The organism is Streptomyces sp. Y20, from assembly GCF_043195475.1.
Lineage (GTDB): Bacteria > Actinomycetota > Actinomycetes > Streptomycetales > Streptomycetaceae > Streptomyces.
Map to the genome: position 1 here is coordinate 340,725 of NZ_JBIDDP010000004.1, position 57,303 is coordinate 398,027.

Consider the following 57,303-nt stretch of genomic DNA (forward strand, 5'->3'; position numbering starts at 1 on the left):
CACCCGCACGGACCTCGCGTCGCCGGAGACGAGCGGCGCTGTCCCCCGGCGCCGCTCCCCGGCATCCGGGCCCCGCGGCCTCTCCGTCCCGCGGGGCCCTTCCTCGTACCCTCGGCCGGAGCGCGGCGCATACGTGACTCAGATCACAGTGGAACATCGCGGTTCGTGAGCAACCCTTGAGACTCCTCGCTGATCAAACCTGCGGGATAGACGAACGGCGCAGGGGGACCTGCCTTCGGAGGGGGAGGCAGGTCCCTCTGCGCCGTTCATCCGCGCGAGCGGACCTCCGGGTTCCCTTCGCGCCGCTTCCGGTCACTTCTTCGGCGGCACCGCCGGCATCCCCAGGAACGGCAGCCGCAGCGCGCCGAACGCGTCGGCGGGGACCGCCGGGGTCCGCGGCTCCACCGGCTCCAGCCGCTCGTACGCCGCTCCCTGCGCCGGACGCGGATCCTCCTCGCCGTTGTTCGGCCAGAACGACATGGCCCGTTCGGCCTGTGCGGTGATCGTCAGCGAGGGGTTCACGCCCAGGTTCGCCGAGACCGCGGCGCCGTCCACCACCGAGATGCCGGGGTGGCCGTAGAGGCGGTGGTAGGGGTCGATCACGCCCGTCTCCGCGGAGTCACCGATGGGGCAGCCGCCGAGGAAGTGCGCGGTGAGCGGGGTGCCCATCAGCTCGCCGACGTTGCTGCCGGCGAAGCCGTTGATCTCGGCGGCGAGCGCGGAGGCGGCCTCGGTCGCGGCCCTGATCTGCTTGGGGTTGGGCGAGCCGTGCCCCTGCCGGGCGGTGAGGAGCCCCTTGCCGACACCGCCGGGTTTCAGGAACGTGGTCAGCGAGTTGTCCAGCGACTGCATGACGAGGCCGATGATGGTCCGCTCCGACCAGCGCCGGTTGGACAGGGAGCGGGCGACCAGCATCGGGTGCCGGGCCGCGTTCGCCAGCCAGGCCAGTACCCGCGAGGATCCCTCCGCGTACGGCACCTGGAGGATCGACAGGCTGCCCATGGAGTTGGAGCCCCTGCCGTAGCGGACCGGCTCGATGTGGGTGCTGGCGTCCGGGTGGATCGAGGAGGTGATGGCGACGCCCCGGGTGAAATCGGCCCGCGGCGCGCCGGTGGCCCGGTGATAGCGGCGGTTGTCGGTCTGCGCGCCGACCAGCGCCTCGGAGTTGGTGCGGGTGAGGTCGCCGAGCCGGGGGGACAGGTACGGCAGCTGGCGGCCGGCCTTCATGCGGTGCAGCAGGGTCTGGGTGCCGTAGGTGCCGGCCGCGAGGACGACCCTGCGGGCGGTGTAGGTCCGGCCCGGGCCCTTCTTCCGGTCCGTCGGCAGGGTCGTCACCGCGTAGCCGCCCCGGGAGTCGTCCGTGACGGACACGACGGTCGTCATGGGGTGGACGACCGCGCCCGCCTTCTCGGCGAGGTACAGATAGTTCTCGTTGAGGGTGTTCTTCGCGCCGTGCCGGCAGCCGGTCATGCACTCGCCGCACTCGGTGCAGGCCTTCCGGTCGGGGCCGGCGCCGCCGAAGTACGGGTCGTTCACCGTCCCGCCGGGCCGGGCCTTCGCCTTGCCGTCGGCGTCCTTGCCGTCGCCGAAGAACACGCCGACCGGGGCGAGGTGGAAGGTGTCGGCGACGCCCATCCGGCCTGCAGCCGCCTTCAGGTGGACGTCGGAGGGGGTCATGGTGGGGTTGATCCGGACGCCGAGCATGCGCTGGGCCTGGTCGTAGTACGGCTTCAGCTCTTCCTGCCAGTCGGTGATGTCCCGCCACTGGGGGTCGTCGAAGAAGGCCGCCGGCGGTACGTAGAGGGTGTTGGCGTAGTTGAGCGAGCCGCCGCCGACGCCCGCGCCGGCCAGCACCATGACGTTTCCGAGCAGATGGATGCGCTGGATGCCGTAGCAGCCGAGCCGGGGGGCCCACAGGTAGTTCTTCAGGTCCCAGGAGTTGCGCGGGAGGTCCTCGCGGGTGAAGCGGCGGCCTGCCTCCAGGACGCCCACCCGGTATCCCTTCTCGGTGAGGCGCAGGGCGGACACCGAGCCGCCGAAGCCGGAGCCGACGATGAGGACGTCGTAGTCGTAAGCGTCCTGGGGCACGGGTGTCTCCTCGTCGAGTGTGCGTGCGGGCCGTCGCGTGGCGGGGGAACGGGGGCGCCCGCCGGATGCGGCCCCGCGCCCCCGCGCCGGACTCACCGGAACCGGAATGCCTTCATGAGCCGCAGGCTGGTGCTCATGAAGGCGGCGTACTGCTCGTCCGTCATGCCGAGCGAGGGCGCCATCGGCAGCAGCCGCTGCCGGGCCACCGTCTGGGCCTCGGTGTACTTGAGGATGCCCTCGGAGCCGTGGCGGCGGCCCAGACCGGAGTCCTTCATGCCGCCCATCGGGGACTGGGCGCTGCCGTAGGCGGGGGCGTAGCCCTCGTTGACGTTGACCGTGCCGGTGCGCAGGCGCGTGGCGATGTCCTGGCCGCGGCGGGCGTTCGTCGTCCAGACGGACGCGTTGAGGCCGTACGGGGTGGCGTTGGCGCGTTCGACGGCCTCGTCGTCGGTCGTGAAGCGGTAGACGGAGACGACCGGGCCGAAGGTCTCCTCCGCGCAGACGGCCATGGAGTCCTCGACGCCGTCGAGGATGGTGGGTTCGAAGAAGTAGGGGCCGATGTCGGGGCGGGCCACCCCGCCCGCGAGCACCTTGGCGCCCTTGGCGACGGCCTCCTCGACATGCCGTTCGACGGTCTTCAGCTGCCGCTCGCCGACCAGCGAGCCCATGTCGGCGCCGTAGGCGAGGGAGCCGCCCAGCCGCATGGCCCGGGTGCGGGCTGCGAAACGCTCCAGGAAGGCCTCGGCGACGGAGTCGTGCACGTACAGCCGCTCGATGGAGATGCACAGCTGGCCGGCGGAGGAGAAGCAGGCGCGGACGGCTCCGGCGGCGGCCTTCTCGATGTCGGCGTCGTCCAGTACCAGCATGGCGTTCTTGCCGCCCAGTTCGAGGGAGACGCCGACCAGGCGGGCGGCGGCGCCGACGGCGACCTCGCGGCCGGTGCGGGTGGAGCCGGTGAAGGAGACGTAGTCGGCGTGCCTGACCACCTCCGGTCCGACGACCGGGCCCTCGCCGAGGACGACCTGGAAGACGCCGTCGGGCAGCCCGGCCTCGACGAGCAGGTCCCGCGCCCACAGGGCGGTGAGGCAGGTCTCCGTGTCCGGCTTCATCACGACGGCGTTGCCGGCGGCGAAGGCGGGCAGGGCGTCGCCGACGGAGAGCTCCAGCGGGTAGTTCCAGGGGGCTATCTGGCCCACCACGCCGCGGGGGTGCCTGAGTTCGGTGACCTGCGTCAGGGCCGGCACGGCACCCGCGTGCCGTTTGGGACGCAGGTAGGCGGCGGCCCGGCGGCCGTAGTGGCGGGCCGCGACGGCGACGGCCTGCACCTCTTCGTGTGCGTGCAGGCGGGCCTTGCCGGTCTCCAGCTGGATCAGGTCGAGGACCTCGGCCTGCCGCTCCAGCACCAGGTCGTGGAAGCGGAGCAGGACGGCGGCCCGCTGCCGTACCGGGACCTTCGCCCACACGGCCTGCGCGGCACGTGCCGCCTCGAAGGCCCCGCGGACGTCGTCCGGGGTGGACTCGGGCAGGTCGGCCAGCTTCTCGCCGGTGAGGGGGCTGTGGTTGGCGGTACGGCCGCTGCCGGCGACTCCCTTGACGAGCTGGGCGACCAGCTCCGGGGTGACCACGTCGGCGGCCGTGCGGGCGCCTTCGGGAGCGGGCGCGAGCGGGTTGGTACCGGCGATGTCCGGGGCCTGCGTGTCCGTCATGACGCGCAGGGTATGCCGCGGCGGAAGCTTTGTGTACCCGTCGGTAACGGGGATTCACGCAGTACGCACATCCTGCCAGTGTTCAGTGGCAGCGAATGCGCTGATCAGGCCGTCCAGCGGGCGGTCCTCAGTCGGTCCCGGTCTTCTTCGCCAGGAGGAGCCCCAGCGCGGACAGGGGCGCGCGCCACGGAGCGGGCACGGGGGCCGGGTCAGGGGCGGGACCGGGGGCCGGGGCCGGGTCCGGGTCCGGGGCCGGGTCCGGGTCCGGGGCGTGGGGCGCGGGGGCGGATTCCGGTACGGGAGGCAGGCCGAGGTAGTCGTGGAGTACGGCGGCGACCTCCCCGGCGTCCGGCCGCGACGCCGGCTCATCGGCGTGCAGACGGTCCAACAGCGGGCCCAGCGGCCCCAGGGATGCGGGGTCCGTGTCCCCGACGGCGGCGCGCAGCAGCGCGCCCAGGGACCACAGGTCGGAGGCCGGGCCGGCGCCGGGGCCCGCCGCCCGCTCGGGGGCGGCGAACCCGGCGGGCGACTCGTCCGCGTGCCCGTCCCCGATGCCGAAGTCGGTGAGGACGACCCGCCCGGTACCGGATTCCAGCAGCACGTTGGCCGGTTTGATGTCCCGGTGCACGATGCCGACGGCGTGGGCGGCGCGCAGCGCCCCGAGCACGGCGAGTCCGATGCGGGCGGCCTCGGGCGGCGGCACGGGGCCACGGCCCAGCACCTCGTGCAGGGACTCGCCCGCCACCAGCTCCATCACGATCCAGGGGATGCCGTCCTCGGTGACGACGTCGTGCACCGTCACGGCGGAGGGGTGCCGCACCCGGGTGGCGGCCCGGGCCTCGTGGTGGAGCCGGTGCGCGACACGCCGGCTCTCCTCGTCGGTGGCCGGATCGGCGGGCAGCAGCGGTTCCTTGACGGCCACCAGGCGCTCGCCCTGTTCGTCCCTGGCACGCCAGACGGTGCCGGCCGGTCCGGAGCCGAGACGTCCGGCCAGCCGGTACCGACCGCCGATCAGGCGTGCGTCGAGCGGGAGTTCGCCGTCTTCGGTCATGGCACATGAGTACCGTGCGCACCAGGCCGTTGTCGAAGCGGGCGGCCGGAACCGCGCATGCGGTGTTCCCTGCCGGCAGCCCGAACGCGGAGCGGTCACGCACCCGCGACCGAGAACGTGCCGAGGGCCATGTCGAAGTACTCCCGCGCCTCCCGCACCTTGCCGACCGGCGCCGACACCCACACGTCGTACAGCCGCCCGTCCTCCTCCCAGCACAGGTCGTAGGTGTGGCGCGGGCCCTCCGCCGCGCTGAAGCCGTCCCAGGTGAACTCCCAGAGCGCGGCCGGGTGTCCGGCGTGCCGGGTGCGCGTGACCCGCCCGTCGCGGTAGCCGGGGTTGCTGGAGGCGCCGTCGGCGGCCGACCGGTTCATCACCCCGGCGGGACCACCGGGCTGGGGTGCGCCGACCTTGACGCCCAGGCGGAAGGTGCCACCCGGTGAGAGGTAGAAGACGCGCTCGCCCTGGGGGCTGCGGGTGAAGCCCTCCGGTACGGCGAGGGAGAAGCCGGCCGGATCCCGGGCCGCGCGGTAGCCGGAGGGCGCGGTACGCGAGCCGGCGGCGGTCGGGCGGGGCGGGGTGGAGGCGGTCGTCGGGCTGTGCGACGGGGTGGGTGAGGGGGTGGGTGATGGTGTCGGCCGGGTCGCGGGCGGGGACGGGGACAGCGCCGTGCCTGCCGTACCGGTCCGGGTGGCCGGGCTCGTCGCCGTACCGCCCGGGGTACCGCCGCCTCCGCCCCCGTCCCGGTGCAGCAGCAGCGCCGCGGCCGACACGCCGGCGCCGGCCAGCGCGGCGACGAGCAGCGCCGCGACCAGCACACCGCGCGGCGACGACCGGGCCGGGAGCGCCTCCCCCGGCGGCCGGGGCGGGGCGTACGGCGGCGACCCGCCGTGCGGGAGGTCCCACTGGGGCGGCGGGTGGTGCGCGGAGGGCTTCGGCGTCCGGCCGCCGCCGAGCCGGTGCAGACGCCCGCTGCCGTGCGTGCTCCCCGCCGCCCCGTGGCCGCCCGGCGCGGCCGGCGTGCGGCCCGTCTCCAGGTACGCGGCCAGCATCTGCTCGGCGTCCGCCGCGCCCAGCCGCCGGTCGGGGTCCCGCTCCAGCAGGCCCAGCACGACGGGCAGCAGCGGTCCGGCCTGGGCCGGCGGCCGGATGTCGTCGGCGACGACGGCGTGCAGGATGCCGCCGAGCGAGTCGCGCCGGAACGGCGACTCGCCGCTGAGCACCGTGCACAGCAGCGCGCCCAGCGACCACAGGTCGGACTCCGGGCCGGTGCGCAGCCCGGACATCCGTTCCGGCGCGGTGTACTCGGGCGAGCCCACGAAGGAGCCGGTCTCGGTGAGCGTCGTGGCGCCCTCGACCTGGGCGATACCGAAATCGGTGAGGACGACCCGCTCGGTGCCGGACTCCAGCAGGACGTTCGCGGGCTTGATGTCCCGGTGCAGCACGCCCGCCTCGTGTGCCGTACGCACCGCGCTGAGCAGGGCGATGCCGATCCGCGCGGCCTCGGCGGCGTCGACCGGGCCGTGCCGGGCGATCCGGTCGGCGAGCGTACCGCCGTCGATCAACTCCATGACGAGGTAAGGTCGTTCGTCCTGCTCCACCACGTCGTGCACCACGATGATGTGCGGGTGCCGCAACTGGCAGACCGCGCGGGCCTCCCGGAACGTACGGTCCCGGCGGCGGCGCGCGTCGTCGTCCGGGAGCGCGTCGTCCGGCAGGAGTTCCTTGACCGCCACGGGACGGCCCAGCACCTGGTCGCTCGCCCGCCAGACGACGCCCATGCCGCCGCGCCCGATGCGTTCCTCCAGGCGGTAACGGCCCGCGATCAGCCGGAAGCCGGCTCCCTCGGTCCCCATGCGCCCCATCATGCCGCACCACGGGCCTGCCCTCCGGGGCGCCGACCGGCCAAGCCACCCCGCACAGCCTGCCTGTTTCGGCCGTCCGCCCCGTCGGCCGCGCCCGGATCAGCCCTCGTTCGGCTGCTGCCAACTCCGCAGCACCCACGTGAACTGCTTGCTGGTCCTCGCCCAGTCGGCGGCCGGCGACGACATGTAGATCGCGTATTCGGTGCCCTCGGGCGAGAAGTACGTCTCCTCCACGGCGTGGCGCGGCCCGGCGACGTAGGGCGGGTCCTGCTTCAGCGCGGTCCAGGTGTACTCCCACAACGAACCGTCGCGGTCGCGGTAGATGTTCTCCTTCATGGTGACGCGCCGGTAGTCGACCAGCCGCTGGAGCTGCCGCTCGAGGTCCTCCTGATGGGACAGGGGCTTGACGTAGTCCGACGCGGTGTCGATGGCGATGCGGACGAAGTGCCTGCCGCCGTCGGGCGTGTAGTCGATCTGCTTGAGGTCGCCCTGGATGCCGTACACCTTGCGTGTCCAGCCCTTGGGCAGGGAGAGGCTGAAGCCCAGCGGGTCGTGGTAGGTCCGCCAGCCGGCGGGGACCGTGCCGGCGGAGCCGGGCGCGCCGCTGCCGCTCACCGCCGGCCGCGGGGCCGGGCCGGCGCCGCCGCTCGTCCCGCTGTCCTGTTCCGTCCCGTTCCACAGCTGGATGCCCGCCGCCGCGCCACCGCCGAGGACCGCCGCGACGGCCACGACCAGCGCGAGGGTGCGCAGCCGGCGACGGGGCCGGCCGCCCGCCCGGCCTCCTGCCGCGGGCCCCACCATGGTGACCGCGCCTGCCGTCGGCCCGCCGGGCGTGGTGGTGCCGCCCGTGGGCGCAGCGGACAGGGGTGCGCCGGTGGTGGGTGCCGTCACCGTCGGGCCGGTCACGGGACGGCCCGTGTCCTCGCCCGGGCCGTAGCCGGGGTGGCCCGCCGCGGAGCCGTGGCCGGGGCCTGCCGGTGCGGGGCCGTAGCCGCCCGCCGGGGTACCGGAACCGTAGCGTCCGACCGGGACGTGACCGCTGTCCGGGCGCACGCCCGATCCCTGGGTCGGGACGAACGCCTGTGCCGAGCGCGGCCGGCGGCCCTCCGCCGCCTCGGCGAGCATCTGCTCCGCCTCCCCCGCGCCGGGGCGCCGCGCCGGGTCCTTGCGCAGCAGGGCGGCGATCACCGGCCCGAGCGGACCGGCGTGGCGCGGCTCGTCCACCTCCTCCTCGACGACTGCCTGCATGGTGCTCAGCGGCGAGGTGCGCCGGAACGGCGAGCGGCCCTCGACGGCCGTGTACAGGGTGGCGCCGAGCGCCCACAGGTCCGAGGACGGGCCGGGATCGTGGCCGCGGACCCGCTCGGGCGCGAGGTAGTCGACCGAGCCGACGACCTCTCCGGTACGCGTGATGGTGGTGTCGCCCTCGATCTGGGCGATGCCGAAGTCGGTGAGCAGGACCCGGCCGTCCTCGCCGAGCAGGACGTTGCCGGGCTTGACGTCCCGGTGCAGTACCCCGGCGGAGTGCGCGGCGCCCAGCGCGCGCAGCACCCACAGCCCGATCCGCGCGGTCTCCGCCGGCTCGATGCGGCCCCGTTCCTTGACGGCGTCGGCCAGCGAGCAGCCCTCGACCAGCTCCATCACGATCCACGGGCGGCCGTCGTGTTCCAGGACGTCGTGCACGGTGACGACGGCGGAGTGGTTGATGCGCGCGGCGGCACGCGCCTCGGCCCGGGTACGGGCGAGCAGGACGGCCCGGTCGCTGTCGGAGACGTAGAGCGCGGCGGTCAACTCCTTGACGGCCACCTGCCGGTGCAGCACCTCGTCATGGGCGCGCCACACCCGCCCCATGCCGCCGCTGCCGATGGAGTCGGCGAGCCGGTAGCGGCCCGCTATGAGCAGGCCCTGCATCTGATTCACGTTGCCCCGCAATGCTCTTGACAGGCTCAGACTAAGGACCGGTCCACCCCCAGGGAACCGGCGGGGTGCCAAGGTGACAGCACTGTGACGGTTGACGACCCCGCACGCGTGCGCGAATCGCTCCGCGCCGTACGGCCGTCACACGGACCGCTCAACTGCGGTGGCGGTACGTGGCGGTGGCCCGCCGGCGGCGCACCGGTACGGCCCGTGCGGCGCCCGTGACCTGCTCCGCCGTCCCGCTGGAAGGCCCCTGCGGCCTGCTCAACCGCGGAGCCGGTACGTCGTGGTCGCCTGCTCGTACAGACGGGTCACCTCGTCGCGCTCGGCCTCCGGGCCGCGCACCTGGACGACGTGGTAACGCCCGTTCAGCAGCAGCGCCATGTTCCGCACGAACAGGTCCCGTCCCTGCCCGTCGGTCCACGTGAACTGCCCCTCCGCCATGGTCTGTCCGCCCACCTCGATGGTCCGCAGCCCGGTGGCCGTGGCCCAGCTGGAGTCCCGGTACGGCTGGAGTTCGCGCTCCTTGTCCCGCTGGTAGACCATCGGATCACTGCCGAACGCCGAGGTGCCGTCACGTCCCGGCACGACGATCAGCTCGAATTTTCCGTGTGCGTAGACCACCTGGCCGCTGCCGTTCTTCGGGGTGCGGTGCCAGCCCTCGGCGACGGCGACCTGGAAGCCGTCCGGGTCCTTGCGCAGGGTGAAGCCGTCGGCCACGGCGGGGTCGCCGCCGGTCTGTGTCTCGGTCGCGGGCGCGGAGGCGGATGCGGAGGGGGCGCCCGGTGCGCTCTGCCCGTCCGACGCCGCCGTGGAGTGGGTCGGTGCGGGGCCGGTCCGCCCGGCCGCCCCGGTACGGCCGCGATCCGCCGCACCGCTCTCACCCTGTTCCGGCATGAAGAGCAGCGCGTACGCGACCGCGCCGGCCAGCAGGAGCAGGATCAGCAGGAGCAGGGTGCGGCCCAGGCTGCGCGGCGAACCGGCTTCCTCCCGGCCCCGTTTGTGCCGGCCGTGCGGATGGGCCGCCGGCAACCGGGCGCGGCGCCGGCGCACCAGCTCGCCGCGGCGCCGGACGATCGGCAGCCGGCGCGGGTCGGCGGGCGGCACGGGCACGACGTGGGTGCCGGCGTCCGGTTCGGGCGCGGAGCGCACCAGCGACCGCAGCCAGCCGCTCAGTTCCTCCGTCTCGGGCCGCTCGGTGGGGTCCTGACGCAGCAGCGACTCCACGACCGGCCGCAGCGGGCCGCACTCCTCGGCGAAGGCGGGCGGCTCGGCACAGACCAGCTGGACCAGCTCGGCCGTCGACTCCTCCGGGTACGGCGCGTGCCCCTGCACGGCCCGGAACAGCAGCGCGCCCAGCGCCCACAGGTCGGTGGCCGGGCCGATCGGCGCCGCCAGCTGCCAGTTCTCGTGCACCGGGCCGGCCTGTTCGGGCGCCCACCGCTCGGTCACCGGCCCCACGACGGTCATCCGCACCTGCCGGGCCCGCTCCGCGGCCAACGCCGTACCGGGCCCCCGCCGGACGGCGCCCCCCTCGTCCCAACGGGCGGCCGACGGCGTGCGCACGCCGGCGGACTCGCCCCTCCCGCCGGCAACAGCGGGGAGCTCCCCGTGCTGACCGGCGCGGCGTCCCGGTGCTGCGCCGTCCGGGGCCGGGGCCGTGCCGTCCGGTCCGGTGCGCGGTGCGGCACCGTGCCACGGGGCGCCGCGCAGTCCGTACGGATCGGCCACCCGCTCGGACGGCGTCCCGCTGCGCCTGTCGGAGCCGTACGGCGAGGGTGCCGTGCCATCGCCTCGGCCGGTGCCGCCGCCGGCCGCCGCCTCGCCCTCGGCCGGTGGACGGGCCGCGGGCAGGGCGGCGCGCCCGTTCTGCTGGGCCTCCTGCACCCGGGCGGCGGCCCGGGCGCCCGCGCGGTACGCGGCGATGGCCCCGGCCCGGGCGGCGCGGACGTCCCCCCCGCTCTCCAGGGCCCGCTGCCCCGCCGGCCCGGACGCACCGGCCCCGGTCACCTCGCCCGTCCCCGCGGCCGGCAGTCCGCCGGCCGCGCGCGCCTGGATCGCGGCCCGGCGCGCGGCCTCGGGATCGGCCCCCGCGGCCGGCGCACCGCCCGGACCGGCCCCGGCGAAGCCCCCGGCACCACCGGGGACCACGGGCGCACCGGAGGCTCCGGGTACGCCGGACACCCCGGGCCTGCCGAAGTCCTCGGGCCCGCCGGATGTGCCGGGAACACCGGGTGCGCCGGGGATCCCCGCGTCCGGCCCGTCTCCCGGAGGGCCACCCGCGCGTGTGTCCACCGCGTCCCCCGTGGGCCCCTCCGGAGCCGGCACCGGGTCGTACCCGCTCAGTGCCTCCTCCGCCGCGCCGACCGCGAGGCCGGTCAGCATCACGCGGCCGTCGTCGCAGACGAGGACCGTGCGGGCGGTGAGGTTGCGGTGCACCCAGCCGTGGGCGTGCAGCACCCGGAGCGCCATGAGGACGTCGGAGGCCACCTCGGCCGCCCGGTAGGGCGACAGCGGTGCCTCGGTGAGCAGGGCGGCCAGCGGGCGCGCGGTCACCAGCTCGCTGACGATCCACAGCGAGCCGCCCTCGGCGAACACGTCGAAGACCTGGTCGAGGCGGGGGTGGTCGGGGATGCGGGCCGCGGCCTGCGCGGCCTCGACGGCGCGCCGCACCGCCGGGTCGGCGGGGCGCCGGGTGGCGGTTCCGGCCTCCGGTGTCCGCCGGGCCACGCGCTCCCGTGCGGTGAACCCCTCGGGCAGCCCCTCCGCGTCGAGAACCTCGGCCTCGACGACCTCCGGCAGCGGAACCTGCCGGACCAGGACTTCCTGACCGCTGTAGGTGTCGAAGGCGCGGGTCTCGGTGAGCTCGTAGGCGTCGGACGGCGGCAGCGGCAGGCGGTAGCGGTCGGCGAGCACCCGACCCGCGTAGTCGTCCACTTGGCCTCCCCCGGCCGCCCGAGTCCGTCACTTCCGTTCGCCGTACGGCCCATTTCGCACACGCATGCGGCTGCGTACGGTCCGCGACCATTCACGATACGTGCCGGAGGCAACCCGCACTGAGCGGATGACGGATTCCGGCGCACCAAACCGGCCTGCCCCGCCTACGACTTGGGCGTGAACGACTTCGTGAGTGTCTTCCAGGTGTCCTTGCGCAGATCACCGTGCCAGTCGGCGCCCTTCGCCGTGTACATCAGCGCGTAACCTTGATGGTCGTTCACCACGAAGCCCCGGTCGATCGTCCGGTACCCGGTGCCGCCGTCGTCGTACGTGAACTCCCAGTCGGCCGTGTTCCAGCCGCGGTAGCCGACCTTCTCGATGCGGATCCTGTGGTACTGGGAGCGCACCATGTAGCGCTCCTGGTTCTTCCAGTCCGCCACCGGGTCGCCCTTGGGCGCGCTGGTCCAGGCGACGAGCAGCTTCTGCCCGGCGGGCCCGGTGTAGCGGTCACCGGCGGCACCGGTGGACCGGTACTGCCATCCCTTCGGCAGTCCGATCGAGTACCCCTGGCCGCTCTTGCGGGTCGTGACCGCCGGAGCGCTCCCGCCGTCCTTGCCGCCGTCCTTCCCGCCGGACGGGCGGGAGTCGTCGGCGGACGGGCCGGCGCCGGAGTCCGGCCCGGTCGCCGACGCCGAACGGGTGCCGGCCGGCGCCGCACTCGCGCCGTCCGTCCGCGTCCCGGTGGCCGTGCCGCCGTCCGTCTTCTTGTCCTCCTTGGTGGACGCGCCGGCGCTGGCGGCGGCCCTGGTGCCACCGCTCTTGCCGCTCTTGTCGTCGCCGCCCAGCGTGAGGGCGAGCACGGTGCCGAGCACGGCGAGAGCGACGACCACGGCGATGATGACGAGCGTGCGCCGGGGCACCACGTCGGTCAGCGGCGCCCTGGGCACCGGCCGCGGCGGCAGGTCCAGGTCCGGCGGCGGCACCACGGGCCAGCCGGAACTCCGCTTGGCCGGACCGGAGTCCGGCACGGATGCGGAAACCGGTGCCGGGACGGCCGGCCTCCCGGCCGGACCGGTGCCCGCGGGCCGGGCGGAGGCGGACCGCGCTCCGGCAGCCGCGCCGTCGGCGGCCGGGCCCGCGGTCTCGCTCGTGGTCCTCGGCCGCGACGCCGCCGCGCCGGCCGCGCCGGCCGCCTTGCGGACCGAACGCAGTGCGCCGCGCAGCTTCTCCCCGGCCTCCTCACCGCGCTTGCCCTCGGCCGGACCCGGCTGCGCCGGCAGCGGGACCACGCGGGTGGCGTCCATCGCCTCCTGCTCGGGGGCGTGGATCACGGCGTTGAGCATGGCCCGGGCCCCGGCGTCGTCGAGCCGCTGGGCCGGGTCCTTGGTGAGGAGGCCGTAGATGACGTCCCGCAGCGGTCCCGCGTGCTTCGGCTCGTCCAGGTTCTCGGTCATCACGGCGGTGAGCGTGGCGATCGCCGAGCCCTTGTCGTACGGCGGCACCCCTTCGACCGCCGCGTACAGCAGGCCGCCGAGCGACCACAGGTCGGCCGCGGGTCCGGGCTTGTGGCCGCGGGCGCGCTCCGGGGAGATGTAGGAGGGGGCGCCGACCAGCATGCCGGTGGAGGTGATGGACGGGTCGCCCTCGACCTGCGCGATGCCGAAGTCGGTGAGCACGACCCGGCCGTCCTCGGCGATGAGCACGTTGGACGGCTTCACGTCCCGGTGCAGGATGCCCTGGCGGTGTGCGGAGCGCAGCACGTCGAGGACGGCGAGCCCGACCTCGGCGGCGCGCTTCGGCTTCAGCAGCCCGTCCTCGCGGATGACCTCGGCGAGGGACTTGCCCTCCACCAGCTCCATGACGATCCAGGGCCGGTCGTCCTCGTCGACCACGTCGAAGACCGTCACCGCGCTGTTGTTGCGGATCCGGGCGATCGCCTTGGCCTCGCGCAGCGTGCGCGTGATCAGGCGCCGCTTCTCCTCCTCGTCGATGTTCGTCGGGAACCGCAGTTCCTTGACGGCGACCGTCCGGCCGAGGGTCTCGTCCTCGGCGCGCCAGACCGTGCCCATGCCGCCGCGGCCCAGCACGTCTCCCAGCCGGTACCGCCCGGCGAGGAGACGCCGCTCGCCATTGCCCTGACGAGTCTCCTGACGGGATGTTCCCGCCCGCTCCGTCTCCGACATGCGTCCCCTCATACAACCCGCCCTGACAGAGCCTCCATTGTCTCTTACCCCGCAAGTGGCCGATGCCCAGGGTGCCCGTGGCCGGAGTCCGCCCTCCGCACCCCGCGAGCCCTGGTGAAACGGGTGTTCCGCTTACCGGGATGAGGGGACGCAAGAGGGGGGAAACCGGCCTGCCGACGCTTCGGACACTCCCGGCCATACCGGCGCCCGCCCCGACCGCGCCACCGGCGTGTCACCGACGGTGACCCATCGGGCCCGGCCCTCTCACCCGCACCGGCGGACGGCCCGGCTCCCCGAAGTCGGCGGGTCCGTGCCGCCGTTGACCCCGCCTCAGGCCACACACATCACGCTCCCCTCCCCGGGCCACCCGCGCCACTCACCGACGCGGGGCCGGCCCGAACCCCTTTCATACGGCCCTGCACAAGGCCGAGTTCCCCCCTGGCATCCGATGGAACGAGCCGATTCCGAACGAAGATCCCGATTCGTGACACCCGTTCGAGTGAAAGCTCCCCGGCCGGGGGCATCGACGGGGCCGGGCTCAGGTGAGCGGCACGATGTCCGGGGCTCCCAGGCGGGCCGCGTCCGCCGTCTGGTCGTCCGGCTGGAGCTGGGACTCCCGCTCGGCCTCCACACGCTTCTCGTAGTGCTCGACCTCGCGCTCGATCCGGTCCTGGTCCCAGCCGAGAACCGGCGCCATCAGCTCGGCCGCCTCCCGGGCGCTGCGGGTGCCCCGGTCGAACGTCTCGATGGAGATGCGGGTGCGGCGGGTGAGGACGTCGTCCAGGTGCCGGGCGCCCTCGTGCGAGGCCGCGTACACCACCTCGGCGCGCAGATAGTCGTCGGCGGCCCGCAGCGGCTCACCGAGCGCCGGGTCGGCGGTGATGAGGTCCAGGACCTCCTCGGCCATCGAACCGTAACGATTCAGCAGGTGTTCCACGCGGACCGTGTGCAGTCCGGCGCGGGCGGCGATCCGTGCTCGCGCGTTCCACAGCGCCTGGTAGCCCTCCGCGCCGAGCAGCGGGGTCTCCTCCGTCACGCAGTCGGCGACCCGCGCGTCGAGACCGTGCACGGCCTCGTCGACGGCGTCCTTCGCCATCACCCGGTACGTCGTGTACTTGCCGCCCGCCACGACCACGAGCCCCGGCGCCGGATGGGCGACCGTGTGCTCGCGGGACAGCTTGCTGGTGGCGTCGGACTCGCCGGCCAGCAGCGGGCGCAGCCCGGCGTACACGCCCTGCACGTCGTCGCGGGACAGCGGCACGGCGAGCACCGAGTTGACGTGTTCCAGCAGGTAGTCGATGTCGGCGCTGGACGCCGCCGGGTGGGCCTTGTCGAGGTCCCAGCCGGTGTCGGTGGTGCCGACGATCCAGTGCCGGCCCCAGGGGATGACGAACAGGACGGACTTCTCGGTGCGCAGGATCAGACCGGTGGTGGAGTGGATGCGGTCCTTGGGGACGACCAGGTGGATGCCCTTGGAGGCGCGGACGTGGAACTGGCCGCGCTCGCCCACCATGCCCTGGGTGTCGTCGGTCCACACGCCGGTGGCGTTGACGACCTGCCGGGCGCGGATCTCGTACTCCCCGCCGGCCTCCACGTCCCGCACCCGGGCGCCGACGACGCGCTCACCCTCGCGCAGGAACCCGGTCACGCGCGCGCGGTTGGCCACCTTCGCGCCGTAGGACGCCGCCGTGCGCACCAGGGTCGTCACGAAGCGGGCGTCGTCGACCTGGGCGTCGTAGTACTGGAGGGCGCCGACGAGGGCGTCCTTGCGCAGGCAGGGGGCGGCGCGCAGCGCGTGACGGCGGCTCAGGTGGCGGTGCATCGGCAGGCCCCTGCCGTGGCCGCGGGCCATGGACATCGCGTCGTAGAGCGCGACGCCCGAGCCGGCGTACAGCCGCTCCCAGCCCCTGTGCTGGAGCGGGTAGAGGAACGGCACCGGCTTGACCAGGTGCGGGGCGAGCCGCTCCAGGAGCAGGCCGCGCTCCTTGAGGGCCTCGCGGACGAGCGCGAAGTCGAGCATCTCCAGATAGCGCAGGCCGCCGTGGATCAGCTTGCTGGACCGGCTGGACGTGCCGGACGCCCAGTCGCGGGCCTCGACGAGGCCGGTGGACAGGCCGCGGGTGACGGCGTCCAGCGCGGTGCCGGCGCCGACCACGCCGCCGCCGATCACCAGGACGTCCAGCTCGCGCTCCGCCATCGCCGCCAGTGCCTCGGCGCGCTGCGCCGGCCCCAGGGTCGCTGTCCTCACCGCTGCCTCCCGATGTCGCAAGACGTGCTCACGTCGGCCGCACCCGGTGGGCGAAGCCCGGTTCACCCCTCCTCATGCCCAAATTCTGTCCGCGTCGTCCGACTTCGGCCACCACGTGCTGACACCCTGTGGACAACTCGCGCAGAACCCCCGGAAGACACACGAACACAATCACACATAACGGTCATATGTGTACCTAGTCTGACACTGCACTCGCTCGTCTTGTCCACAGCGGTTGCGTACCTGTTCCGCTTCGGCTACTGGGAAGGACGGCCCACGCCATGCCCGCAGACCTCGCCGTCATCGGACTCGGCCCCTACGGCTTGCCCCTCGCCCAGGCCGCCGTCGCCGCCGGCATCTCCACCATCGGCTACGCCACCGGCCCCGAGGCCGGCTCGCTCAGCCCGGCCGAGCTGCGCCGGATGCACGCCTCGGGCTTCCGGCCCGGTACCGACCCGGCCCAGCTCGGCCGGGTGCGCACCGCCGTGATCTGCGCGCCCACCCCGCGCGGCGCCGACGGGGGGCTCGACCTCGGCCAGGTCGAGGGGGCGGCCCGCACCCTGGCCGAGCGGCTCCGCCCGCACACCACGGTCATCCTGGAGTCACCCGTGCTGCCGGGCACCACGGAGGAGTTCCTGCGCCCGCTGCTGGAGAAGGGCTCGGGCCTGCGCGCCGGCCGCGACTTCCACCTCGCCTACTCCCCCAGCCGGGTGGACCCCGGCAGCCGCGACCACACCCCCGCCGGCACGCCGAAGGTCATCGGTGGCCTCACCCCCGCCTGCACCGAGTCGGCCGCCGCGTTCTACGGCCGGCTCACCGACAAGGTCGTCCGCGCGCGCGGGCTGCGCGAGGCGGAGACCGTGCAGCTGCTGGAGACCAACTACCGGCACGTCAACATCGCGCTCGTCAACGAGATGGCCGTCCTCTGCCACGAGCTGGGCGTCGACCTGTGGGACGTCATCCGCTGCGCGGAGACCAAGCCCTTCGGCTTCCAGGCGTTCCGGCCCGGTCCGGGCGTCGGCGGGCACGGCGTCCCCCAGGACCTGACCGGACACGCGACCCGCACCCTGCGCATGGTCGAACTGGCCCAGCAGGTCAACAACCGGATGCCCCGGTACGTCGTGCGGCGCGCCGCCACGCTCCTCAACGAGCACGGCAAGTCCGCGCGCGGCGCCCGCGTCCTGCTCCTCGGCGTCACCTACAAGCCCGACCTCGCCGACCAGCAGGGCACACCGGCCCAGGAGATCGCCGTACGGCTGATGGAGCTGGGCGCGGCCGTCAGCTACCACGACCCGTACGTGCCCGCGTGGAGCGTCCTGGACCGTCCGGTCCCGCGCGTGGACTCCTTCTACGAGGCCGCCGCCGACGCCGACCTCACGATCCTGCTCCAGCAGCACCGCACCTACGACCTCCAGGGCCTGTCGGTGAAGGCCCAGCTGCTGCTGGACACGCGGGGTGCGACGCCCACGGGCGCGGCACACCGGTTGTGAACCCGGCGGCCGGTACGCGAACCGGCCGGGCGTACGCGAGGGGCCGGTCACCCACTCGGGTGACCGGCCCCTCGGGCGTCGCCAGAACCAGGATCTTCCGTTCGGATCGGGGTGGATCAGGGAGCGGGGGAGCGGTGCCGGACCCCCGCGAGCCCGGCCTGATCCGAACGAGAGGCCTAGCGGCGGTGCTGGGAGTCCGCCACCGTGACCTCGACCCGCTGGAACTCCTTCAGCTCGCTGTAGCCGGTGGTGGCCATGGCGCGGCGCAGGGCGCCGAAGAAGTTCATCGAGCCGTCGGGGATCCGGGACGGGCCGGTGAGGATCTCCTCGATCGAGCCGACCGTGCCGAGGTCGACCTTCTTGCCGCGGGGCAGTTCCTCGTTGACGGCCTCCATGCCCCAGTGGTGGCCCTTGCCGGGCGCGTCGGTGCCCCGGGCCAGCGGGGAGCCCATCATCACCGCGTCGGCGCCGCAGGCGATCGCCTTGGGCAGGTCGCCGGACCAGCCGACACCGCCGTCCGCGATCACGTGCACGTACCGGCCGCCGGACTCGTCCATGTAGTCACGGCGGGCCGCGGCCACGTCGGCGACGGCGGTGGCCATCGGGACCTGGATGCCGAGGACGTTGCGCGTGGTGTGCGCGGCGCCGCCGCCGAAGCCGACCAGCACACCGGCCGCGCCGGTGCGCATCAGGTGCAGCGCGGCGGTGTACGTCGCACAGCCGCCGACGATCACCGGCACGTCCAGCTCGTAGATGAACTGCTTCAGGTTCAGCGGCTCGTGCGAGGACGACACGTGCTCCGCCGACACCGTCGTACCGCGGATGACGAAGATGTCCACGCCCGCGTCCACGACCGCCTTGGAGAACTGGGCGGTGCGCTGCGGGGAGAGCGCGGCGGCGGTGACCACACCGGAGTCGCGCACCTCCTTGATGCGGGCGCCGATCAGCTCCTCCTTGATGGGGGCGGAGTACACCTCCTGGAGACGGCGGGTGGCCGTCTCGGCGTCCAGCTCGGCGATCTCGTCCAGCAGCGGCTGCGGGTCCTCGTAGCGGGTCCACAGACCCTCGAGGTTCAGCACGCCGAGGCCGCCCAGCTCACCGATGCGGATCGCGGTGGCCGGGGAGACCACGGAGTCCATCGGGGCGGCCAGGAACGGCAGCTCGAAGCGGTAGGCGTCGATCTGCCAGGCGATCGAGACCTCCTTCGGGTCCCGCGTACGGCGGCTGGGGACGACGGCGATGTCGTCGAAGGCGTACGCCCGGCGGCCGCGCTTGCCGCGCCCGATCTCGATCTCAGTCACGTCTTGGGCCTTTCCCTGATGCGTTTCAGCGTCTTCCAGTATCGCCGACGGGCACGGCAACGGCGGCCCCGCGTGCCGCGGGGCCGCCGTCGACGGCCGTCACGCGCGCGTGGACGCGCGTGCGTACTGCCTGAGAGCTACCTCTTGCTGCTGTAGTTCGGCGCCTCGACCGTCATCTGGATGTCGTGCGGGTGGCTCTCCTTCAGACCTGCCGAGGTGATCCGCACGAACCGGCCGCCCGCCTGGAGCTCGGGCACGGTCCGGCCGCCGACGTAGAACATCGACTGGCGCAGACCGCCGACCAGCTGGTGGACGACGGAGGACAGCGGACCGCGGTAGGGCACCTGGCCCTCGATGCCCTCGGGGATCAGCTGCTCGTCGGAGGCGACGCCCTCCTGGAAGTAGCGGTCCTTCGAGAACGACCTGCGCTCGCCACGGGTCTGCATGGCACCGAGCGAGCCCATGCCGCGGTACGACTTGAACTGCTTGCCGTTGATGAACAGCAGCTCGCCCGGGGACTCCTCGCAGCCCGCGAGGAGCGAGCCGAGCATGACCGTGTCGGCGCCCGCGACCAGGGCCTTGGCGATGTCACCGGAGTACTGGAGGCCGCCGTCGCCGATCACCGGGACACCGGCGTCCTTGGCGGCCAGCGCGGCCTCGTAGATGGCGGTGACCTGCGGGACGCCGACGCCGGCGACCACGCGGGTCGTGCAGATGGAGCCGGGGCCCACGCCGACCTTGATGCCGTCGGCGCCCGCGTCGACCAGGGCCTGGGCGCCGTCGCGCGTGGCGACGTTGCCGCCGATCACGTCGACACCGGCGGAGTTCGACTTGATCTTGGCGATCATGTCGCCGACCAGCCGGGAGTGGCCGTGCGCGGTGTCCACGACGATGAAGTCGGCACCCGCCTCGACCAGGGCCTGGGCGCGCTCGAAGGCGTCACCGGCCACGCCGACCGCCGCGCCGACGAGCAGACGGCCCTCGGCGTCCTTGGCGGCGTTCGGGTACTTCTCCGCCTTGACGAAGTCCTTGACCGTGATCAGGCCCTTGAGGACGCCCTCGTCGTCGACCAGCGGCAGCTTCTCGATCTTGTGCTTGCGCAGCAGCTCCATGGCCTCGGGGCCGGAGATGCCGACCTTGCCGGTGACCAGCGGCATCGGGGTCATGACCTCGTGCACGCGGCGGCTGCGGTCGCTCTCGAACGCCATGTCGCGGTTGGTGACGATGCCGAGGAGCTTCTTGTCCCCGCCGGTCACCGGCACACCGCTGATGCGGAACTTCGCGCACAGCGCGTCCGCCTCGGCGAGGGTCGCCTCCGGGTGGATGGTGATCGGGTCGGTGACCATGCCGGACTCGGAGCGCTTCACCAGGTCGACCTGATTGGCCTGGTCCTCGATGGAGAGGTTGCGGTGCAGGACGCCGACGCCGCCCTGGCGGGCCATCGCGATCGCCATGCGGGCCTCGGTCACCTTGTCCATGGCGGCGGACAGCAGCGGGATGTTGACCCGCACGTTCTTGGAGACGTACGAGGCGGTGTCGATCTCGTCGGGTGCCATGTCCGACGAGCCCGGCAGCAGCAGCACGTCGTCGTAGGTCAGCCCGAGTGTCGCGAATTTTCCGGGCACTCCGTCGACGTTGGCAGTCATGACACCTTCCCCAAATGGCCTTGCTCGGTGCGGATGTCCATGCTAACGGGAAGCGTCGTCAGCTAATTCCACGGTAGGGGGTCGCTTCAGGCTTCGTACGTTCGTACGGAAACGGCGGCGCGCCCGTTCAGCGGCGGGTCAGGGAGGCCCCGCACCGGGGGGATTACTGTTCGGCGAGCGCCCGCAGGCGGCTCAGGGCCCGGTGCTGGGCCACGCGGACCGCACCGGGTGACATTCCCAACATCTGCCCCGTCTCCTCCGCGGTCAAGCCCACGGCGATGCGCAGCAGAAGCAGTTCGCGCTGGTTCTCGGGGAGGTTGGCCAGCAATTTCTTCGCCCACTCGGCGTCGCTGCTGAGCAGGGCGCGCTCCTCCGGGCCGAGGGAGTCGTCGGGCCGCTCGGGCATCTCGTCGGACGGCACCGCGGTCGACCCCGGGTGGCGCATGGCCGCCCGCTGGAGGTCGGCGACCTTGTGGGAGGCGATGGCGAAGACGAACGCCTCGAAGGGGCGGCCGGTGTCGCGGTAGCGGGGCAGGGCGAGGAGGACGGCCACGCAGACCTCCTGGGCGAGGTCCTCCACGAAGTGGCGCGCGTCGCCGGGGAGCCGGGACAGCCGGGTGCGGCAGTAGCGCAGCGCCAGCGGGTGCACATGGGCGAGCAGATCGTGCGTGGCCTGCGCGTCGCCGTCGACGGCCCGGTGCACGAGCGCGCCGATCCCCCCGTGGGCCGTGCCCGCCTCGTCGTCGCGCATCGGTCCATGGTGCCTTGCGGCCGTCCGGTCCGTCGCATCGTGTCCGTGGTTGTGCACCGAAGCGTTATGAGCAGGTGCGCCGGCACTCATTCCCTGCGCCCTCCCCTTCCGCTCGACCGACTCGTCCCCGAGAGACTCCACACCCTCAAGGATGCGGCATCCGCGCCGAAACGAGCAGCGCGCGTCCGGCGGGCCGCCTTGCACCTCGCCTGTCGGGAGGTGGGGCGGGTTGGTGTTCCGGGGGCGTACGCCCGGAGCGTGCGGCCCCGTGACGCGCGGCGCGGGCGGTTGCCGGCGACGCGTCCCGTAAGGCCACGGACGTCGCGGGCGCACCCGGACCGGACGCCGGGAGCGGCTGCGCCGACCGCCGTTACCTCGGGAAACCATACGGGCACGGACACCGGGCGCCCACCCGGGCCGGGCTCGGCACGCGGTCCCACGGCGGGCGCGGGAAGCGTTCCCGCCGTACGGACCGCGCGGGCAGCGGCCCGGAGCGGCCGCGCCGACCCGGCACCCGCGAGGCCGGCGACGGTGGTGCGTGCGCCGGGCCCGCCGACGCCGCGCTGCGCCCGCCTCCTCCACGACACCGCGAGGAGACTCAGGCCGCCCCGGAGCGACCCGTGGCGGCCGGACGCGTTCTGCGGCGTCCCACCGCCCGTCCGGCGACCTGCCGGCACCGCCGGCCCGGCCACCCGGGCGGCACCGGTTCCGCTTCCCCCGGCGGCCCTGCGCCGCCGGGTCGGCCGGTCGGCGGCGAGGGAGCCGGGAGGGGCAACGGAAAACGGGGCGGGGCGCTGCCGGGCGGGGCCCGGCAGGGGGTGCCCCGCGGGGCCGCTCACCTGCTACCGGACCAGTCCCCAGCGGAAGCCGAGGGCCACCGCGTGCGCCCGGTCGGAGGCGCCGAGCTTCTTGAACAGGCGCCGGGCGTGCGTCTTCACGGTGTCCTCGGAGAGGAACAGCTCGCGGCCGATCTCGGCGTTGGACCGGCCGTGGCTCATGCCCTCCAGCACCTGGATCTCGCGCGCGGTGAGCGTGGGCGCGGCACCCATCTCGGCCGAGCGCAGGCGGCGCGGGGCGAGTCGCCAGGTGGGGTCGGCGAGGGCCTGCGTGACCGTGGCCCGCAGTTCCGCGCGGGACGCGTCCTTGTGCAGGTAGCCCCGCGCGCCCGCGGCGACCGCCAGGGCCACACCGTCGAGGTCCTCGGCGACGGTGAGCATGATGATGCGCGCGCCCGGGTCGGCGGACAGCAGCCGCCGCACGGTCTCCACGCCGCCCAGGCCGGGCATGCGCACATCCATGAGGATGAGATCGGAGCGGTCGGCGCCCCAGCGGCGGAGGACTTCCTCGCCGTTGGCCGCCGTCGTCACGCGCTCGACACCGGGCACGGTCGCGACCGCGCGGCGGAGCGCCTCTCGGGCAAGCGGGGAGTCGTCGCAGACGAGGACGGATGTCATGACCGCCCTCCGCAGCTGATGCGCGTCACCTTGAGCCTCCAGGCTGGTACGGAATCGTCACCTGTGCGGTCGACCGTCTCGGACGCCTGCCCGAGCGCTTGTTTTTTCAACCGCCTCCGCACTCTCAACGACGGTCACTCGAAAGAGTTACGGGGCCGCGTGCCGTCTTCGGCACTCTATGTGAGGGCGTCGACACGGTGCAGACATGCCCGTCGGACTCTCAACTTTTCATCACAACCTATGACCCATTCAGTCCCTTTTCTTCCCGTTTTGCGGTGTCCGGTACTAGATTCGCAATGAGTCATATTTTCATCTCCTTAGACCGGAGACGTACGGTCGTCGGCACCGCTTCCGCCCAGAACGGCTACAAGGGGTCACCTAATGGCAGATTTCTCCCGCCTTCCCGGACCGAACGCGGACCTGTGGGACTGGCAGCTGCTGGCTGCCTGTCGCGGCGTGGACAGCTCGCTCTTCTTCCACCCCGAGGGCGAGCGCGGGGCGGCTCGGAGTGCTCGTGAGAACTCGGCCAAGGAGGTCTGCATGAGATGCCCGGTCCGTGCGCAGTGCGCCGCGCACGCACTGGCGGTGCGCGAACCGTACGGCGTCTGGGGCGGCCTGACCGAGGACGAGCGCGAAGAGTTGATGGGCCGGGCCCGCAACCGCCTGGTGTCGGCGTCGACCACCCATGGCGACAGGGCCCCCGAGCAGTGAGCACCGGACAGTGAGCTTCGAGCCCTGAAGGAACGTTTCTGTAGAGATCGCGGCCACCCACACCTCGGCGAGCGGCACGCGCGCGTGCCCGTGACGGGCCGCGCTAGGCGCGCCCGGCCGCCAGCGCCGCGCGAGCCAGTTGTTCCAGCGTCGCCGCCACGGCCGGCACCTGTGCCAGGTCGGGCAGGGTGAGGGCGACGATCTCCCGCCGGACCGCCGGCTCCAGCCGTACCGTGCGCGCACCCCTCGGCCGCACCGACTCCACCGCCAGCTGTGGCAGTACGGCGACCCCCAGACCCGCGCCGACCAGGCCGACCACCGCCGGATAGTCGTCGGTGGCGAAGTCGATGCGCGGAGTGAAGCCCGCCTTCTCGCACACCTCGACCAGCTGGCCGCGGCAGCGCGGGCAGCCCGCGATCCACGGCTCGGCGGCCAGCTCTCCGATGGCGACGTCCTCCGCGCGCGCGAGCCGGTGCCGCTCGGGCACCAGGGCGACCAGACGGTCCGTCAGCAGGGGCCGCACGACGAGGTCGTCCCAGTCCTCGGCGACCGCCGCGCCCTCGTAGCGGAAGGCCAGGGCCAGGTCGCAGTCACCCTCGCGCAGCAGTTCCACGGATTTCGGGGGTTCCGCCTCCTCCAGGGAGACGCGGGTGCCGGGATGGGCGGCGCGCAGAGCGGCCAGGGCGGTCGGGACCAGTGTGGAGCTGCCGCTGGGGAAGGAGACCAGCCGGACCCGGCCCGCGCGCAGACCGGCGATGGCGGCGACCTCCTCCTCGGCGGCGGTGAGCCCGGCGAGGATGCCGGAGGCGTGCCGCACCAGGGCCTCGCCCGCCTGGGTGAGGCGCATCTCGCGGCCCGCGCGGACGAGCAGCGGGGTGCCGACGGAGGTCTCCAGGGCCTTCATCTGCTGGCTGACGGCCGGCTGGGTGCAGCCCAGCTGGCGCCCCGCCGCGGAGAAGGAGCCGGTGGTGGCGACGGCGCGCAGGACGCGGAGATGACGGGCCTCGATCACTCCTGGAGCATAAGGCAACCTTGGACGGGTCGCCCGATCGCGCGTCGGCGCTTTGGGCTCCGGTCCCGTACCGTGCGGGGAATGAAGGTGCTCTCGGTGAATGTGGGCCGCCCCCGGCGCGTGCCCTACACGGGCCAGCCGGACGGGCTGACCGGTATCGACAAGCGGCCGGCCGACGGGCCGGTGCGGGTGACCGCGCCCGGGCCCAAGGGGACCGGCGGGAGCGGGCTCGCCGGGGACGCGGTGTGCGAACGGCGCTTCCACGGCGGGAACGACCAGGCGGTGTACGCGTTCGCCCGCGAGGACCTCGACGCGTGGGAGCGCGAACTGGGCCGGCCGCTGCCCGACGGCTGTTTCGGCGAGAACCTGACGACGGACGGCCTGGACGTCTCCGGGGCGCTGATCGGCGAGCGCTGGCGGATCGGTCCCGCGGTGGTGCTGGAGGTGACCTCGGGCCGTGTCCCGTGCCGTACGTTCCAGGGCCATCTGGGCGAGCGCGGCTGGGTCAGGAGGTTCACACAGAAGGGCGCATCGGGTGCCTACCTCCGGGTGATCGAGCCGGGCGAGATCCAGGCGGGCGACGCCGTGGAGATCGTGCGCCGGCCGGACCACGGGGTGACGGCGGCGTTGCAGTTCCGCGCGGTCACCACCGACCGGGACCTGCTGCCCGGGCTGCTGGCCGCGGGTGACCCGCTGCACCCGGAGACGCTGGCGGCGGCCCGCGCGTACCTGGCCGCGCGGAGCGGTTGAGGGCCCTCGCGGCAGCGGAGCCCGTGGGCCGGGTCACTACGCTTGGGCCATGACAACGGCTCTGATTACGGGATCCACCGCGGGAATCGGTGCCGCGTTCGCGCGGCGGCTCGCGGCTGACGGGCACGACCTGGTCCTGGTGGCCCGGGACACCGGGCGGCTGCGCGAGCAGGCGACCGAACTGCACGACCGGCACGGCATCGAGGTGGAGGTACTGACCGCCGACCTGTCCGAGGACAAGGGTATCGAGGCGGTCGCCGACCGGCTCGGCGACCGGAAGAACCCGGTCGACCTGCTGGTGAACAACGCCGGCTTCGGCAACAAGGGCCGCTATCTGGACGTGCCCATGCCGGACGAGCTGAAGATGCTCAAGGTGCACTGCGAGGCGGTGCTCCGGCTGACGTCGGCGGCGACCGCGGCGATGCGGGAGCGCGGCCGGGGCGGGGTGGTGAACGTCGCCTCCGTGGCCGCCTTCGTCCCGCGCGGCACGTACGGCGCGTCCAAGGCGTGGGTCGTGCAGTTCACCCAGGGCGCGGCGAAGGACCTGGCCGGCAGCGGAGTCCGGCTGATGGCGCTGTGCCCGGGCTTCGTGCGCACCGAGTTCCACCAGCGGGCCGGCATGGGCACGGACAACATCCCGGGCTGGATGTGGCTGGACGCCGACAAGCTGGTCGCTGCGGCCCTGGCCGACCTCGCGCGCGGGAAGACGGTGTCCGTCCCCGATCCCCGGTACAAAGCGCTGATGGGGCTGGTGAAGGTGGCGCCGCGCGGGCTGCTGGGCGGGATCAGCGCGAAGACCGGGCGCAAGTACGGGCCGCAGTAGCGGACCGGGGGCGCCGCAGTCCCGGGGCGCCGGGGCCCGGGACCCCGTCGCCCCCGCGTCCCCGCGTCCCGGCGTCCGGATGGGGGGAGCGGGTGGGGCGGCACCGGGCCGCGCGACCGGGCCGCGCGGAGCCGGGGGCAGCGGACGGCGGCACAGCCGGTGCACAGGGCGAAGGCCCGGTCCCCTGCCGGGACCGGGCCTTCACTCGGGCGTGCACTCGCTCAGTGAGCGTGGCCGTGGCTGTGGCCGTGGCCCGCGGCCTCCGGCTCCTCTTCTTTCTTCTCGACGACCAGGGTCTCGGTCGTGAGGAGCAGGGAGGCGATGGAGGCGGCGTTCTCCAGGGCGGAGCGGGTGACCTTGACCGGGTCGATGACGCCGGCCTTGATCAGGTCGCCGTACTCGCCGGTGGCGGCGTTGTAGCCCTGTCCCGCCTCCAGGTCCTTGACCTTGGAGACGATGACGTAGCCCTCCTGGCCGGCGTTCTCGCCGATCCAGCGCAGGGGCTCGACCACGGCGTTGCGGACCACGGCGACACCGGTGGCCTCGTCGCCGGTCTTGTCCAGGTTGCCGGCCAGGACCTTGGAGGCGTGCACCAGGGCGGAGCCGCCACCGGAGACGATGCCCTCCTCGACCGCGGCGCGGGTCGCGGAGATGGCGTCCTCCAAGCGGTGCTTCTTCTCCTTCAGCTCCACCTCGGTGGCGGCGCCGACCTTGATCACGCACACGCCGCCGGCCAGCTTCGCGAGGCGCTCCTGGAGCTTCTCGCGGTCCCAGTCGGAGTCGGTGTTCTCGATCTCGGCCTTGATCTGCGCGACGCGGCCGTGCACGTCCTCGGTCTTGCCGGCGCCGTCGACGATCGTGGTGTCGTCCTTGGTGACGGTGATGCGGCGGGCCGAGCCCAGCACGTCGATGCCGACCTGGTCGAGCTTGAGGCCGACCTCCTCGGAGATGACGGTGCCGCCGGTGAGGGTGGCGATGTCCTGGAGCATGGCCTTGCGGCGGTCGCCGAAGCCGGGGGCCTTCACCGCGACGGCGTTGAAGGTGCCGCGGATCTTGTTGACGACCAGGGTCGACAGGGCCTCGCCCTCGACGTCCTCGGCGATGATCAGCAGCGGCTTGGAGGCACCGGCCTGGATGACCTTCTCCAGCAGCGGCAGCAGGTCGGCGATGGCGGCGATCTTGCCCTGGTGGATGAGGACGTACGGGTCCTCCAGGACGGCCTCCATGCGCTCCTGGTCCGTCACGAAGTACGGCGACAGGTAGCCCTTGTCGAAGGCCATGCCCTCGGTGAAGTCCAGCTCCAGCCCGAAGGTGTTGGACTCCTCGACGGTGATGACACCGTCCTTGCCGACCTTGTCCATCGCCTCGGCGATCAGCTCGCCGACCTGCTGGTCCTGGGCGGACAGCCCGGCGACGGCGGCGATGTCGGACTTCTCGTCGATGGGGCGGGCCGTGGCGAGCAGCTCGTCGGAGACGGCCTTGACCGCGGCGTCGATGCCCTTCTTCAGGGCGGCCGGGGAAGCGCCGGCGGCGACGTTCTTCAGGCCCTCGCGTACCAGCGCCTGGGCGAGCACGGTGGCGGTGGTGGTGCCGTCACCAGCGATGTCGTTGGTCTTGGTCGCCACCTCCTTCACCAGCTGGGCGCCGAGGTTCTCGTACGGGTCCTCGAGCTCGACCTCGCGGGCGATCGTGACACCGTCGTTGGTGATGGTGGGGGCGCCGAACTTCTTGTCGATGACGACGTTGCGGCCGCGGGGGCCGATCGTCACCTTCACCGTGTCGGCAAGCTTGTTGACGCCGCGCTCAAGGGCGCGACGGGCGTCCTCGTCGAACTTCAGGATCTTCGCCATGAAAGCGGGAGCCCTCTCCGAAATCAGTGGGTGAAAAGAGACTGCGCCCCGGGCGCCCGGCTTCTTGTCGATTCGCGGGGGCCAGGGGCGCAGCTCAGAGCAGCGAAGTGCTTGAGGTGATTACTTCTCGATGATCGCGAGGACGTCGCGAGCCGAGAGCACGAGGTACTCGTCGCCGTTGTACTTCACCTCGGTGCCGCCGTACTTGCTGTAGAGGACGACGTCACCGACCTTGACGTCGAGCGGCAGACGCTCGCCGTTCTCGAACCGGCCCGGGCCCACGGCGAGGACGGCGCCCTCCTGGGGCTTCTCCTTCGCGGTGTCCGGGATGACCAGGCCAGAGGCCGTGGTCTGCTCGGCGTCCAGCGGCTGGACCACAATGCGGTCCTCGAGCGGCTTGATGGCAACCTTGGAGCTGGTGGTCGTCACGATCCGACCTCCCCCTTCGGAGATCTCGGGGTTGACTGTCTGAGGTGGCGACCAGGTGGATCCGTCGTCGCGGGTGCCGGACCTGCCCGTCGCTTTGTTGGCACTCTCTACTGCCGAGTGCCAGAGCCGAGACTATGACCGTGATTAGCACTCGGTCAAGCGGAGTGCCAGTGCGCGCGGCGCGTCGCCCCGATTCGGGGGGTGCCGGGGCGTCGCCGTCGACCCGCGGGCGGCCGGTGCCGGGCCTACAGATAGTCCTCGAGACGGCCGACGGTCAGCCCACGCTCCTGCACCTTGCGCAGCACCCGCGTGGTGCGTTCGCGCAGGGACAGGCCCGTCGACTCGTCCGGGCCCACCAGGACGATGTCGCCGGGGCGCAGCCGGCGCGGGCCGTGGGTGTAGACGAGGCCGCCCGGGGTCAGGGCGGCGCGCCACAGGGCGACCGCGGTGATGCCGCAGTCCGCCGCCGCGCGCAGGGTGGTGGTGTCGTACGAGCCGTACGGCGGGCGGAAGAGGCGCGGGCGGACGCCGAGGCGGGCGTGGAGCCGGTGCTGCTGGCCGCAGATCTCGGCGCGCTGGGAGGCGTACGGCGTCCCGGCCGACGCCCGGTGGTCGAGGGTGTGGTTCTCGATGCCGGCGCCGAGCGCGCGCAGGCGGGCGAAGTGGCCGTAGCCGGGGCCGGCGACGCTGTCGGTGAGGAACACGCTGACCGGCAGCCGCAGTTCGCGGACCATGTCGACGAAGCGGGGGTCCTGTTCGGCGCCGTCGTCGTAGGTGAGGAAGACGATCCGGTCGCGGGTGGGAACATGGTCGGCCACCGGGGGCAGGGCGTGGGCCCCCGGGTGCGCGGACAGCGGCCGGGCGGTGTGCAGCGGGGAGCGGGCGAGCGGTTCGGCCAGCCCCCAGCGACGGTAGCCGCGGTCGGGGACCGGGCCCTGCGGGCGCACCCCTTCGGCGGCCTTCTTGCCGAGCCGCTCGATGGGGTCGACGGACGGGGCGCAGCCCGTCAGGAGCAGGGCCGCGGCGAGGACCGCGGCCGGGCCCCGCGGCCTCACAGGTAGTCCTCCAGGCGGGCCACGGCGTAGCCCTCGCGCGTGACCTTGTCCAGGAAGCGGCGCATGTCGTCCAGCATCGTGCCGTTCCAGTCCTCCCGGCCCCGGAAGTGGGTCAGGACGATGTCGCCGGGGTGCAGGCTGCGGTCCCACTCGCGGTACTCCCAGTGGTCCACGAAGACCTCTTCGTCCCAGATGGGCGCGTATTTGATCCCGCAGGACTTGGCGGCGCGCAGGGTGTCGCCGTTGTAGTTGCCGTACGGCGGCCGGAAGACGGTGGGCGCCTTGCCGAACTGCTTCTTCATGATGTCCTGCATGCCGCAGATCTCGTGCCTCTGCTCGTCGTAGGACAGTCCGGGCAGGTAGGGGTGGGTGAGGGTGTGGTTGTTCAGGGTCACGCCCCGCGCCTGCATCCTGCGGAAGTAGCCGTAGTCCTCCTTGACGAGGTAGTTGCTCAGAAAGGCCGTGTACGGGATCTTCAGCTCGCTCATCATGCGCAGGAACGCGGGGTCCTTCTCCGCGCCGTCGTCGATGGTGAGGAAGACGACCTTCTGCCGGGTGGGGACGGTCGTGAAGACCGGTGGAAGCCGCTCCTCCTCCTGCCCGTCCACCTCGAAGCCGTCCCGGGCGGTGATCTCGGGCTTCCTGGCGGGCGGGGCCGGCGGGGTGAGGGGGGTGCGTGCCAGGCCCCAGCGGTGGGCGGCGGCGGCCAGCCGGGCGTGTTCCGCGGCCTGGCGGGCGCGTTCGGCGGCCTGGCGGGCGCGTTCGGCGGCCTGGCGGGTCCGCGGGTCGACGGGGCGGGCCGGGCCGCCCCGTCCGGCGGCCGGTTCCGCGCCGTCGGCGCAGCCGGTGAGGAGGGCGGCGCCGGCCAGGGCGAGGGCTGCGCAGCGGACGGCCACCGGCACGCCCGATGCCCGACTTTTGTCATTTTGTACTACTACTCGCATGGTGTCGGATCCTCCCAGGCCGCGGCCCCCGCTCCCGGCCGACACCGCCGCCGGGCGCGCATCATCCACCGACTGGCCCACAATGACCCGGTGAACGACCTCGCTCCGCTCCTCACCCCCGAAGGCCGCGCCCTCCTCGACGAGTTGCGCGGCACCGCCCCGGCGGACGAACTCGCCGTCGCCACCCGGCTGCGCCGCGACCACCCTGCCGAGCTGGTGTCGGCCGCGCTCGGCCAGGCCCGGCTGCGGCAGCGGGCGGCGGCCAAGTTCGGGGACGAGGACGCCGGGCGGATGTTCTTCACACCGAACGGGGTCGAGCAGTCGACGCGCGCCGCCGTGGCGGCGTACCGGGCGCGGCGGTTCGCGGACCTCGGCGTCGCCTCCGTCGCCGACCTGTGCTGCGGGATCGGCGGTGACGCGATCGCGCTCGCGCGGGCCGGGATCCGCGTACTGGCCGTGGACCGGGACCCGCTGACCGCGGCGGCGGCCCGCGCGAACGCCGAGGCGCTGGGGCTCGCCGGGCTGATCGAGGTGCGGGAGGCGGACGTCACGGAGGTCGACGCCACCGGGTACGACGCGGTGTTCGTGGACCCGGCCCGGCGGGGCGGACGCGGCCGGATCTTCGACCCGGAGGCGTACTCGCCGCCGTTGTCCTGGGCGGTCCGGACCGCCGCCGCGGCACCGCGCGCCGCGCTGAAGATCGCCCCGGGCATCCCGCACGAGGCGGTGCCCGACGCCGCCGAGGCCGAGTGGGTCTCCGACGGCGGCGACGTGAAGGAGGCGGTGCTGTGGTTCGGGACCGGGACGCCGGGTGCCGTGCGGGCCACGCTGCTGCCCGGCCCGCGCACACTGGCCGGCCGGGGCCTGCCCGATCCCGGGGTGCGCCCGGTGGGACGGTACCTGTACGAGCCGGACGGCGCCGTGATCCGCGCCCACCTGGTCGCGGAGGTGGCCGATGAGATCGGCGGCGGCCTCGTGGACCCCACCATCGCCTACGTCACCGCCGACGAGCTGCGGCCCACGCCGTACGCCACCGCCTACGAGATCACCGACCGGCTCCCGTTCAACGTCAAGAAGCTGAAGGCGCTGCTGCGCGAACGCGGGGTCGGCACGCTGACCGTGAAGAAGCGCGGCTCGGCGGTCGAGCCGGAGGAACTGCGCCGGAAGGTGAAACCACAGGGACCGAACGCGGCCACCGTGTTCCTCACGCGGGTGGCGGGAGCGCCGACGATGCTGGTCGGGGCCCCGGTCCGGGGGGCTGCCGGAGCGTCCGGGCCCTGCTGAGCGGCAGGGCCCGGTCCCTCGCGTCGCGGGGATGGCGTCGGCGTGCCGGTCGCTCTCCGGGTGGACGTGCGCGAATTTTCCTCCGCCGCCCCGCCGCCCCGATGGCTCCGCGCTACCGCAGCTCGAAGCCGAACGCCGCCTTCGTGTACGGCGCCCGCACGGCCTTGCCGCCGAAGGCCAGGGCCGCGTCGGCGGTCAGGCCCGAGGGGCGTCCGCGCAGCACCCAGACCGCGCCGTTGCCGCCGTCCTCGCCGGGGGCGGCGGCGGCCAGGTCGGCGTGGCCGTTGCCGTTGATGTCGAGCAGCCGGACCACGTACCCGAAGGAGTCGTACTGCTCGGCGGTGCCGGGGACGCCCTTGGTGTCCTGGCCGAACGCCTGGGCACCGGCGCCGGTCAGTCCGGAGCGGCTGCCGCGCAGCACGTCCACCACTCCCTCGCCGTTCTCGTCGGGCGCACCGACCGCGAGGTCGTCGACGCCGTCACCGGTGATGTCACCGACCGCGACCGACCGGCCGAACTCGTCGGTCTCCTCCCGGCTGCCGGGGACGCCGGGCGTGTCCTGCGTGAACCGCTTCCAGGTGCTCCGGCCGCCCAGCCCGGCGGCGCTGCCGTACATCACCCAGACCGCGTTGTCGTTCTGGAACCCGGTGACGAGGTCGTCGTACCCGTCGCCGTCGAGGTCGCCGATGGCGGCCGCGCCGTCGCCGCCCGGGTGCTGGTCCGTGACCCGGGTGAGCCCGGCGGGACCGCTCAGGTAGAGCACGCTGCAGTCGTTGCCGTCGCCGCAGTAGCCGGTCAGCACCAGGTCGGTGCGGCCGTCGCCGTTGATGTCGCCGGTGTCGCCGTCGCGGATGTCGACGTACCGGAGGTGGTCGGGGTCGAGCGGGGTCCGCGCGGCAGGGGTACCGGTGCGCTCGAGCGGTCCCTTCCAGATCGTGGCGGTGGTGCCGGCCGGGTCGTCGCCCCCGCCGAAACCGGCGCTGAACACGGCGAGGTCGAGGCGCCCGTCGCCGTCGAAGTCACCGGTCTGGGTGTCGGTGGCCGGGATCTGCCTGCCGCCGGACAGCCCGCGCGGCCCGCCCCAGACGACGGCCCCGCCGTCCCGCGGCGAACCGCTGCCGACGACGAGGTCCGTGTAGCCGTCGCCGTCCAGGTCGCCCTCGGAGACCTGCTGCCCGAAGCCCTGCCCCTTGACGGGGTCGCCGGGGACGCCCGCGGTGGCCCGGCTGAGGATCGCGCGGTGGCCGGTGGACAGGCCGTGCGGGCCGCCGTACATCACGGTGACGTAGCCCGCCCCGGCCCGGCCGCCGACGGTGGCGTTCGGGGCCCCGACGGCCAGGTCGGCGTATCCGTCGCCGTTGAAGTCGTCACGGACCGGCGCTGCCTTGGACGGGGCCGGGACGGGCGGGGCGGCGGACGCGGCCGGGACGGTGAGGGCGGTCAGCCCCAGGGACAGCGGCAGCGCCCAACGGGCGTGCGAACGCAGGCGGAACAACGGAAAACCCCCTGATGACAACGACTTGGTCACCGTAGGAGACCCGCGGGCCGCGTGGAAGGTTGTGCGATCCGGCGTGAGGGTTCTCGGAGCGCGCCCTACGACGGCCAGAACATCCCTGTCCACGGCACGAGTCGCGGACCCGTGGGCAGCACGCCGGCGGCCCCGCGGATCGGGCTCGGCGGTTCCCGCTCCAGCGAGCCGCTCCGGCAGGGCTTCGCCTCGCGCTCGTCGGTGGGCGGGACCCTCCAGGGCGCCTCACTGCGGTACACGGCCCGCCGCCGTGCCCGGCACCAGGGCGCCCGCCGGGGCGCGGCCGGCGGTCCTCAGCCACCACCGCCCGCCGGCCCGCCGCTCATCCCAGTGTCACCGCCGGCACGGGATTGCCGCCGCTCCAGGAGGCGTTGAACCCGAAGGTCACCGAACCGCCGTCCGGGACAGCGCCGTTGTAGGAGGCGTTGGCGCACGACACGGCCGTCCCCGACTGGGTGCAGGCGGCGTTCCAGGCCTGGGTGATCCGCTGGCCCGCGCCGTAGTTCCAGCTCACCTTCCACGAGGACAGCGAGGCACCGGAGCAGGAGATCCTCACCTGCCCCGTGAAGCCGTCGTTCCACTGGCTGGTGACGGTGTACGCGGCGGTGCAGGCACCAGGACCCGGGGGCGGGGTGTCGGTGGAGCCGCCGAGCGCCTCCGCGATGCCGTGGTACGCCGGTTTGGGCTGGTAGTTCTCGTCGTACGGGGTCGCCGCCCCGTAGCCCGGGAAGGTGCCGGGCACCCACGAGTCGGCGTCGGTGAAGCCCCAGACGGTGACGTTGACGCAGCGGGTCACGGCCGCGCAGGCGGCCACGACGGACTTGAAGTCGGCGGCCTGCTGGGCGAGCTCGGTGCTGTCGGCCGGCAGCTGCATGCGGACGTCCAGCTCGGTGATCGCCACGTCGACGCCGAGGTCGGCGAAGCGCTGGATGTTCTGCTGGAGCGTCGACGGCACCTGGCCGAGGACCAGATGGGCCTGGAGGCCGACGCCGCCGATCGGAACGCCCTGCGCCTTGAGGGACTTCACCAGGTCGTACAGCGCGGTGGACTTCGCGTCGACGCCCTCGACGTTGTAGTCGTTGATGTACAGCTTGGCGTCCGGGTCGGCCGCGTGCGCCCAGGTCAGGGCGTTCGCGATGTAGCCCGGTCCGAGGCCGTTGTACCAGAGGTCGGAGCGGTAGGTGCCGTCCTCGTCGAAGGGTTCGTTGACGACGTCCCAGGCGGCGATCCTGCCCTTGTAGCGGCCGACCTCCGTAGTGATGTGGTTCTGGAGCAAGCTGCCGAGCTGAGCGGGGGTCCAGGTGCCGTTGGCGAGCCACCCCGGGTTCTGGCTGTGCCAGACCAGGGTGTGGCCGCGCACCTGCTGGTCGTGGGCCTGGGCGAAGGCCACGATCTGGTCGGCCTCGGTCCAGTTGAAGCTGCCCCGGGTGGGCTCGACGGTCTCCCACTTCATGGCGTTGCCGGGGGTGAGCGAACCGAACTGGCTGCCGGCGATGTCGCCGTAGGTCCCGGTGAGCCGGGAGCCGGTGACGGCGGTGCCGACGACCTTGCCCTTCGCCGCCGCGAGGTCGCGCAGCGGGGTGTCGGCGGCGTGCGCCGCGGGTGCCGTGAACAGCAGTGCGACGCCGGTCAGCACCGATGCGAGGGACGCGAGGGACGCGCGGGGTGATCCGGTCCTCAGGGATCTCACGACGGGGGCCTCCGAATGTTTCGGCCGAACAACCGATTGACTCGGAGCAGTGTGGGGTGGTGCCTGGCACCCGTCAATACACCGCGGCCCTCACACCGCGGCGGGCGCCGCCGTGCTCGACCGCACCACCAGACTCGTCGCCAGCTCCACCCGGGTCGCCGCCCGCTCCCCCTCGGCGCGCCCCAGCTCCAGCACCAGCCGGGCCGCGGCCTCGGCCATCTCCGTCAGCGGCTGCCGTACGGTCGTGAGCGGCGGGCCGACCCAGCGGGCCACCGGCAGGTCGTCGAAGCCGACGACGCTGAGGTCCTCCGGGACGCGCAGACCGAGTTCGCGGGCAGCTTCGTACAGGCCGAGCGCCTGGAGGTCGTTGCCCGCGAAGACGGCGGTCGGCCGGTCCGGGCGGCGCAGCAGCTCCAGGCCCAGGCGGTAGCCGGCGTCGTGGTGGAAGTCCCCGGTCACGACGAGCGAGGGGTCCACTGACACGCCGGCCGTCTCCAGGGCCGCCCGGTAGCCGTCGACCCGGGCCCGGCTGCACATCATCCGGGACGGGCCGCTGATCGCGCCGATCCGGGTGTGGCCGAGTTCCACCAGGTGCCGGGTGGCGGCCAGCCCGCCCTGCCAGTTGGTGGCGCCGATCGAGGGCACGTCCGGGCCCGGGTCGCCGGCCGGGTCCATCACCACGAACGGGATGGAGCGGCTGGTCAGCAGCGCCCGCTGGGACTCGTCGAGCCCGGACAGCACCAGCACCACGCCGTGCGGGCGGCGGGCGGCGACCTGGTCGGCCCAGGTCCGGCCCGGGGTGAGCCGCCCGGCCGACTCGGACAGCACGACGCTCAGACCCGTGTCCCGGGCCACGTTCTCCACGCCCCGGATGACCTCCATCGCCCAGGCGCTCTCCAGCTCGTGGAAGACGAGGTCGATCAGCGGTGACCGGGAGGCCTCGGCGCGCCGGCGCCGGTAGCCGTAGGCGCGCAGCAGTTCCTCGACGCGGGCGCGGGTGGCGGGGGCGACGTCGGCCCGGCCGTTGAGGACCTTCGAAACAGTCGGAGCGGACACCCCGGCCTCACGGGCGATCTCGGCGAGGGTCGCCGTCTGCGTCTCTGCGGGCTTCGAAGGCTTCATGCCCGCGATCGTAACCCCAGGGCCCGTCGCGACGAAGGGTCATGCTCGGCGCGGATCCTCGCAACATTCGCTAAGAGATTAGAAACATTCGGCGTGTCGGGCTCCGGTCATGGCGGGTTCAGGCCGCCGCTCGGCCGTCGACGGGCAGACCCAGCCGGCCGGCCACGGTGGTGAGGGCCGCCCCCAGCGGCAGCGCGACCCGGGTGAGGGCGTGCCGGTCGCCGCGGGTCGGGTCCCGGTTGACGATCAGCACCGGCTTCCCGGCCTCGGCCGCCTGGCGGACGAACCGGAGCCCGGACATCACCGTCAGCGATGATCCGAGGACCAGTAGCGAGGACGCGGCCCGGACCAGCTCCCGGCAGTGCTCCACCCGCTGGGGCGGAACGGCCTCGCCGAAGAACACCACGTCCGGTTTGAGGATGCCCCCGCAGACCGCGCAGGGCAGCACCCGGAAGTCGCCGACCTGTTCATCGCCGAGATCGGCGTCACCGTCCGGGTTGATCCCGGCGGCCACCGGCTCGAAGCCCGGATTGGCCTCCTCCAGCCGCCGGGCGAGTTCGCGGCGCGGGCTGAGAGTGCCGCAGGAAAGGCAGACGACCCGGTCCAGGCTGCCGTGGAGTTCCACGACGCCCTCGCTCCCGGCGGCCTGGTGCAGGCCGTCGACGTTCTGGGTGATCACTCCGCAGAGCAGGCCGTGCCGCCCGAAGGCGGCCACGGCCCGGTGCCCGGCGTTGGGCCGGGCGCTGCCGAACGTGCGCCAGCCGAGGTGGCTGCGCGCCCAGTAGCGGCGCCGGGCCCCGGCGTCGGCGGTGAAGTCCTGGTAGGTCATCGGGGTGTGCCGGCTCAGGCTCCCGCCCTCGCCCCGGTAGTCGGGGATGCCCGACTCCGTGGAGATGCCCGCCCCGCTGAGCACCAGCACACCGCCGGCGCCCAGCGCGGCGGCGACCGGCTCCGGGTCCGTGGTGCCCGCGGGCAGGTCCTCGGTGGGGGTCCAGCTCAGCGTGGGGCGCATGCGCATGCCGCCAGGGTACGGAACGCGCCGCGTTCACTCACCGGGGTCACGGGCGGTGGCGGGCGCGGTGCCGGGCCCCGCGAGCCCGGCGTGATCCGGACGAGAGGCTCTAGAGGGCGCCGAGGCCCAGCTCGTGGTTCTTGACGGCGTCACGGACGGCAGCCACGAAGCCGTTCCAGAAGTGGTCGGCGTCGGAGCTGCCGGCGCTCGGCACACCGGCCGTCGCCCTGCGTCCGGCGGCGCCGGAGAAGTCACCGAACATCGCCTTGCGCAGTGCCGTGGACAGTTCCATCTGGGCGCCGGCGCCGGTGCGGGTGCGGTTGACGATGTTGGCCGGGTCGTCGCCGTTGATGGGGTCCGCGGCGCCCGCGAGGACCACGGTCACGTTCCGGTCGGCGTCGGCGGCCGGGGAGGAAAGGCCGTACTTCCTGAAGGCCGCGAGCAGGTTGCGCTTGAGCCGCTCATCCCGGCCGCAGACGATGATCTTCTTCGTGGTCGTGTCGTCGAAGCCGTGCAGGGAGACGGCGTACAGGTTCCCGGCGCAGACGGCCAGGGCGGCCGGGTCGTCGCAGTGGGTGGCGGTGACGTGCTGCGCGGCGGAGTTGGCCAGGGCCTCGAACATCCAGTAGTCGCGCTGCGGCTCTCCCGGCACCTCCGCGCCCGCCGGGTCGGTGCCCGCGTCGAAGGGCGTGTAACCGGCGACGGCCAGGCACAGCTCACTCGTGCCGGCCTCGATCCCGCCGCCGTGCGGCGCGATCACCGCCGTGCTGGTGACGGGGCTGCTCGTGCCGCGGACGTTGTCCGTGACCTGCACCGGCGCCCCTATGCGGAACCGGCGCGACCAGTCGGTGCCCTCCTTGGCCGCGGTACGGGTGTACAGGTCGGTGTTGGACGCGTACTGGTCGGCCGCCGCGGCCGGCGTGGCGCCGCTGCCGAGCACGGCGTCGAGGGTGGGCAGGCCCGCGGCCACGGCGGCGACGGAGGCGAGGACGGTGCGTCTGCTGCCGGTATTCACGGGCTGATCCTGCATCACGGCCCGGCGACGGCTCCGGCGGGTCTTCCTGAGCATGACAACCGGTTCGGGTGACGCCACGGATGGGCTGCCGTAACGCCGATACCCCGCCTCCGGGAACCCGGGGGCGGGGTATCGAGTGGAGCGCCGGGCAGGCCTTGCACCTGCATCTCCCCGCAGGAAGCGGGACGTCTTTCCTTGGACCACCAACGCACTGCGTCCGGGCCGGTGTTCCGGCCGTTCGCTGTGTGATGATCATAGCGCAGTTCGGCCGGAAGGATCAACCCGGCCGATCAGCCGTCCGCGCCGCCGTCCGTCACCGCCTCGAAGCGCCAGCGGTGCACGGCGCGGGTCACCAGATCCGCGTCCGGCTCGGGCAGCTCGGGCAGCGGGGCGTCGTACGGCGCGTCCCACCACGTGACGACCAGCACCCGGTCCTGCGGCGCGCGGAAGGTCTCGCGCCGGGCCGGCCCGGGGGTCAGGGCCTGTCCGCGGACCCAGGCCAGCAGGTCCTCCCCGCGGCCCGCCGCGGCGCGCGCCTCCCACATCAGCGCGACGGTCACGAGTACAGGTTCTCCTTGCTGACCTCGTGCACGTGATCGTGGTCGTGGCCCGGTACGTGCGGGTCGGTCACCGGCAGGGAGGAGTCGGCCGACAGGTCCCAGGCGGACGCGGTCCGGTTGCGGGCGACCATCTCGGCGCCGAGCGCGGCCACCATCGCGCCGTTGTCCGTGCACAGCTTGGGGCGGGGCACGCGCAGCCGGATGCCGGCCGCCTCGCAGCGTTCCTGGGCGAGGGCGCGCAGCCGGGAGTTGGCGGCCACCCCACCACCGATCATCAGGTGGTCGACACCCTCGTCCTTGCAGGCGCGGACGGCCTTGCGGGTGAGGACGTCGACGACGGCCTCCTGGAAGGACGCGGCCACATCGCGCACCGGGACGTCCTCGCCGGCCGCGCGCCGGGCCTCGATCCAGCGGGCCACGGCCGTCTTCAGACCCGAGAAGGAGAAGTCGTACGCCGGGTCGCGCGGGCCGGTCAGGCCGCGCGGGAAGGCGATGGCCCGCGGGTCGCCCTCCTTCGCGTACCGGTCGATGACCGGGCCGCCGGGAAAGCCCAGGTCCAGCACGCGGGCGATCTTGTCGAAGGCCTCGCCGGCCGCGTCGTCGATGGTCGCGCCCATCGGGCGGACGTCGGAGGTGATGTCCGAGGACAGCAGCAGCGAGGAGTGGCCGCCGGAGACCAGCAGGGCCATCGTCGGCTCGGGCAGCGGGCCGTGCTCCAGCTGGTCCACGCAGATGTGCGAGGCGAGGTGGTTGACGCCGTACAGGGGCTTGCCGAGGGCGTACGCGTACGCCTTGGCCGCCGAGACGCCGACGAGCAGCGCGCCCGCGAGCCCGGGACCGGCGGTGACCGCGATGCCGTCGAGGTCGCGGGCCGAGACGCCCGCCTCCTTCAGCGCGCGGTCGATCGTGGGGACCATCGCCTCCAGGTGCGCCCGGGACGCCACCTCCGGCACGACTCCGCCGAAGCGGGCGTGCTCGTCGACGCTGGAGGCGATGGCGTCCGCCAGCAGGGTGGTGCCGCGGACGATGCCGACGCCGGTCTCGTCGCAGGAGGTCTCGATGCCGAGGACGAGGGGTTCGTCAGTCATTGATATCGGTTCCTTGTACGGGGGCGGAGCCCGCGGCGGAGCCGCTGCCGGGTTCCGTGGTCAGGCGCATCACCAGGGCGTCGACGTTGCCCGGCTGGTAGTAGCCGCGCCGGAAGCCGATGGGGGCGAAGCCGAAGCGCTCGTAGAGCTTCTGGGCGCGGATGTTGTCGACCCGGCATTCGAGCATCACCTCGTGGCACTCGAACGCGGTCGCGGCGCGCAGCAGCTCGGTGAGCAGGCGGGCGCCGAGGCCGGTGCGCTGGTGGTCGCGGGCGACGGCGATGGTCTGGACGTCGGCCTGCTCGCCGGCGGCGACGAGGCCGGCGTAGCCGACGACGCCGCCGGCGGACTCGGCCACGAGGTAGCGCCGGGTGGCGTCGGGGCCCCGGGAGTGGGCCAGCTCGGACCAGAACATGCCCCGGGACCAGGCGTCCTCGGGGAAGAGGTCCTTTTCCAGCACCAGGACCGGGTCGATGTCCCACCAGCGCATCTCGCGCAGGACGGGGGCTGCCGGCTGTGTCACTTGGGGGTGACCACCTTGTAGTTCTTGGGGACCTGGGCGTCGGGCCGGCGCAGGTACAGCGGCCGGGGCGCCGGGAGTTCCTCGCCCGCGGCCAGCTTCCCGGCGGCGAGCGAGGCGAGGGAGGCGGCGGACACGTGCTCGGGCTCGCGCGCGTCCGGGAACGTGTCCGGGTAGAGCAGCGCGCCGGCGCCGGCCGCCGGGAGCCCGGCGACCTGTCCGGCGATGTCGGCCGGGCGGTCGACGGCCGGACCGGTCAGGCGGGTGCGCGGGTCGGCGTACGTGGCCCAGTAGACCTCCTTGCGCCGGGCGTCGGTCGCCACGACGAAGGGGCCCGTCTCGATGCCGGCGGCGTGGGCGAGGCCGTCGAGCGTGCACACGCCGTAGACCGGGACGCCGAGGGCGAGGCCGAAGGTGTCGGCGGTCATCAGGCCGACGCGCAGGCCGGTGTAGGGGCCGGGACCGGTGCCGACGACGATCCCGGTGACCGCCTCCAGCTTCAGTCCGGCCCGGGTGAGCACGCGGTCGACGGCCGGCAGCAGCAGCTCTCCGTGCCGGCGTGCGTCCACCTGGCTCGACGAGGCGATGACGTCGGTGCCGTCGTGCAGCGCGACGGTGACGGCGGGTGTTGCGGTATCCAGAGCGAGCAAGAGCACGCGAACAGCCTACGGCGCCCGCGCCGCCCGCATGGCCGTCCGGGTCGTACGGTCACCGACTGCTACGGTCTGTATGAAGTACGACATATCGGACGAAGCAGAGGTGGGCGCACGTGGCAGGGACCAGCTCGGCAGCCGTGGCCGTCCTCACCGCGGCGGCCCTCGGCACGGTCGGCCTCCTCGCCTACCGGGCCCACACGACCGCCCCGGCGGCCCTGCCCGGCACGCCCGCCGCGCACGCGTCCCCCTCGGCGTCCGCGTCCAAGGCACCCCGGGACCGGCACAACCCGACCGCCCTGCCGGGCGGCTCCGGTACGGGTGAACGGGTGGTGTACTCGGTGGACGACGACCGGGTCTGGCTGGTCGACGACCGCGGCCGGATGCAGCGCACGTTCCCGGTGCGCCCGGGGAACGTGGACCCGCCGCCCGGCACCTACTGGGTGACCTCCCGCTCCCACGCGGTCACCGGGACCGACGGCCGGCCCGTGGAGCACGTGGTGCGCTTCACCAGTGTGCGGGGCGTGGCGATCGGCTTCAGCGCGGCGGTGGGTGACGGCACCGGTCCGGCGCCCGACCCGGGCGTGAAGACGGGCGGGATCCGGGAGAACAGGGAGGACGGGGACGCGATGTGGCGGTTCGCGACGATCGGCGTACGGGTGGTCGTGATCCGCTAGCCGGCTCCGGGCCGCCGGGGACCTCAGGCCGCCCTGGGGCGCGCCTCACGCACGGGCAGGACCACGGGCTCCGGCTTCCGGCGCGGTTCCGGCTCCCGCGGCGGCCGGGAGACGGCGTCCGCGGCGGCGCACGACGCCAGCAGATCACGCATGGACACCCCGGCGGGCCGGTGGGTGGGCGGGGCTGCGGTCATGGACGCCTCCTGGAGTGCGGGGGCGGGCGTGGTTAGGCACACCTAACTACGTGCTGGGTACCATGTGACCACGCCCGGGACGTCCCGCGCAATACGGTGCCGACAGCGTGTCGGGAAGTCCGCCGGGCTCAGCCGGACAGCGTGTCCAGACCGGCGCCGGACCACCGCTCCCCCAGCCCCGCCAGGGTCACGTGCCGCACCTCGTCGGTGGTGTCCCCGACGGCGCGGTGGATGACGATCTGGAGCCGGTCCTCGGTCAGCTCCTCCACCTTGCCCTCGCCCCACTCCACGACGATCACCGAGTCGGACAGGGAGACGTCGAGGTCCAGGTCCTCCATCTCGTCCAAGCCGCCGGAGAGCCGGTAGGCGTCCACGTGGACCAGGGGCGGGCCGTCGCCGAGGGAGGGATGCACTCTGGCGATGACGAACGTCGGCGAGGTGACCGCGCCGCGCACGCCCAGGCCCTCGCCGAGTCCGCGGGTCAGCGTGGTCTTGCCCGCGCCCAGTTCCCCGGTGAGCATGACCAGGTCACCCGCGCGCAGCAGAGCGGCGAGCCGGCGGCCCAGCTCCCGCATCTGCTCGGGCGAGGTGACCGTCAGCCGGGTCTCAGCGCTTCGGTGCGGTGCCACGGGTGCTGCTGGTCGTTCCATAGCCACTTACGGTAGCTCCTGCGGGTACCGCGCCCGCGCGGGTGAGCAGGTCGGCGAGGCGGTCGGTGACCACTTCCGGGTGCTCCAGCATCACCAGGTGCCCGGCGTCCGGCACGAGCACCAGCTCGGCGTCCGGGAGCAGGTCGGCGATGGCCTCGCTGTGCTCGCTCGGCGTGACCAGGTCCCGCACCCCGGCCAGCACCAGCACGGGCATGTCCCGGAAGCAGGCGAGGGCCTCGGTCTTGTCGTGGTCGGTGAAGGCCGGGTAGAACTCGGCGACCACGTCGATCGGAGTGGACTCGATCATCCGCTCGGCGAACCGTTCCACCGCCGGGTCGACGTCGCGCCCCGCGAACGAGTACCGCTTGATGATCCCGGCGAACAGGTCGGCGGTGGCCCGGCGGCCCCTTTCCACCAGCTCCGCCTGCTGCCCCAGCGCCCTGAGGACCCCGGGCAGGATCCGGCGCACCGCGTTGACACCGGCCACCGGCAGCCCGAAGTTGACCTCGCCGAGCCGCCCGGACGACGTCCCCACGAAGACGGTGGCCACGACCCGGTCCCGGATCAGCTCGGGGTACTGGGAGGCGAGTGCCATGACGGTCATGCCGCCCATGGAATGGCCGACCAGCACCACCGGCCCCTCCGGTACGGCGGCGTCGAGCACGGCCTTGAGGTCGCGGCCGAGCTGGTCGATGGTCAGCGGCACCCGGTCCCGGGTCTGGGCCACGCCCCGCGCGGACCGCCCGTGGCTGCGCTGGTCCCAGTGCACGGTGCGCACCACCCCGCGCAGTGCGGCCCGCTGGAAGTGCCAGGAGTCCTGGCTGAGGCAGTAGCCGTGGCAGAAGACGACGGTGACCGGGGCGGGCGTCTTGCGGCCGAAGAGCCGGCGCCGGCGCGGGGAGACGTCCGGCCCCACGTCGGGCTCGGTCTCGTCGACCTCGTAGTACAGCTCGGTGCCGTCGTCGGCGTGCGCCTTGCCGGGGGTGCCGCGCAGGGTGCCGTACGGCCCGGTGGAGTCCAGTGCCAGCCGGGCCCGGCGGCGCATTCCGCGCCCGACCGTCATCCGCTCGATGGCGACACCGGCCGCCGCGCCCGCGGCGAGGACGCCGATCGCGGTGCCGGCGACGCCGGTCGCCCGGCGCCAGCCCCCGGCCGCCCCCGCGGCGGAGGCGGCGGCCGCCGAGGCGACGACGTCGGCCACGACCTCCGCGGTGCTCTCGCTCACGTACCGCTCCTCTTCGCCGTACAACAGTTCGCTGGTGGGGTGAAACGGATGGTGCCCCTGTGCTCGCGCAGGACTCGCGGGAGGGCCGATGACGGACGGTCGGACGGTCCTGGTCGCCGCTCCCGAACGGGTTACCCGGGTTGCTGCCCGTTCACGTAGACGCGGGGAACGCGCGTTCCGATGCGCGTGACGATCTCGTACGCGATCGTGCCGGACGCCTGCGCCCAGTCCTCGGCGGTCGGCTCACCCCGGTCGCCGGGCCCGAACAGCACCGCCTCCGCCCCCGCCGGCGGCTCGTCACCGCCGAGATCCACCACGAACTGGTCCATGGCGACCCGCCCGGCGACCGTCCGCCACTTGCCGTCGACCAGCACCGGGCCGGTGCCGGAGGCGTGCCGCGGGATGCCGTCCGCGTAGCCGACCGGCACCAGGCCGAGCGTCGTGGGGCCCGGGGTGACGTAGTGGTGGCCGTAGCTCACGCCGTGCCCGCCGGGCACCCGCTTGATCAGGGCCAGCGACGCGCTGAGCGTCATCACCGGGCGCAGTCCGAGATCGGCCGGGGTGCCCAGCTCGGGGCTGGGCGAGATCCCGTACAGGGCGATGCCCGTGCGGACCAGGTCGAAATGGGACTCGGGCAGGGTGAGGGCGGCCGGCGAGTTGGCGATGTGCCGCACCTCGGGCCGTACGCCCCGCTCCTCGGCGTACGCCACCATCTCCCGGAAGCGGCCGAGCTGCACGGCGACGGACGGGTGGCCGGGCTCGTCGGCGCACGCGAGATGCGACCACAGGCCGGTGACGCGGACCAGGCCCGCGGCCTCGGCACGCAGCGCCTCGGCGACCAGGGCGGCCCAGTCCTCGCCGGGCTGGCAGCCGTTGCGGCCGAGCCCGGTGTCGGCCTTGAGCTGCACCCGTGCGACCCGCCCGGCCTCCCGGGCGGCGGCGGTGACCTCCCGCAGGGCCCACATGCCGCTCAGCGACACGTCGATGTCCGCCTCGATCGCCTGCCGCCAGGGCCCGCCCGGCACCCACAGCCAGCACAGGATCCGGCCCGGCAGCCCGGCCGCGCGCAGCGCGAGGGCCTCCTCGGCGGTGGCCGTGCCCAGCCAGGACGCGCCCGCCGCGAGGGCGGCGCGGGCACAGGGCACCGCCCCGTGGCCGTACCCGTCGGACTTGACGACGGCCATCACGCCGGCGCCCCCCGTGCGGGCGCGCAGGGCCCGCACGTTGGCGCGCAGGGCGCCCAGATCGATCTCGGCGCGGGCCCGCAAGGAGGCGGTCGGCACAGCTGAAGTCTCACTCATGGCGCCCCCAGTGTCTCAGAGGGGGCCGAACGCGCTCCGGGCGCCGTGTCAGGTACCCGCCCTGCGCCCCCACACGAAGACGCGGTCACCCTTCTTCAGCACGCCCCACAGCCTGCGTGCGTCGGCGAGCCTCAGGTTCACACAGCCCATGGAGCCGGCGGTGGTGTAGATGCTGCCGTACACGGCGTGGAAGGCCTCGCCGCCGTCGAAGAACTGGGCGTACGGCATGGCCTGGCCGTACAGGGTCGACACGTGGTTCTTGTGCCGCCAGTACACGGTGTGCCAGCCCTTGCGGGTGACGTGGCCCCTGCCTCCGCTGCGCATCGGCACCGGGCCGAACAGCACCCGGGAGCCCTTCTGCACCCAGGTGAGCTGGCGGTCCAGATCGACACAGGCGACCCGGTAGGACCGCACCGGGCACTTCCCGGCGGCGTTCGGGTTCTTCCCGGCCGAGATCAGCATCATCGTCGACCAGGTGACGGGTCCGGCGAACCCGCTGGCCGGCTTGATCCGGTACGCGATCTGGAACGCCCGGATCGTCCTGCAGTCGGAGGCGGACTGCCTGCCGTCCGCCTTCAGTTTCAGCCACCGTTCGACCTGACGCTGGTACGGGCCGGTCTGCTTGGTGCACGTCACCTTTGCGACGGCGTCCCCCAGCGGCACGTACTCGATGAGGTCGTACGTCCCCGGTGCCGCGTCCCTCGGCTCCACGGCGTCCTCCGCCGCGCCGGGTGTGTACACCCTCGGCGGCAGAGCCTGGTCGGGCCTGTCGATCTGCCAGGGCTGAGCGGGGCTCGGCGGCACGCCGGGGACGAGGCCGGAGAGGGGGACGGCGGCGGTGGCATGGGCTGGAGCGGGGGCGGGTGGCTTCGGGGAGATGTCCGGGCTGCGGGGGGTGGGTACGGCGCGTACTGCGGCCACGGCCGTGCCGGGGCTGCCGGCCACCGGGAACGCCGTGCCGGCGGCGAGCAGCACCGCGATACCCCGGTACACAAATCGTCCGCTGATCATGCAATCAGCCAAACGTGAGGAGCCGCGGGGATGGGGGTGCCGCGCGGAGGGGGTCACCCGGGGGGCGGACGCCCGGCGGCGGGCGGGGCGTCCGGTGCCGGGGGCGGGGTGCCGGGGGCGGGTTCGTCATGTCCGGGCGCACAATTCCCCGCGCCGCTGGGGAGTTGGGGTGCGCCTGGGGTGACAGGGTGCCTGGGCGGGAGCTTGCGGGAGGCGCTGTGCGTGGGCGGGCGCGGGGCCGTCCTGGCCGGGCACGCCGTTCCCCGCACCCCTGCGGGGGGTCAGGTTCGGGTGTTCCGCCAGGCCAGGGGGATGTGGGACGCAATGTCGTGGGCGGCTGCCGGGGCGCCGTGCGGGTGGGGGCCGCCGGCTGCGAGGCGGCCCGCCAGGCCGTGGAGGTACGCGCCCGCGCTCGCCGCGTCCACCGCGGCCAGCCCCGCCGCCAGCAGCGACCCCGCCAGCCCGGACAGCACATCCCCGCTGCCCGCGGTGGCCAGCCACGGCGTCCCCGTGGGATTCACCCGCACCGGCCCGCCCCCGGAGTCGGCGACCAGCGTCGTCGACCCCTTCAGCAGCACCGTCGCCCGGTACCGCGCCGCCAGCTCCCGCACCGCGGCCAGCCGGGCGCCCTCGACCTCTTCCCGCCGTACCCCGAGCAGCGCGGCGGCCTCGCCCGCGTGCGGGGTCATCAGCGTCAGCGCCGTACGCCCCCGTACCGCCTCCCGCCCGGCCAGCCGCAGCCCGTCCGCGTCCAGCAGCACCGGTACGTCCGTCGCCAGCACCTCCGCCACGGTCGCCGCGTCGTCACCGGCGCCCGGCCCCACCACCCAGGCCTGTACCCGCCCGGCGCCGGCGGGGCCGGCGTCGGAGACCAGGGTCTCGGGGTGGCGCGCGAGGACCGCGTCCCCGGCCGGGCCGACGTACCGTACGGCCCCCGCCCCGCCCCGCAGCGCACCGGACACGGCCAGCACGGCGGCCCCCGGATAGCGTGCCGACCCGGCGGCGATCCCGACGACCCCCCGCCGGTACTTGTCGCTCTCCGCGGCCGGCTCCGGCAACAGCCGGGCCACGTCGGCGTGTTGCAGGGCCTCCAGTTCGGGTTCGGCGGGCGGCTCCAGCCCGATGTCGACGAGCCGCACGACGCCGGCGTACTCCCGTGCGGGGTCCACCAGCAGTCCCGGCTTGTACGTGCCGAAGGTGACGGTCAGGTCGGCCCGGAGCGCGGCCCCCCGCACCTCCCCGGTGTCCGCGTCGACCCCGCTGGGCAGGTCCACGGCCACGACGGCGGCCCGGGACCGCGCCACCATCCCGGCGAGCCGCTCGGCGTCGGGCCGCAGGCCGCCCTTGCCGCCGATGCCGACGATCCCGTCCATGACGAGGTCGGCCCGCGAGATCAGGTCCTCGGCGGCCTCGGCGGCGGCGACCACGCCGCCCGCCCGCCGCAGGGCGGCGAGCCCCGCGTGGTGCACCCGTCCCGGCGACAGCGGTACGGCGGTGACCCCGGCCCCGCGCCGGGCCAGCCGCGCCCCCGCGTACAGGGCGTCCCCGCCGTTGTCCCCGCTGCCGACCAGCAGCACCACCCGGCTGCCGTACACCCGTCCGATCAGTCCGGCGCAGGCGGCGGCCAGCCCGGCGGCGGCCCGCTGCATCAGCGCCCCCTCCGGCAGCCGCGCCAGCAGCACCCGTTCGGCCGCCCTTACCGTCTCCACGCTGTACGCAGTACGCATGGCACCGAGTCTGCCCCGGAATCACCGCCGCCCACACCCGGGCCGCCGCACGGGTCAGCCCTCGGCGACCACCACGGCCGAGGCGACGCCCGCGTCATGACTGAGCGACACGTGCCACGCCCGCACGCCCAGCTCCGCGGCCCGCGCCGCCACGGTCCCCTTCACCCGCAGCCGGGGCTGCCCGCTGCCCTCCACGAACACCTCGGCGTCGGTCCAGTGCAGCCCGGGCGGCGCCCCCAGCGCCTTCGCCAGCGCCTCCTTGGCGGCGAACCGCGCCGCGAGCGAGGCGATCCCTCGCCGTTCCCCGCTGGGCAGCAGCAGCTCGCGCTCCACGAACAAGCGGTCGGCCAACCCGGGGGTCCGCTCCAGGGACGCCCGGAACCGGTCGATCTCGGCGACGTCGATGCCCACCCCGATGATGCTCATGCCGTGCACCCTACGGCCACGGCCCCGCCGGTCCGTCCACCGCGACGGCACGGCGTGCCCGGGCACCCGGGCCCGAACCGGCCGCCGTACCGCTCCCCGCGCTCGCCTACTCTTCCGCCATGCCCTCCTCCCCCTCGTACCTCTCCGAGCTCTTCTCCCTCGACGGCCGCACCGCCCTGGTGACCGGCGGCAGTTCCGGTATCGGCCGGGCCGTGGCCGGTGCGCTGGCGCGGGCCGGGGCACGGGTGGTGGTCGTGGCGCGCGGGGAGGAGCGGCTGGCCGCGACCGTCGCCGAGCTGGCCGCCGAGGGCTGCCGGGCGGCCTGGGTCAGCGGTGACCTGGGGTCCCGGGAGGGCGTGCGCGCGGTCGCCGAGGAGGCGGCGGGTGCCTTCGGGGAACCGGACATCCTCGTCAACTCCGCGGGGATCAACCTGCGTCCGCCGATGAGCGAGCTGGACGAGGAGGTGTGGGACGCCACGCTGGCGGTGAACCTGGAGGCCCCGTTCCTGCTGGGGCAGCGGTTCGGGCCGGGCATGGCCGGGCGGGGCTTCGGCCGGATCATCCACATCAGCTCCCAGCAGGCGCACCGGGCGTTCGTGCACAGCGGCGCCTACGGCGTCTCGAAGGGCGCGCTGGAGTCACTGGCGCGCTCGCAGGCGGAGGCCTGGTCGCCGTACGGGGTCACCTGCAACACCCTCGTGCCGGGCTTCGTGATGACCCCGCTCAACGCCCGGCTGTCGGCCGACCCCGGGAAGGTGTCGGCGCTGGCCGCGCGCACCATGGCCGGCCGCAACGGCCTCGCCGAGGACTTCGAGGGCGCCGCCGTCTTCCTTGCGAGCCGCGCCTCCGCCTACGTCACGGGCCAGTCGATCCACGTGGACGGCGGCTTCTCGGTGCACTGAGAACCGCGATCATGACATGGGTGCGCAGGCCTTAGTCTTCCTGGTGTCCGGTGATCCGTGTCCGCACGGACGCCATCGCACACAACGGGAGGAACCCGCCTTGAAGTTGAAGTCTCTGGGCACCGCGCTCACCACCGTCGCCCTCATCGGCACGGCCCTCACCGGCGCCGTCGCCACCGCCGGCACCGCCTCCGCGGCCACGCTGCCGAGGGACTGCAGCAAGGCGATCGTCAACGTCAAGGCCAAGGAGACCGTCAACGTCCGCACCTCGCCGAGGACGACGGCCACGGCCGTCGGCATCTGGGGCAAGGGCAAGAAGGGCGGGGTCTGCAACGACGGCAAGGCCTACAAGGGCGGTTCGTACACGGCCTGCGGCAAGAAGAGCAACCTGTGGTACTACGGCGGCGACAAGAAGGACGGCTGGGTCCCGAAGACCTGCATCAACTGGTGACCTGCGCGGCCTAGTCGGGCGAGGGGCGCACGGCGGCCGGCCGTTCGCCCCTCGCCCGCTCACTCCACCGTCACCGACTTCGCCAGGTTCCGCGGCTGGTCCACCTCGTTGCCCCGCGCCGTCGCCAGCTCGCACGCGAAGACCTGGAGCGGCACTGTGGCCACCAGCGGCTGGAGCAGCGTCGGCGTGGCCGGGATCCGGATCAGGTGGTCGGCGTACGGGACCACCGTCTCGTCCCCCTCCTCCGCGATCACGATCGTCCGCGCACCCCGTGCCCGGATCTCCTGGATGTTGGACACGATCTTGTCGTGCAGGACGGACCGGCCGCGCGGCGACGGCACGACCACCACCACCGGCAGGTCCTCCTCGATCAGCGCGATCGGGCCGTGCTTCAGCTCGCCCGCCGCGAAGCCCTCGGCGTGCATGTAGGCGAGCTCCTTCAGCTTGAGCGCGCCCTCCAGCGCCACCGGGTAGCCCACGTGCCGGCCGAGGAAGAGCACCGTGTTCTTGTCGGCGAGCGTGCGTGCCAGCGCGCGTACCGGCTCCATGGTCTCCAGGACCCGCTCGACCTCGAGCGAGATCCGGGACAGCTCCCTGACCACGTCCTGGATCTCGTCGCCCCACTTGGTGCCGCGGACCTGGCCCAGGTACAGGGCGACCAGGTAGCAGGCGACCAGCTGGGTCAGGAACGCCTTCGTGGAGGCGACGGCCACCTCGGGACCCGCGTGCGTGTACAGCACCGCGTCCGACTCACGGGGGATCGTCGAGCCGTTGGTGTTGCAGATCGCCAGCACCTTGGAGCCCTGCTCGCGCGCGTGCCGGAGCGCCATGAGGGTGTCCATGGTCTCGCCGGACTGGGAAATGGCGATCACCAGCGACTGCGCGTCGAGGATGGGGTCCCGGTAGCGGAACTCACTGGCCAGCTCCACCTCGCACGGGATCCGCGTCCAGTGCTCGATGGCGTACTTGGCGATCAGGCCGGCGTGGAAGGCCGTACCGCAGGCGACGATCACGACCTTGTCGATCTCGCGCAGCTCGGAGGGGCTGATCCGCACTTCGTCCAGCGTCAGCGAGCCGGCGTGGTCGATGCGCCCGAGCAGGGTGTCGGCGACCGCCTTGGGCTGCTCGGCGATCTCCTTGAGCATGAAGTAGTCGTAGCCGCCCTTCTCGGCGGCGGAGGCGTCCCAGTCCACGTGGTAGGAGCGGACGTCGGCCGGGCGGCCGTCGAAACCGGTCACCGTGACACCGTCGCGGCGCAGCTCCACCACCTGGTCCTGGCCCAGTTCGATCGCGGAGCGCGTGTGGGCGATGAACGCGGCGACATCGGAGGCCAGGAAAGCCTCGCCCTCCCCCACGCCCACCACGAGCGGGGAGTTGCGGCGCGCACCGACGACCACGTCCGGCTCGTCGGCGTGCACCGCGACGAGCGTGAAGGCGCCCTCCAGCCGCCGGCACACCAGCCGCATGGCCTCGGCCAGGTCGGCGGTCGCCGAGAACTCCTCGGCGAGGAGGTGGGCGACCACCTCGGTGTCCGTCTCGGAGGTCAGCTCGTGTCCCCGCTCGGCCAGTTCCGCCCGCAGCGCGGCGAAGTTCTCGATGATGCCGTTGTGGACGACGGCGACCCGGCCCGCGTTGTCCAGGTGCGGGTGTGCGTTGGCGTCCGTGGGGCCGCCGTGCGTGGCCCAGCGCGTGTGCCCGATGCCGGTCGAGCCCGCCGGCAGCGGCCGGTCGACCAGTTCCTTCTCCAGGTTGACCAGTTTCCCGGCCCTCTTCGCGGCGGCCAGCCCACCGTCCGCCGGCACGGCGACACCCGCCGAGTCGTACCCCCGGTACTCCAGCCTCTTCAGCCCGGCCATCACGACATCGAGCGCCGACTGCGACCCTACGTATCCCACGATTCCGCACATGAGCGGCAGCCTAAGGGCGGATGACGGCACGAAACCGTCAGCGCGTGCCCGAAATCGGAAATGGCCGGGTGAAACGCTGGTCCGCCAGGGACCGAGGGAGCCTTCCCCTCCGCGTGGGACGTGACCGTGGATGTCTGGAAGGGCATCTTCGACTCGATCAAGGGCGACTTCACCGGCTGCTACCACAAGGCCACCGGTGACGGCAGCGGTACGTTGGGCGACTGTGCATGGGCAGCGACCTGGCTGCCGCTCGGCGGACCGCTCGGCAAGGTCGCCGAGGCGATGCGAGGCGTGGACGCAGCCCTGCGATCCGGTGAAGGGATCACCGGCGCGCTCAAGGCACTGAAAGCACTGGCCGTCGACGCCGAGGCGCTGGCGGACATCGAGCATTCGGTGGACGTCTACGAGGAGTTGCGAACGGCCTGCCCGGTCAACAGCTTCCCTGGCTCCACCGCGGTCGCCATGGCCGACGACAGCCGCAAGGCCATCCGTGACGTGCGCACCGGTGACCGGCTGCTGGCCGCCGATCCGGGAAACTGGCGCTCCCGGGCCGAACCGGTGACGCGCACCTTCCACCACACCGCCGTCGAGCTGATCGACATCGCGCTGAATGACGGCGGCCACGAGAAGAGCTCGCTCGGATATCTGGCTCACAGCGACAGGAGCATCACACCCGCGAAGAACACCTATCGGGTCGTGCTCAAGCGCGCGAAGGGCCACAAGAATGGCTTCTGTGTGTTCACCGCGTTCCCGACGCAGGAGGTGCGAATGAAGCGGTTCGACGAAGCCGATTTCGGCCTGACGTGGCTGACCACCATGTTCCACGCGGACTGGACGCACAACGGAGCCACCGGCGCCGAGGCTGTCCGGTACCACCTCGATCCGGATCTCGAGCCGGAAGCGGTCCTGGCCATCCGCCGGGACGCGCGGTCCCTGCTCGACAACCTCGACGCGGCGACGATCGAAACACTGTGGCAGGCCGCAACGAATCCGGGAGGAGCGTTCTCCGACCCGCGCAGGGGCTTCACCTCGGGACCCGCATGGACGGCGACCATCGTCGACCTGTGTGATGCCTGGCTGGCCGTCAGACCCGCCGCCCCGGCGCTCACGGGCCCCGATACCGAGGACGGTGCCCATTGCCTGGATGCGGTCCTGGCCGAGATCGGCCGAGCTCGCCTCCTGCCGGACGGCATCCGGGACGCCCTGGCCCGGTGCGCCACCGGTTGCACGCCCGATCTGGCGCTCCGACTGCTGCTGAGAGCGATCTCCGAGGCCGGGCCCCGATCCAGCGCGAAGCTCTCCCCGGACCAGTACGCGCGACTAAGCGAGTTGGGCTCGGAGATGCACTACGGCGAGTTCCTCGTGTCAGAAGTGGAGTACCTCGTCGAGCAGCCATACCGGCACGGGCCGTGAGCGGGGCCCACGTGACGCACCCCACCCGCCACCCCGTTCAGACTCCGTTAACAATGGACTGTGATCTCACCGGTCCCCCCGATGCCCCGGAGCGCCCACCGGCACAGGCCGGAGGCGACTCCCTACGTCGACCTCACCCGCGCCGAGTGGAGCGCGCTGCGAAACAAGACCCCCCTGCCGCTCACGGCCGAGGAGGTGGAGAAGCTGCGCGGTCTCGGCGACGTCATCGACCTGGACGAGGTGCGGGACATCTACCTCCCGCTCTCCCGGCTCCTCAACCTCTACGTCGGTGCCACGGACGGCTTGAGAGGGGCACTGAACACCTTCCTCGGTGAGAAGGGCTCGCAGTCCGGCACCCCGTTCGTCATAGGCGTCGCCGGTTCGGTGGCCGTGGGCAAGTCCACCGTCGCCCGGCTGCTCCAGGCCCTGCTCTCCCGCTGGCCCGAGCACCCTCGGGTGGAGCTGGTGACGACCGACGGCTTCCTGCTGCCCACCCGGGAGCTGGAGGCCCGCGGCCTGATGTCGCGCAAGGGGTTCCCCGAGTCCTACGACCGCCGGGCCCTCACCCGCTTCGTCGCCGACATCAAGGCCGGCAAGGCCGAGGTGTCCGCGCCGGTCTACTCCCACCTCATCTACGACATCGTGCCGGGCGAGAAGCTCACCGTCCGCCGGCCCGACATCCTGATCGTGGAGGGCCTGAACGTCCTTCAGCCCGCGCTGCCCGGCAAGGACGGCCGTACCCGGGTCGGTCTCGCCGACTACTTCGACTTCAGCGTGTACGTCGACGCGAGCGCCGAGGACATCGAGCGCTGGTACCTCGACCGCTTCCGGAAGCTGCGCCGCACGGCCTTCCAGGACCCGTCGTCGTACTTCCGCAAGTACACCCAGGTCTCCGAGGAGGAGGCGGTGGACTACGCCCGCACGCTGTGGCGGACCATCAACAAGCCCAACCTGGTGGAGAACATCGCCCCGACCCGCGGCCGGGCCGGACTGATCCTGCGCAAGGGCGCGGACCACACGGTGCAGCGCCTGCGCCTGCGCAAGCTGTGAGCCGCCCTGTTAGATGGGGCGCATGCTGCATCTGCGTCTGATCACCCCGAAGGAGCGGACCGACGAGGTGGTCCGTCTGATCGAGGGGACGGTCGGCACCGCCCACCTCGTCGTGCTGCCGGGTGCCGCCCGTGACCCGGCCGGGGACGTCGTCCTGTGCGACGTGGCCCGCGAGGCGGGTGACGGGCTCATCGCCGGGCTGCGGCGCCTGGGCCTGGACGACACCGGCTCGATCGCCGTCGACGACATCGACCTCTCCCTGTCCCGCCGGGCCGACGAGGCGGAGGAGGCGGCGCCGGGCGAGGGCGCGGACGCGGTGCTGTGGGAGGGCCTGACCGAGGCGACCCACGAGGAGTCGACGCTGTCGTTCACCTATGTCGCGTTCATCACGCTGGCCACGATGATCGCGGCCTGCGGTGTGGTGCTGGACAACGCCATCCTGATCGTGGGCGCGATGGCCGTGGGACCGGAGTTCGGGCCGCTGGCCGGCATCTGCACGGCCCTGGTCCGGCGCCGTCCACGCCTGGCATGGCGGTCGGTGATCGCGCTGGTGGTGGGCTTCGCGGCGGCCATGGCGCTGACGAGCGCGTTCAGCCTGTTCATGGACGCGGTCGGCCTGTTCCACAAGTCCCAGCTGGAGGCCGACCGGCCCAACACCGGCTTCATCTACGCCCCGGACTGGTTCTCGTTCGTCGTGGCCGTGCTCGCCGGGATCGCGGGCACGCTGTCGCTGACGTCCGCCAAGTCGGGTGCCCTGGTCGGCGTCGCCATCTCGGTGACGACCGTGCCCGCCGCCGCGAACGCGGCCGTGGCCCTGGTCTACAGCGACACCCACCAGGCGGTGCGTTCCTCGGAACAGCTGCTGCTGAACCTGATCGGCATCATCGTCGCCGGGACGCTGACGCTGCTCGCCCAGAAGTTCTTCTGGGGACGGCGGGGGCAGCCGGCCTGAGAGGTGCTGGGGACCGCCGCCGGCCGGCGGCGGTCCCCGGCACCTCTGCCCGGCGTCAGCCCAGCGCCGACTTCACCGCGTCGGCCAGCCGCCCGGCGACCGCCCGGGCCTGGTCGATGTCCGCGGCCTCGACCATCACCCGGACCAGCGGTTCGGTGCCGGAGGGGCGCAGCAGGACCCGGCCGGTCTCCCCCAGTTCCCGCTCCGCCTCGGCGACGGCGGCGGCGAGATCCGCGGACGTGCCCACCCGCGACCTGTCCACGTCGGGCACGTTGATCAGTACCTGGGGCAGCCGCTCCATCACGGACGCCAGCTCCCGCAGCGTGCGGCCGCTCGCCGCGACCCGCGCCGCCAGCAGCAGCCCGGTCAGCGTGCCGTCGCCGGTGGTGGCGTGGTCGAGGATGATCACGTGCCCGGACTGCTCGCCGCCGAGGGCGTACCCGTGCTCCTTCAGCTCCTCCAGCACGTACCGGTCGCCCACGGCCGTCTGCACGAGCCGGATGCCCGCCCGCTCCATGGCCAGCTTGAAGCCGAGGTTGGACATCACGGTGGCGACCACGGTGTCGGCGCGCAGCGCCGAGCGCTCCCGCATCGCCAGCGCGAGGACGGCGAGGATCTGGTCGCCGTCGACCTCGGCGCCGGTGTGGTCCACGGCCAGGCAGCGGTCGGCGTCACCGTCGTGCGCGACACCGAGGTCCGCGCCGTGCGCGACGACCGCGGCCTTCAGCTGGGTCAGGTCGGTCGAACCGCAGCCGTCGTTGATGTTGAGCCCGTCCGGCTCGGCGCCGAGGGTGACGACCTCGGCACCCGCCCGGGCGAACGCCTCCGGCGAGACCCCCGAGGCCGCGCCGTGCGCTTCGTCCAGCACGATCTTCAGTCCGTCGAGCCGGTTGGGCAGGACCGACAGCAGGTGGGCGATGTACTGCTCGGAGCCCTCCTCGTACGACCGCACGCGGCCCACGCCGGCGCCCGTCGGCCGCTGCCAGGGCTCGCCGTGCCGGTGGGACTCGTAGACCGACTCGATCCGGTCCTCCAGCTCGTCGGCGAGTTTGTGACCGCCGCGGGCGAAGAACTTGATCCCGTTGTCGGGCATGGCGTTGTGGCTGGCGGAGAGCATCACGCCGAGGTCGGCGCCGAGCGCGCCGGTGAGATGCGCCACCGCGGGGGTCGGGAGCACCCCGACACGCAGGACGTCCACGCCGGCGCTGGCCAGGCCGGCCACGACCGCCGCCTCCAGGAACTCCCCGGACGCCCGCGGGTCCCGTCCGACCACCGCCGTCGGCTTGTGGCCCTCGAAGGTGCCCGCCTCGGCCAGTACGTGCGCCGCGGCGACCGAGAGGGCGAGCGCCATCTCGGCCGTCAGATCCGCGTTGGCGACACCGCGCACGCCGTCCGTGCCGAAGAGTCGTCCCACTTGTCCTCCTGAGGAAACGTCATTGTCGGAAGCGGAGGGGTGCCGCGTCGGGTGGCAGACGCCTCGGCATCCGATCACACAAGCCTCTGAGCGTCTTGTGTCGTTATACGCCCTTGGCTGGGATAAACGAACGCCCCGGCGGCACATATGGCGTGCCGCCGGGGCGTTCGGAGTACGCGGAGCCGAAGCCCGTACCACGTACGAGCAGGCAGCGAAGCTTAGCGCTTGCTGTACTGCGGAGCCTTACGGGCCTTCTTCAGACCGGCCTTCTTGCGCTCGACCGCACGGTCGTCACGCGTGAGGAAGCCGGCCTTCTTCAGCGGGCCGCGGTTGTTGTCGACGTCGGCCTCGTTCAGCGCACGGGCGACACCGAGACGGAGCGCACCGGCCTGACCGGACACACCGCCACCCGCGATGCGGGCGACGACGTCGTAACGACCCTCCAGCTCGAGCACCTTGAAGGGCTCGTTGACTTCCTGCTGGTGCACCTTGTTCGGGAAGTAGTCCTCGAGGGTGCGGCCGTTGATCTTCCACTTGCCGGTGCCCGGAACGATCCGGACGCGGGCGATGGCGTTCTTGCGGCGGCCCAGGCCGGCGGCCGGCTGGGGCTCGCCGAAGCGGGAGGCCAGGGACTCCGAGGTGTACTCACCCTCGACGGGGACCTCGGACTCGGTGGTGTAGCTGTCGATGTCAAGCTCTTCGAGCGGCTGCTCGGCAGTGGTCTCGGCCACGATTCTCCTCAGATTCTCTACGGTCTTAGGGGGTGGCCGGACTTACTGCGCGACCTGGGTGATCTCGAACGGCACCGGCTGCTGGGCAGCGTGGGGGTGCTGGTCACCCTTGTAGACCTTCAGCTTCGAGAGCATCTGACGGCCCAGCGTGTTCTTGGGGAGCATGCCCTTGACGGCCTTCTCGATGGCCTTCTCGGGGTTCTTGTCGAGCAGCTCGTCGTAGCGGACGGAACGCAGACCACCCGGGTAGCCGGAGTGGCGGTACGCCATCTTCTGGGTCCGCTTGTTGCCGGACAGGTGCACCTTGTCGGCGTTGATGATGATGACGAAGTCACCAGCGTCGACGTGCGGCGCGTAGATCGGCTTGTGCTTGCCCCGGAGGAGGGTCGCTGCGGTGGTGGCGAGACGGCCCAGGACTACGTCCTGAGCGTCGATGACGTGCCACTGGCGCGTCACATCGCCGGGCTTGGGGCTGTACGTACGCACGGTTCGTAGCCTTCGCTTCGAGTGAATGGTCCTAAACAAGGTCACCGAAACGATCACGACAGCCCTGACCGCACAGCGGTGACGCAAACCGCGTGCTGGTCGCTGG

General features: G+C 73.2%; 48 protein-coding genes. 11 read left to right on the plus strand and 37 right to left on the minus strand.

Annotated features, from left to right (window positions below; all coding sequences use genetic code 11):
* Positions 1-312 precede the first annotated feature (312 nt).
* From ACGFT1_RS12925 to ACGFT1_RS12960, 8 genes are all read right to left on the minus strand, one after another.
* Positions 313-2,088: a GMC family oxidoreductase N-terminal domain-containing protein gene (locus ACGFT1_RS12925; RefSeq protein WP_373909027.1), complete on the minus strand. Its 1,776-nt coding sequence runs from the start codon at positions 2,086-2,088 to the stop codon at positions 313-315.
* A gap of 92 nt (positions 2,089-2,180) precedes the next feature.
* Complete coding sequence (locus ACGFT1_RS12930) at positions 2,181-3,794, minus strand: succinic semialdehyde dehydrogenase (RefSeq protein ID WP_373909028.1); 1,614 nt, start codon at positions 3,792-3,794, stop codon at positions 2,181-2,183.
* Positions 3,795-3,921: 127 nt separating this feature from the next.
* Positions 3,922-4,845: a serine/threonine-protein kinase gene (locus ACGFT1_RS12935; protein WP_373909029.1), complete on the minus strand. Its 924-nt coding sequence runs from the start codon at positions 4,843-4,845 to the stop codon at positions 3,922-3,924.
* 95 nt (positions 4,846-4,940) lie between these two features.
* A complete protein-coding gene (locus ACGFT1_RS12940) occupies positions 4,941-6,698 on the minus strand; it encodes a serine/threonine-protein kinase (RefSeq protein ID WP_373909030.1) in 1,758 nt (585 codons plus the stop codon).
* Positions 6,699-6,806: 108 nt separating this feature from the next.
* Positions 6,807-8,618 (minus strand): protein kinase, encoded by a 1,812-nt coding sequence (locus ACGFT1_RS12945; RefSeq protein WP_373909230.1) that lies wholly within the window; start codon positions 8,616-8,618, stop codon positions 6,807-6,809.
* A gap of 270 nt (positions 8,619-8,888) precedes the next feature.
* Positions 8,889-11,561: a protein kinase gene (locus ACGFT1_RS12950; protein WP_373909031.1), complete on the minus strand. Its 2,673-nt coding sequence runs from the start codon at positions 11,559-11,561 to the stop codon at positions 8,889-8,891.
* 164 nt (positions 11,562-11,725) lie between these two features.
* On the minus strand, positions 11,726-13,744 hold the full coding sequence (locus ACGFT1_RS12955) for a serine/threonine-protein kinase (protein ID WP_373909032.1): 2,019 nt from the start codon (positions 13,742-13,744) through the stop codon (positions 11,726-11,728).
* Between the two features lie 538 nt (positions 13,745-14,282).
* A complete protein-coding gene (locus ACGFT1_RS12960) occupies positions 14,283-15,992 on the minus strand; it encodes a glycerol-3-phosphate dehydrogenase/oxidase (RefSeq protein ID WP_373909033.1) in 1,710 nt (569 codons plus the stop codon).
* A gap of 281 nt (positions 15,993-16,273) precedes the next feature.
* Between ACGFT1_RS12960 and ACGFT1_RS12965 the strand changes: the two genes are divergently transcribed.
* Positions 16,274-17,482 carry a nucleotide sugar dehydrogenase gene (locus ACGFT1_RS12965; RefSeq protein ID WP_373909034.1) on the plus strand — a complete coding sequence of 403 codons (1,209 nt, stop codon included), beginning with the start codon at positions 16,274-16,276 and terminating at the stop codon, positions 17,480-17,482.
* A gap of 176 nt (positions 17,483-17,658) precedes the next feature.
* Here ACGFT1_RS12965 and ACGFT1_RS12970 read toward each other — a convergent pair whose 3' ends face one another.
* From ACGFT1_RS12970 to ACGFT1_RS12985, 4 genes are all read right to left on the minus strand, one after another.
* Positions 17,659-18,783: a GuaB3 family IMP dehydrogenase-related protein gene (locus ACGFT1_RS12970; protein ID WP_373909035.1), complete on the minus strand. Its 1,125-nt coding sequence runs from the start codon at positions 18,781-18,783 to the stop codon at positions 17,659-17,661.
* A 137-nt stretch (positions 18,784-18,920) separates the two neighbouring features.
* Complete coding sequence (gene guaB, locus ACGFT1_RS12975) at positions 18,921-20,429, minus strand: IMP dehydrogenase (protein WP_373909036.1); 1,509 nt, start codon at positions 20,427-20,429, stop codon at positions 18,921-18,923.
* A 163-nt stretch (positions 20,430-20,592) separates the two neighbouring features.
* Positions 20,593-21,180, minus strand: coding sequence for a sigma-70 family RNA polymerase sigma factor (locus tag ACGFT1_RS12980; RefSeq protein ID WP_356818645.1), 588 nt, complete (start codon positions 21,178-21,180; stop codon positions 20,593-20,595).
* 842 nt (positions 21,181-22,022) lie between these two features.
* Positions 22,023-22,634 carry a response regulator transcription factor gene (locus ACGFT1_RS12985; protein ID WP_003948568.1) on the minus strand — a complete coding sequence of 204 codons (612 nt, stop codon included), beginning with the start codon at positions 22,632-22,634 and terminating at the stop codon, positions 22,023-22,025.
* Between the two features lie 381 nt (positions 22,635-23,015).
* Between ACGFT1_RS12985 and ACGFT1_RS12990 the strand changes: the two genes are divergently transcribed.
* Positions 23,016-23,345: a WhiB family transcriptional regulator gene (locus ACGFT1_RS12990; RefSeq protein WP_373909037.1), complete on the plus strand. Its 330-nt coding sequence runs from the start codon at positions 23,016-23,018 to the stop codon at positions 23,343-23,345.
* Positions 23,346-23,448: 103 nt separating this feature from the next.
* On the opposite strand, the gene ACGFT1_RS12995 is transcribed toward ACGFT1_RS12990, so the two are convergent.
* Positions 23,449-24,357, minus strand: coding sequence for a LysR family transcriptional regulator (locus tag ACGFT1_RS12995; protein ID WP_373909038.1), 909 nt, complete (start codon positions 24,355-24,357; stop codon positions 23,449-23,451).
* A gap of 81 nt (positions 24,358-24,438) precedes the next feature.
* On the opposite strand from ACGFT1_RS12995, the gene ACGFT1_RS13000 reads away from it, so the two are divergent.
* A complete protein-coding gene (locus tag ACGFT1_RS13000; RefSeq protein WP_373909039.1) occupies positions 24,439-25,107 on the plus strand; it encodes an MOSC domain-containing protein in 669 nt (222 codons plus the stop codon).
* A 49-nt stretch (positions 25,108-25,156) separates the two neighbouring features.
* Positions 25,157-25,930, plus strand: a complete 774-nt coding sequence (locus tag ACGFT1_RS13005) for an SDR family NAD(P)-dependent oxidoreductase (protein WP_373909040.1) — start codon at positions 25,157-25,159, stop codon at positions 25,928-25,930.
* A 221-nt stretch (positions 25,931-26,151) separates the two neighbouring features.
* Here ACGFT1_RS13005 and groL read toward each other — a convergent pair whose 3' ends face one another.
* The 4 genes from groL to ACGFT1_RS13025 all read right to left on the minus strand — a co-directional run bounded on the left by groL (position 26,152) and on the right by ACGFT1_RS13025 (position 30,208).
* Positions 26,152-27,780 (minus strand): chaperonin GroEL, encoded by a 1,629-nt coding sequence (gene groL / locus ACGFT1_RS13010; RefSeq protein ID WP_373909041.1) that lies wholly within the window; start codon positions 27,778-27,780, stop codon positions 26,152-26,154.
* 120 nt (positions 27,781-27,900) lie between these two features.
* Positions 27,901-28,209, minus strand: a complete 309-nt coding sequence (gene groES / locus ACGFT1_RS13015) for a co-chaperone GroES (protein ID WP_066995800.1) — start codon at positions 28,207-28,209, stop codon at positions 27,901-27,903.
* Between the two features lie 245 nt (positions 28,210-28,454).
* The gene (locus tag ACGFT1_RS13020; RefSeq protein ID WP_373909042.1) at positions 28,455-29,264 is read right to left on the minus strand and encodes a polysaccharide deacetylase family protein; all 810 of its coding nucleotides are present in this window, start codon (positions 29,262-29,264) and stop codon (positions 28,455-28,457) included.
* Entirely contained in the window at positions 29,261-30,208 is a 948-nt protein-coding gene (locus tag ACGFT1_RS13025) for a polysaccharide deacetylase family protein (protein WP_373909043.1), read from the minus strand. The genes ACGFT1_RS13020 and ACGFT1_RS13025 overlap by 4 nt, the downstream gene beginning before the upstream one ends.
* Positions 30,209-30,298: 90 nt before the next feature.
* Between ACGFT1_RS13025 and ACGFT1_RS13030 the strand changes: the two genes are divergently transcribed.
* Entirely contained in the window at positions 30,299-31,492 is a 1,194-nt protein-coding gene (locus ACGFT1_RS13030) for a methyltransferase domain-containing protein (RefSeq protein WP_373909044.1), read from the plus strand.
* 112 nt (positions 31,493-31,604) lie between these two features.
* Here the strand turns inward: ACGFT1_RS13030 and ACGFT1_RS13035 are convergent, their stop codons facing one another.
* The 9 genes from ACGFT1_RS13035 to tsaB form a co-directional block, all read right to left on the minus strand.
* Positions 31,605-32,987 carry an FG-GAP-like repeat-containing protein gene (locus tag ACGFT1_RS13035; RefSeq protein WP_373909045.1) on the minus strand — a complete coding sequence of 461 codons (1,383 nt, stop codon included), beginning with the start codon at positions 32,985-32,987 and terminating at the stop codon, positions 31,605-31,607.
* Positions 32,988-33,342: 355 nt separating this feature from the next.
* A complete protein-coding gene (locus ACGFT1_RS13040; protein ID WP_373909046.1) occupies positions 33,343-34,710 on the minus strand; it encodes an endo-1,4-beta-xylanase in 1,368 nt (455 codons plus the stop codon).
* Positions 34,711-34,800: 90 nt separating this feature from the next.
* Complete coding sequence (locus tag ACGFT1_RS13045; protein ID WP_373909047.1) at positions 34,801-35,832, minus strand: LacI family DNA-binding transcriptional regulator; 1,032 nt, start codon at positions 35,830-35,832, stop codon at positions 34,801-34,803.
* A 118-nt stretch (positions 35,833-35,950) separates the two neighbouring features.
* On the minus strand, positions 35,951-36,850 hold the full coding sequence (locus ACGFT1_RS13050) for an NAD-dependent protein deacetylase (RefSeq protein WP_373909048.1): 900 nt from the start codon (positions 36,848-36,850) through the stop codon (positions 35,951-35,953).
* 103 nt (positions 36,851-36,953) lie between these two features.
* Positions 36,954-37,859 (minus strand): poly-gamma-glutamate hydrolase family protein, encoded by a 906-nt coding sequence (locus ACGFT1_RS13055; RefSeq protein WP_373909049.1) that lies wholly within the window; start codon positions 37,857-37,859, stop codon positions 36,954-36,956.
* Between the two features lie 290 nt (positions 37,860-38,149).
* Positions 38,150-38,419 (minus strand): hypothetical protein, encoded by a 270-nt coding sequence (locus ACGFT1_RS13060; RefSeq protein WP_361992012.1) that lies wholly within the window; start codon positions 38,417-38,419, stop codon positions 38,150-38,152.
* Positions 38,416-39,507, minus strand: coding sequence for a tRNA (adenosine(37)-N6)-threonylcarbamoyltransferase complex transferase subunit TsaD (gene tsaD / locus ACGFT1_RS13065; protein ID WP_373909050.1), 1,092 nt, complete (start codon positions 39,505-39,507; stop codon positions 38,416-38,418). Before tsaD ends, ACGFT1_RS13060 begins: the two co-directional genes overlap by 4 nt.
* The gene (gene rimI / locus ACGFT1_RS13070) at positions 39,500-39,997 is read right to left on the minus strand and encodes a ribosomal protein S18-alanine N-acetyltransferase (protein ID WP_373909231.1); all 498 of its coding nucleotides are present in this window, start codon (positions 39,995-39,997) and stop codon (positions 39,500-39,502) included. Before rimI ends, tsaD begins: the two co-directional genes overlap by 8 nt.
* Positions 39,998-40,026: 29 nt before the next feature.
* On the minus strand, positions 40,027-40,683 hold the full coding sequence (gene tsaB, locus ACGFT1_RS13075; RefSeq protein WP_373909051.1) for a tRNA (adenosine(37)-N6)-threonylcarbamoyltransferase complex dimerization subunit type 1 TsaB: 657 nt from the start codon (positions 40,681-40,683) through the stop codon (positions 40,027-40,029).
* Positions 40,684-40,796: 113 nt separating this feature from the next.
* Here tsaB and ACGFT1_RS13080 point away from each other — a divergent pair, with 113 nt between their 5' ends.
* Positions 40,797-41,357, plus strand: a complete 561-nt coding sequence (locus ACGFT1_RS13080; protein WP_373909052.1) for a hypothetical protein — start codon at positions 40,797-40,799, stop codon at positions 41,355-41,357.
* Between the two features lie 23 nt (positions 41,358-41,380).
* On the opposite strand, the gene ACGFT1_RS13085 is transcribed toward ACGFT1_RS13080, so the two are convergent.
* From ACGFT1_RS13085 to ACGFT1_RS13115, 7 genes are all read right to left on the minus strand, one after another.
* Entirely contained in the window at positions 41,381-41,551 is a 171-nt protein-coding gene (locus ACGFT1_RS13085) for a hypothetical protein (protein WP_373909053.1), read from the minus strand.
* A 128-nt stretch (positions 41,552-41,679) separates the two neighbouring features.
* Positions 41,680-42,201, minus strand: coding sequence for a tRNA (adenosine(37)-N6)-threonylcarbamoyltransferase complex ATPase subunit type 1 TsaE (tsaE, locus tag ACGFT1_RS13090; protein ID WP_373909054.1), 522 nt, complete (start codon positions 42,199-42,201; stop codon positions 41,680-41,682).
* Positions 42,158-43,426 (minus strand): alpha/beta fold hydrolase, encoded by a 1,269-nt coding sequence (locus ACGFT1_RS13095; protein WP_373909055.1) that lies wholly within the window; start codon positions 43,424-43,426, stop codon positions 42,158-42,160. Before ACGFT1_RS13095 ends, tsaE begins: the two co-directional genes overlap by 44 nt.
* A 131-nt stretch (positions 43,427-43,557) precedes the next feature.
* A complete protein-coding gene (gene alr / locus ACGFT1_RS13100) occupies positions 43,558-44,727 on the minus strand; it encodes an alanine racemase (protein ID WP_373909056.1) in 1,170 nt (389 codons plus the stop codon).
* Positions 44,728-44,775: 48 nt separating this feature from the next.
* Positions 44,776-45,738: a L,D-transpeptidase family protein gene (locus tag ACGFT1_RS13105; protein WP_373909057.1), complete on the minus strand. Its 963-nt coding sequence runs from the start codon at positions 45,736-45,738 to the stop codon at positions 44,776-44,778.
* 281 nt (positions 45,739-46,019) lie between these two features.
* Positions 46,020-47,465, minus strand: coding sequence for an NAD(P)H-hydrate dehydratase (locus ACGFT1_RS13110; RefSeq protein ID WP_373909058.1), 1,446 nt, complete (start codon positions 47,463-47,465; stop codon positions 46,020-46,022).
* Between the two features lie 54 nt (positions 47,466-47,519).
* Complete coding sequence (locus tag ACGFT1_RS13115; protein ID WP_373909059.1) at positions 47,520-47,891, minus strand: holo-ACP synthase; 372 nt, start codon at positions 47,889-47,891, stop codon at positions 47,520-47,522.
* Positions 47,892-48,010: 119 nt separating this feature from the next.
* Between ACGFT1_RS13115 and ACGFT1_RS13120 the strand changes: the two genes are divergently transcribed.
* A complete protein-coding gene (locus ACGFT1_RS13120) occupies positions 48,011-48,793 on the plus strand; it encodes an SDR family NAD(P)-dependent oxidoreductase (protein ID WP_373909060.1) in 783 nt (260 codons plus the stop codon).
* 100 nt (positions 48,794-48,893) lie between these two features.
* Positions 48,894-49,244, plus strand: a complete 351-nt coding sequence (locus ACGFT1_RS13125) for a hypothetical protein (protein ID WP_373909061.1) — start codon at positions 48,894-48,896, stop codon at positions 49,242-49,244.
* A 59-nt stretch (positions 49,245-49,303) separates the two neighbouring features.
* On the opposite strand, the gene glmS is transcribed toward ACGFT1_RS13125, so the two are convergent.
* On the minus strand, positions 49,304-51,151 hold the full coding sequence (gene glmS / locus ACGFT1_RS13130; protein WP_373909062.1) for a glutamine--fructose-6-phosphate transaminase (isomerizing): 1,848 nt from the start codon (positions 51,149-51,151) through the stop codon (positions 49,304-49,306).
* 126 nt (positions 51,152-51,277) lie between these two features.
* On the opposite strand from glmS, the gene ACGFT1_RS13135 reads away from it, so the two are divergent.
* From ACGFT1_RS13135 to ACGFT1_RS13145, 3 genes are all read left to right on the plus strand, one after another.
* Positions 51,278-52,564: a hypothetical protein gene (locus ACGFT1_RS13135; protein WP_393733284.1), complete on the plus strand. Its 1,287-nt coding sequence runs from the start codon at positions 51,278-51,280 to the stop codon at positions 52,562-52,564.
* 81 nt (positions 52,565-52,645) lie between these two features.
* On the plus strand, positions 52,646-53,614 hold the full coding sequence (gene coaA, locus ACGFT1_RS13140; protein ID WP_373909232.1) for a type I pantothenate kinase: 969 nt from the start codon (positions 52,646-52,648) through the stop codon (positions 53,612-53,614).
* Between the two features lie 22 nt (positions 53,615-53,636).
* Complete coding sequence (locus ACGFT1_RS13145) at positions 53,637-54,566, plus strand: DUF389 domain-containing protein (protein WP_373909064.1); 930 nt, start codon at positions 53,637-53,639, stop codon at positions 54,564-54,566.
* 55 nt (positions 54,567-54,621) lie between these two features.
* On the opposite strand, the gene glmM is transcribed toward ACGFT1_RS13145, so the two are convergent.
* From glmM to rplM, 3 genes are all read right to left on the minus strand, one after another.
* The gene (gene glmM, locus ACGFT1_RS13150) at positions 54,622-55,980 is read right to left on the minus strand and encodes a phosphoglucosamine mutase (RefSeq protein WP_373909065.1); all 1,359 of its coding nucleotides are present in this window, start codon (positions 55,978-55,980) and stop codon (positions 54,622-54,624) included.
* Positions 55,981-56,198: 218 nt separating this feature from the next.
* Entirely contained in the window at positions 56,199-56,711 is a 513-nt protein-coding gene (rpsI, locus tag ACGFT1_RS13155; RefSeq protein WP_301972785.1) for a 30S ribosomal protein S9, read from the minus strand.
* Between the two features lie 42 nt (positions 56,712-56,753).
* On the minus strand, positions 56,754-57,197 hold the full coding sequence (gene rplM, locus ACGFT1_RS13160; protein WP_030345455.1) for a 50S ribosomal protein L13: 444 nt from the start codon (positions 57,195-57,197) through the stop codon (positions 56,754-56,756).
* Positions 57,198-57,303: the final 106 nt, after the last annotated feature.

Bases quoted from the DNA above. Each gene is read 5' to 3' on its own strand.
- ACGFT1_RS12935 (WP_373909029.1), bottom strand. From the start codon at position 4,845: ATGACCGAAGACGGCGAACTCCCGCTCGACGCACGCCTGATCGGCGGT.
- ACGFT1_RS13110 (WP_373909058.1), bottom strand. From the start codon at position 47,465: ATGCGTACTGCGTACAGCGTGGAGACGGTAAGGGCGGCCGAACGGGTG.
- ACGFT1_RS12940 (WP_373909030.1), bottom strand. From the start codon at position 6,698: ATGGGGACCGAGGGAGCCGGCTTCCGGCTGATCGCGGGCCGTTACCGC.
- coaA (WP_373909232.1), top strand. From the start codon at position 52,646: ATGCCCCGGAGCGCCCACCGGCACAGGCCGGAGGCGACTCCCTACGTC.
- ACGFT1_RS13000 (WP_373909039.1), top strand. From the start codon at position 24,439: ATGAAGGTGCTCTCGGTGAATGTGGGCCGCCCCCGGCGCGTGCCCTAC.
- tsaE (WP_373909054.1), bottom strand. From the start codon at position 42,201: ATGGAACGACCAGCAGCACCCGTGGCACCGCACCGAAGCGCTGAGACC.
- ACGFT1_RS13120 (WP_373909060.1), top strand. From the start codon at position 48,011: ATGCCCTCCTCCCCCTCGTACCTCTCCGAGCTCTTCTCCCTCGACGGC.
- tsaD (WP_373909050.1), bottom strand. From the start codon at position 39,507: ATGACTGACGAACCCCTCGTCCTCGGCATCGAGACCTCCTGCGACGAG.
- ACGFT1_RS13105 (WP_373909057.1), bottom strand. From the start codon at position 45,738: ATGATCAGCGGACGATTTGTGTACCGGGGTATCGCGGTGCTGCTCGCC.
- ACGFT1_RS12990 (WP_373909037.1), top strand. From the start codon at position 23,016: ATGGCAGATTTCTCCCGCCTTCCCGGACCGAACGCGGACCTGTGGGAC.
- guaB (WP_373909036.1), bottom strand. From the start codon at position 20,429: ATGACTGCCAACGTCGACGGAGTGCCCGGAAAATTCGCGACACTCGGG.
- ACGFT1_RS13050 (WP_373909048.1), bottom strand. From the start codon at position 36,850: ATGCGCATGCGCCCCACGCTGAGCTGGACCCCCACCGAGGACCTGCCC.
- ACGFT1_RS13085 (WP_373909053.1), bottom strand. From the start codon at position 41,551: ATGACCGCAGCCCCGCCCACCCACCGGCCCGCCGGGGTGTCCATGCGT.
- ACGFT1_RS13145 (WP_373909064.1), top strand. From the start codon at position 53,637: ATGCTGCATCTGCGTCTGATCACCCCGAAGGAGCGGACCGACGAGGTG.
- ACGFT1_RS13045 (WP_373909047.1), bottom strand. From the start codon at position 35,832: ATGAAGCCTTCGAAGCCCGCAGAGACGCAGACGGCGACCCTCGCCGAG.
- ACGFT1_RS12965 (WP_373909034.1), top strand. From the start codon at position 16,274: ATGCCCGCAGACCTCGCCGTCATCGGACTCGGCCCCTACGGCTTGCCC.
- ACGFT1_RS13025 (WP_373909043.1), bottom strand. From the start codon at position 30,208: ATGCGAGTAGTAGTACAAAATGACAAAAGTCGGGCATCGGGCGTGCCG.
- ACGFT1_RS13005 (WP_373909040.1), top strand. From the start codon at position 25,157: ATGACAACGGCTCTGATTACGGGATCCACCGCGGGAATCGGTGCCGCG.
- glmS (WP_373909062.1), bottom strand. From the start codon at position 51,151: ATGTGCGGAATCGTGGGATACGTAGGGTCGCAGTCGGCGCTCGATGTC.
- ACGFT1_RS12930 (WP_373909028.1), bottom strand. From the start codon at position 3,794: ATGACGGACACGCAGGCCCCGGACATCGCCGGTACCAACCCGCTCGCG.
- ACGFT1_RS12985 (WP_003948568.1), bottom strand. From the start codon at position 22,634: ATGACATCCGTCCTCGTCTGCGACGACTCCCCGCTTGCCCGAGAGGCG.
- ACGFT1_RS12955 (WP_373909032.1), bottom strand. From the start codon at position 13,744: ATGTCGGAGACGGAGCGGGCGGGAACATCCCGTCAGGAGACTCGTCAG.
- groL (WP_373909041.1), bottom strand. From the start codon at position 27,780: ATGGCGAAGATCCTGAAGTTCGACGAGGACGCCCGTCGCGCCCTTGAG.
- rimI (WP_373909231.1), bottom strand. From the start codon at position 39,997: ATGCGCTGGTGGGACATCGACCCGGTCCTGGTGCTGGAAAAGGACCTC.
- alr (WP_373909056.1), bottom strand. From the start codon at position 44,727: ATGAGTGAGACTTCAGCTGTGCCGACCGCCTCCTTGCGGGCCCGCGCC.
- ACGFT1_RS12980 (WP_356818645.1), bottom strand. From the start codon at position 21,180: ATGCGCGACGACGAGGCGGGCACGGCCCACGGGGGGATCGGCGCGCTC.
- ACGFT1_RS12945 (WP_373909230.1), bottom strand. From the start codon at position 8,618: ATGCAGGGCCTGCTCATAGCGGGCCGCTACCGGCTCGCCGACTCCATC.
- ACGFT1_RS13115 (WP_373909059.1), bottom strand. From the start codon at position 47,891: ATGAGCATCATCGGGGTGGGCATCGACGTCGCCGAGATCGACCGGTTC.